The following is a 54,668-nucleotide window of genomic DNA, read 5'->3' on the forward strand; positions in this document are numbered from 1 at the left end:
AAGCTAAGCCTCACAGCGCCGATGGTACTGCAGGGGGGACCCTGTGGGAGAGTAGGACACCGCCGGACTCCTTTTAGACAAGAAGGCCACCCAATGCTGGGTGGCCTTCTTGCGTTTACGCGTCTTTCGCGTCAGCGGGCCAGACGCGCCTCGAGCGTCGCCGCGGTGTCGCGCACCGTGTGCGCCAGCACGGCCTCTGCACCGTCGGCGTCGGCCCACGTGACGGCGACCGCGGCGACCGGCCAGCCGGCGACGTCGCGCACGACAGCGCCCACCGAACGCAGACCCTCCGCGACTTCCCCGTCCTCCGTCGCATACCCCCGAGAGCGCACGTCCCGGAGGAGTTCGCGCAGCTCACTGGGGCGTCGAGGCCCTCGTCCGGTGCGATCGGAGAACGCCGACGCGTCCGGGTACAGCGCCCGGACCTGTTCGCGGGGGAGGGCGGCGAGCATCGCGCGTCCGCTCGCGGTCAGGTGCGCGGGAAGGCGCACGCCCACGTCGGTCACCAGTGCCGGTCGTCGCGGCGCGCGCTCTTCGACGATGTAGAGCACATCGCCGCCGCTCATGACCGCCAGGTGCGCGCTCTCCGCGAGCTGGTCGGAGAGTGCGGCGATGAGCGGACGGCCGAGCCGTGCCAACGGCTGCTGCCGCGCATAGCCCCCCGCCAGTTCGAACGCCGACGTCCCGAGCCCCCACCGGCGCTCCTCGCGGAGGTGCAGCACGAAGCCGTGGGCGGCGAGCGTGTGCAGCAGGTGGTACACCGTCGATCGCGGGAGCATCAGCTCGCGGGCGATCGCGGAGGCCGCCACCGGTGCCGGCCGGCCCGCCAGGTAGCTCAGGATGCGCAGGGTCTGCGCCGCGGCGGGCACCTGGTTGTCGTCGGTCTCCGAGTTGTCTGGGATCACAGACACAGGTTGCCACGAAGCCGCGTGCGCGTCGACCCCGCGGGTGTGGAATCGAGACATGAGCGATCCAGCCCCTGTCCTCGTCGGCGCCGCCCCTTTGTCTGCCGCGGATGTCGTCCGCGTCGTCCGTCACGATGTGCCCGTCGTCGTCGACCCCGCCGCGCTGGACAGGGTCGCCGAGACCCGCCGTGTGGTCGACGGCCTCGCCGCTGACCCGAACCCGCATTACGGGGTGTCCACCGGCTTCGGCGCGCTGGCGACGACCTTCATCGCTCCGGAACGTCGCCTGCAGTTGCAGGCGAGCCTCATCCGATCGCACGCCGCCGGCACCGGCGCCGAGGTCGAGCGGGAGGTTGTGCGCGGGCTCCAGGTGCTGCGCCTCCAGTCGCTTGCCTCCGGGCGCACGGGGGTTCGTCCCGTCGTCGTCGAGACGTATGCCGCGCTGCTCAATGCGGGCATCGTGCCGGTGGTCCGCGAGTACGGGTCCCTGGGGTGCTCCGGGGATCTCGCGCCCCTCGCCCACATGGCCCTCGCCGCCATGGGGGAGGGCGAGGTCCGCGACGCCACGGGCCGACTCGTCCCGGCGGCCGATGCCCTTGCGGACGCCGGCATCGAGCCGCTCACGCTTGTGGAGAAGGAGGGCCTCGCCCTCATCAACGGCACGGACGGGATGCTCGGCACGCTGGTGCTCGCGCTCCATGACCTGGAGATGCTGCTGCTCACAGCCGATGTGGCGGCGGCGATGTCCGTCGAGTCGCAGCTCGGCACGGACGCGGTGTTCGCCGCCGATCTCATGGTGCTGCGTCCGCAGGCGGGACAGGCCACCTCAGCCGGCCACCTCCGTGCCCTGCTCGCCGGCTCGCCGATGGTCGCGAGCCACAAGGGCCCGGAAGACGGCCGTGTCCAGGACGCGTACTCCCTACGGTGTTCCCCGCAGGTGCATGGCGCCGCACGTGACACGCTCGGGCATGCTGCCATGATCGCGGAGCGCGAGCTCTCCAGCGTCATCGACAACCCCATCATCACCCTCGACGGCCGCATCGAGTCGAACGGCAACTTCCACGGGGCGCCCGTCGCCGCGGTCCTCGACTTCCTGGCGATCTCGATCGCCGACGTCGCCTCCGTGTCCGAGCGGCGCACCGACCGCGCGCTGGACCCGGCCCGCAGCCACGGGCTCCCGCCGTTCCTCGCGGCGGAGGTCGGAGTCGACTCCGGGCTGATGATCGCGCAGTACGCGGCGGCCGGCATCGTCTCCGAGCTCAAGCGTCTCGCGGTTCCCGCCTCGGTGGACTCCATCCCGTCCTCGGCGATGCAGGAGGACCACGTCTCGATGGGCTGGGCCGCAGCACGGAAGCTGCGTCGGGCGATCGACGGTCTCTCCCGCGTCCTCGCGATCGAGATCCTCACCGCCGCCCGCGCGCTGGATCTCCGCGCGCCGCTCGAGGCGGGGCCGGCGACCGGAGCCGTGCGCGACCTCGTCCGCACGGTCGCCGCGGGCCCCGGCCCTGACCGCCACCTCTCGCCCGAGATGGAAGCCGTGACCGACCTCGTCCAGTCGGGTGCCATCGCCCGTGTCGCAAAGGAGCACATGCATGACTGAGGAGAACGCAGCGCGCACGGTACGCGCGGCCCGCGGTGCCGAGCGCACCGCCAAGAGCTGGGGCGCGGAAGCGGCCAAGCGCATGCTCATGAACAACCTCGATCCCGAGGTCGCCGAGCACCCCGAAGACCTCGTGGTCTACGGCGGGACGGGCAAGGCGGCGCGCAATTGGGCGGCGTACGAGGCGATCGTCCGCACGCTCGACGAGCTGGAGCCCGATGAGACGCTGCTCGTCCAGTCCGGCAAGCCGGTGGGCGTGTTCCGCACCCACGAGTGGGCGCCGCGCGTGCTCATCGCCAACTCGAACCTCGTCGGCGATTGGGCGACCTGGCCGGAGTTCCGTCGTCTGGAGGAGCTGGGGCTGACCATGTACGGCCAGATGACCGCGGGCTCCTGGATCTACATCGGCACGCAGGGCATCCTGCAGGGAACGTACGAGACGTTCGCCGCGGTCGCCCGCTCGCTCGGGCGGGACTCCCTGCGGGGGACGCTGACGCTGACCGCCGGTGCGGGCGGGATGGGCGGGGCGCAACCTCTCGCCGTGACCCTCAACGAGGGTGCGGTCCTGATCGTGGACGTCGACGAGACGCGGCTGGCCCGCCGCGTCGAGCACCGGTACCTCGACGAGTACACCACCGACCTGGACGCGGCAGTGGCCCGGGTCGTCGCGGCGAAGGACGCCGGTCGCGCCCTCTCGGTCGGCGTCGTGGGCAATGCCGCGGAGATCTTCCCGGAGCTCCTGCGTCGGGGCGTGCCGATCGACGTCGTGACCGACCAGACCAGCGCTCACGACCCGCTCGCCTACCTGCCGATCGGCATCGAGGTGGACCGCTGGAAGGAGGAGGCGGCGCGCGACCCCGAGGAGTTCACCCGCCGGTCGAGGGAATCCATGGCCGCCCACGTCGCCGCGATGGTCGGCTTCCAGGACGCCGGGGCGGCGGTCTTCGACTACGGCAACTCGATCCGCGCGGAGGCGCAGCTCGGTGGATTCGACCGGGCGTTCGCGTTCCCCGGATTCGTCCCCGCCTACATCCGCCTGCAGTTCGAGGAGGGGCGCGGACCGTTCCGCTGGGTGGCGCTGTCCGGAGACCCGGAGGACATCTTCAAGACGGACCGCGCGATCGCCGAGCTCTTCCCTGAGGACACCGCGCTGCACCGCTGGCTCGACAAGGCGGGCTCGGCCGTCCACTTCGAGGGTCTCCCGGCGCGCATCTGCTGGCTGGGCTACCAGGAGCGGCACCTCGCCGGACTGAAGTTCAACGAGATGGTCGCCTCGGGAGAGCTGTCCGCGCCGATCGTCATCGGCCGCGACCACCTCGACTCCGGCTCCGTCGCGTCGCCGTACCGGGAGACTGAGGCGATGAAGGACGGCTCCGACGCGATCGCCGACTGGCCGCTGCTCAACGCCCTCCTCAACACCGCCTCCGGGGCGTCGTGGGTGTCGCTGCACCACGGCGGCGGGGTGGGGATCGGCCGCTCGATCCACGCCGGGCAGGTCACGGTGGCGGACGGTTCGGCTCTCGCGGCGGAGAAGCTCGCCCGGGTGCTGACGAACGACCCCGGGACCGGTGTCATGCGGCACGTCGACGCCGGGTACGACCACGCCGCGGAGGTCGCGCGCGACCGCGGACTGAAGGTGCCGATGCTGTGACGACGACGCTCATCTCCGGGATCGGGGAACTGACCACCAACGTCGCCGCCGGGGGCGACCCGACCGGCACGCTCCGCGATGCGGCCGTGCTGATCGACGGCGCCCGGATCGCGTGGGTGGGCTCGTCCGCTGCGGCTCCCGCGGCCGATGAGGTCGTCGACGCAGGAGGTCGGGCCGTGATCCCCGGATTCGTCGACAGCCACAGCCACCTCGTCTTCGGTGGCGATCGAGCGGCGGAGTTCGAGGCGCGCATGGCGGGGAAGCCATACGCGGCGGGCGGCATCCGCTCGACGGTGCAGGCGACGCGGGCGGCGACCGACGACGAGCTCCGCGCCCGACTGCGCGGGTTCATCGAGGAGCTGCGGGCGCAGGGCACCACCACGGTCGAGATCAAGAGCGGCTACGGTCTCGCCGTCGCCGAGGAGGAGCGCCTCGTGCGCCTCGCCGCCGAGGTGACGCCGGAGGTCACGTTCCTCGGCGCGCATGTGGTGCCGGTCGATTACGCCGACGATCCCGATGCCTATGTCGATCTCGTCGTGGGGCCGATGCTCGACGCGTGCGCCCCGCACTCCCGGTGGATCGACGTCTTCTGCGAGACCGGCGCCTTCACGGTGGCGCAGTCACGGCGGATCCTGGAGGCGGGCATCACCAGGGGTCTCGCTCCTCGGGTGCATGCGAGCCAGCTCGGTCCGGGCGACGGCGTGCGGATGGCGGTCGAGCTGGGGGCGGCATCCGTGGATCACGGCACCTACCTCACCGACGCGGATATCGCCGCGCTCGCCGCATCGGACACGGTGCTCACGCTGCTGCCCGGCGTGGAGTTCTCCACGCGCCAGCCCTATCCGGATGCGCGCCGGCTCCTCGACGCGGGTGTGACGGTCGCGCTGGCGTGCGACACGAACCCGGGGTCGAGCTTCACCTCGTCCATGGCCTTCTGCATCGCCATCGCCGTGCGGGACATGGGCATGACCACGGCGGAGGCGGTCTGGGCCGCGACCGCCGGCGGGGCGCGGGCACTCCGGCGGGACGACATCGGCCGGATCACTCCCGGGGCGCGCGCCGACCTCGTGGTGCTCGACGCCCCCTCCCGCGTGCATCTGGCGTATCGCCCGGGTGTGCCGTTGGTGCAGCGCGTCTGGAAGGACGGCCTCGCGGTCGTGTGAGGCCGCGCGGGCTAGCGTGCCGCGAGGCCGGCGAGCAGCTCGAGCACGCAGAGGGCAGCGAGTCGCACGGTGCGATCGTCCTCGGCGTCCGCGGTCGCGTCGACCTCGGCGATGTCGGCGCTCACGACCCGCGGATCAGCGGCGACCGCACGGGTGAGGGCGCGAAGCTCCCACGCCGCCAGGCCTCCCGGGACGCTGGCCGGGCAGCCCGGTGCGACCGCGCGGTCGCACACGTCCACGTCGATGTCGAGGTGCACCCGGGCGGCGTCGCCCGCGCCCGCGATCGCGACCGCCTCGGCCACGACGTCGGCGATGCCGCGACGGCGCACGTCGTCGAGGGTGATGACCCGGATGCCCCAGTCCGCCGCGCGGCGGGCGTAGGCGGCGGAGTTCGCGAAGTCGGCGAGGCCGATCTGCACGATGCGGGCGGGGTCGACGCCGGCCGTCGGAACGCCTGCCGCGGCGGGGACGTCCTCGACGAGCCGCCGCACCGGGGTGCCGTTGGACACGCCGTCGCGCAGGTCGAAGTGGGCGTCGAACGTGATCAGGCCCGTGGTCCGGGCACCGAGCGCGACCGGGTAGGTGAGGGAGTTGTCGCCGCCGAGGGCGATGACGAGGTCTGAGGCGTCCGCGAGCTCCCGGACCCGCTCGATCGTCCGCGCCTCTCCCGCATCGCCGTCCGGCTCCGGCACGTCCCCGGCGTCCGCGATGCGGAGCACCTCGTCCAGGTCGATCGTCGGCGGGCCGAGGACCGTCGTGCCGTAGCGGGGGAGTGCCTCGCGGATCGCGGCCGGTGTCGCGTGCGCCCCGGTCGGGGACAGCGAGGTGCGCCAGGTCGGGACGCCGAGGAGCACCGCATCGGCCGTGCCCTCGAACGCGGGCCAGGCGCCGGCACGCGGCCAGAGCGGATCGTGGGACAGCGCCATGTCAGACTCCCGGGATCAGGGCGTGGGCGACGGTGAAGATCGCGAGGCCGGCGAGGGCGCCGACGACGGTGCCGTTGAGGCGGATGTACTGCAGGTCGCGGCCGACCATGAGCTCGATCTTCTCCGTGGTCTCGGCGGGGTCCCAGCGCTCCACGGTGTCGGTGATGATCGAGGCGATGTCGTGCCGGTACCGGTCCACGAGGAAGACGGCCGCATCGGAGACCCACGTGTCGACGCGCCGCTGCAGGGCGGCGTCGGTCGTGAGCCGCTCGCCGACCTCCTGCAGCGCCTGCACGGCGCGGCGCCGCAGCCCGCTCTCCGGGTCGGCGAGGGAGGTGAGGAGTCCGTTCTTGGCGGTGTTCCACGCCTCTGCGGCGAGGGCGCCGACGCGCGGGCTGTCGAAGAGCGCGGCCTTGGCGTTCTCCAGCTTCTCGCGCGTCGCGGGATCGTTCTGCAGAGCGTCCGCGAGGCGGGACAGGTACCCGTCGACCGCGAGGCGAGCCGGATGCCGCGGGTCGGCCTGCACGGCGCGGACGAACTTGACCGCCTCGTTGTACACCGTGTCATCGATGAGGCGGTGGGCGATCTTCGGCATCCATCCGGGGAGGCGCCGGGAGACGAGTCCGGTGAAGGAGGCCGCGTTCGCGTCGAGCCACCGCCCGATGCTGTCCACCGCGAGGTCGACGGCACCGTGGTGCGCCTCGGCGTCCACGATCTTCTCCAGCCACGCCCCGGCGGGCGGCCCCCACTCCGGGGCGACGAGGTGCTCGCGGGCGAGGTCGGCGAGGAGGTCGCGCACGTCGTCGTCGCTGAGCGCGTTCAGCACGGCCGTCGCGATCGTCGCTCCCTCGGCCGCCACGCGCTCGGCATGCGGCGTCTCGCGGAGCCACTCCCCGGCGCGGAGGGCGATCGCGGTGCTGGTGAGCTTGGTGCGCACGACGTCGGCGGCGAGGAAGTTCGTCTCCACGAACTCGCCGAGCGTGCGGCCGATCTCGTCCTTGCGGTTCGGGATGATCGCGGTGTGCGGGATGGGCAGGCCCAGCGGACGGCGGAACAGCGCGGTCACGGCGAACCAGTCCGCGAGCGCGCCGACCATGCCGCCCTCCGCGGCGGCGCGGACGTACGCGAGTCCACCCACCCGTTCCTGGAACGCGAACGCGACGACGAAGGCGAGGGCCATGAAGATCAGCGCCCCGAGCGCGACGGCCTTCATCCGCCGCAGCGCGCGCCGACGCTCCTGGTCGGCGAGGGAGAGCAGCGTCGTGGGTGTTCGCGGCATGACGTCATCCTTTCACGGGGCGAGTAGCCTCGATACGTGATCGAAGACATCAAGAAGCGCGCCCTGCACCGCACCAGCATTCTCGAGGGTCAGATGCGCGGCGTCGCGCGGATGATCGAGAGCGAGGAGTACTGCATGGACATCATCACGCAGTCCCGCGCGATCCAGCGCTCCCTCGAGTCGCTCAACCGTCTGCTGCTGGAGAACCACCTGCGCACGCACGTCACCCACATGTTCGAGGACGGCGGCGAGGAGCGCGACAAGGCCGTCGGCGAGCTCCTCAAGGCGTTCGACTTCGACCGCAAGTAAGCGAGAGGCGCGGACGGCCTTTCAGCCGACCGCGTACCGGTCGGCGACCGCCAGCGCCTCCTCGATCGCCGCCAGCCCCCGCACCAGCTCCGCCTCCTCGATCACCAGCGGCGGGGCGATGTGCACGCGATGGAAGTGCGTGAAGGGCCAGACCCCTGCCCGCTTCGCGGCGGCGGCGAACGCCGTCATCGGTGCAGCGTCGGCACCGGTCGCGTTGAACGGCACCAGCGGCTCCCTGGTCCGCTGATCCCGCACGAGCTCCACCGCCCAGAACAGCCCGCGACCGCGCACCTCGCCCACGCTCGGATGCGACTGCGCCCACGAGCGCAGGGTCGGACCGACGACCCGCTCGCCGAGGTCGCGCACCCGTTCCAGGATGCCGTCCCGGCGGAACACCTCGAACGTGGCCACACCGGCCGCGCAGGCGAGAGGGTGCCCGGAGTACGTCAGTCCGCCCGCGAACGGGACGGTGTCGAAGGCCGCGGCGATGCGGTCGGAGATCACGACGCCGCCGAGCGGCACGTAGCCCGAGTTCACGCCCTTCGCGAAGGTGATCAGGTCGGGGCGGGCCTCGAACGCGTCGATCCCGAACCACTCGCCGAGCCGGCCGAATCCGACCATCACCTCGTCCGCGATGAAGACGATCCCGTAGCGATCGCAGAGCGCGCGCACCCCGGGCAGATAGCCGGGCGGCGGAAGCAGCACGCCGTTGGTGCCGACGACCGTCTCGACGATGATCGCGGCGATGGTCTGCGGCCCCTCGAGCTGGATGGTCTGCTCCAGGTGCGCGAGGGCGCGCTCCGTCTCCTGCTCGGGCGTCTCGCTGTGGAACGGGGAGCGGTAGAGGTACGGTCCGAAGAACCGCACGGCCCCGGTGTCCGTGACGTCGTTCGCCCAGCGGCGCGGGTCGCCGGTGAGGGAGATCGCGGTCGCGGTGGAGCCGTGGTAGCTGCGGTACATCGACAGCACCTTCCGGCGGCCCGTGGCCTGCCGGGCCATGCGCACCGCGTACTCGTTCGCCTCCGCGCCGCCGTTCGTGAAGAACACCTTCTCGAACCCGTCGGGAGCGACCTCGGCGATGAGGCGGGCGAGCTCCCCTCGGACATCGTTGGCCATCGACGGCTGGATGGTCGCGAGCCGCCCGGCCTGCTGCTGGATCGCGGCGACGAGGTCCGGGTGCTGGTGGCCGAGGTTGAGGTTCACGAGCTGGCTGGAGAAGTCGAGGTACGCGGTGCCCCCGTAGTCCCAGAAGGTCGAGCCTCGACCCGCGGCGACCGGCAGCGGGTCGATCAGCGCCTGGGCGCTCCAGGAGTGGAAGACATGGGCGCGGTCGTCGGCGCGCACCTGCGCCTCGGCGTCCGGGGCGGGGAGCGGGGAGGAGAGTCCGTGGCGGTCGGTGAAGGTCGTCATCGTGGGCGCTCCTCGTCAGTGGTTGCTCGGGAAGCCGAGGTCGATCTGCGACGGGGTGTGGTCAGGCCACCGCGTCGTCACGACCTTCGACCGCGTGTAGAAGTGCACGGACTCCGGGCCGTAGATGTGCGCGTCGCCGAAGAGCGAGTCCTTCCACCCGCCGAAGGAGTAGGCGCCGATGGGCACCGGGATCGGGACGTTGACGCCGACCATGCCGACCTCGATGTCGAACTCGTACTGCCGGGCCGTCCCGCCGTCGCGCGTGAAGATCGCGGTCCCGTTGCCGTAGGCGTTCGCGTTGACGAGCGCGACCGCCTCCGCGTAGGAGCCCACGCGCACGACGGACAGGACCGGGCCGAAGATCTCGTCGTCGTAGACGCGCATGCCGGGTGTGACGTCGTCGATCAGGCTCACCCCGAGGAAGAAGCCGTCGCCGTCGAACGGCGTCGTCGTGCCGTCGACGACGACCGTGGCACCCTCGCCGGGAGCTTCCGTGACGTAGGAGGCGACCCGATCACGGTGCTCCGCGGTGATGAGCGGGCCCATCTCGCTCGCCGGGTCCGTGCCGGGGCCGATCGAGAGGCCGTCGATGCGGCGGGCGATCGCGGCGACGAGGTCGTCGGCGATGTCGCCCACCGCCACGAGCACGGACACCGCCATGCAGCGCTCGCCCGCGGAGCCGTAGGCTGCGGAGACGGCGGCGTCGGCGGCCGCGTCGATGTCGGCGTCGGGCATCACGACCATGTGGTTCTTCGCACCGCCGAGCGCCTGGACCCGCTTCCCGGCGGCGGACGCCCGTTCGTAGATCGACCGGGCGATCGGGGTCGAGCCGACGAAGCTCACCGCCTGCACCCGCGGGGAGTCGAGGAGCGCGTCGACGGCCTCCCGGTCGCCGTGCACGACGTTGAGGACGCCGTCCGGGAGACCGGCCTCGCGGAACAGCCGTGCGAGCCAGACCGCGGCGGACGGATCCTTCTCGCTGGGCTTGAGGACGACGGTGTTGCCGCACGCGATGGCGGAGGCGACCATCCACAGCGGCACCATGACCGGGAAGTTGAACGGAGTGATGGCCGCGACCACGCCGACCGGCTGCTTCACGGAGTGCACGTCGACCCCGCGGGCGACCTGCTCGCTGCGCTCGCCCTTGAGCAGGTGCACGAGACCGGCCGCGAACTCGACGTTCTCGATGCCACGGGACACCTCGCCGGCGGCGTCGGACAGGACCTTGCCGTGCTCGGACGTGACGATGGCCGCCAGCTCGCCCGTGCGCTCTTTGAGGAGCTGACGGAGCCGGAAGAACACGTCGGCGCGCTTGATGAGGCTCGTCTCCCGCCACGCCGGGAGGGCCGCGGCCGCGGCGGCCACCGCGGCGTCGACCTCGGTGGCAGAGGCGAACGCGACCTCTTTCGTGACGACTCCTGTCGCAGGATCGAAGACGAGGCCTCGGCGGGCCGCGTCGCCGGTATCGGTGCCGTTGATGACGTGACGGACGATGTCCACGGATGCTCCTTCGCAGAGGGGATCGCGTCTCGCACACTCTGACCGAGGGTCGCTACGCTGGGGCTCGGCCCATGCTGACAGGAAACGGAGCAGGTGCGGAGTGGCAGAGCGTCAGGACTTCTCGGCGGATCGGACAGATCGTCCGGATCGATCGCCCTCGGTGCTGCGCGTCGGGGACGTGCTCGCGCTCCCCGCGGTGCAGGAGGGGGCGCCGACCGTCCTCGTCGGGGGCCCGGCACTGGAGGCCGGGGTGCGGTGGGTCCACGCCTCGGACAGCGCCACCGTCGCCCGCCTGCTCGACGGCGGCGAGCTGCTGCTCACGACCGGCGCGGCCTGGCCGACGAGCCCCGCAGCGTTGCGCGTGCTCGTGGCGGAGCTGGCGGCGGTCGGGGTGTCCGGCATCATCGTCGAACTCGGCTCGCGGATGCCCCGCGTCCCGGCCGCGGTCGTCGAGGCCTGTGCCGCCTCTGGCCTCGCTCTGATCGCGCTCGGGGTGGAGGTCAAGTTCGTCGCGGTGACCGAGGCTGTGCACCGGGCGCTGATCGAGGCCCAGACGGCAGCGCTCCGCGAGCGTCAGCGACTGCACGACCTCTTCACCGCCCTCAGCCTCCGTGGCGCACCGGCCGACCTCATCGTGTCCGAGGTCGCCCGCGCACTCGACGCCCCGGTCCGCCTCGAGAATCCGGCGGGAGAGGTCGTCGCGATCGAAGCGCTCCGCGTCCCGGTCGGCGAGGCCCTCCGACAGACGGAGCGGGGCGGCGACCGGGTGCCCGTGCAGGCGCGCGGAGTGCGCTGGGGCCGGCTCATCGCAGCGGAGGGTCCGCTGCATCCCGCCGGTCGGGCCACTGTCCTGGAGCTGGGGGCGACGGCCCTCGCCTTCGGCTGCCTCGCCGATGGGGAGGGGGCGTGGACCGTGCTCGCCCATCGCCGCCTCGTCGAGGATCTTCTCGGCGCGCGGTTCGCCCGCGAGGAAGACGTCGAGGTCAGGCTCCGGAGACTCGGTCTCGACCCGTCGGACGGTACCGTCTCCGGCCTCGTCTTCCGCACGGAGGAGGACGCGGAGAGGCTCGTCGCCCGCGCGCGTGCAGCGGGCCTGCCTGCGGTGGGGGCCCGGCGCGGAGCCGACGTGGTCCTGCTCGTGGCCGCCGGAGCCGATGCGCTGACCGATCCGGTCCTCGCGCACCTCTCCGGCGGCGCGCCCGTGACCGTCGGACCGAGCGCCGAAGGCGTCCTCGGGCTCCTGGCCTCGATCCGCGCCGCGCTCGACGTCGCCGCACGGCCGTCCGGGGGCGACGTGCCGGTGGTCCGGCGCGTCGCCGACCGGCCGCTCGAACGCCTCGTGTCCGCTCTGCGCGACGACCGGCGGCTCCAGGCGCACAGCGAGCAGATGCTGGAGCCGCTCGTCCGTCACGACCGGGATCGCCGGGGAGACCTGCTCGCGGTCCTCGCCGCCCTCGTCGCGCACCCCGGCAACCGCTCCGCGGCGGCGGCCGCGAGCCATCTCTCGCGCTCGGTGTTCTATCAGCGCCTCGCGCTCATCGGCGACCTGCTCGGCGCGGATCTGGACGACGGGGAGACCCTCGCCGCCCTGCACCTCGCCCTCCTCGCCCGCCGTCGCGAGGAGACGCGGCCGCGCTGAGGCCGACCGTCAGCGCGTGCCCCAGGCGAACTGCTGCTTCTGGAGCTTCGCGTAGATGAAGGTCTCCGTCGACACCACCCCCGGGATCGGGCGGATGCGGTCGTTGACGAGCGCCAGCAGGTGGTCGTCGTCCTCACACACCGCCTCGACGAGCACGTCGAACGATCCGACCGTGATCACGACGTAGTCGACCTCGTCGATGTCGGCGATCGCCTCGGCCACGCCTCGGGCGTCCCCGGCGACCTTGACGCCGACCATCGCCTGCCGGTGGAAGCCGAGCTGCATCGGGTCGGTCACCGCGACGATCTGCATCACCCCGGACTCGGTGAGCCGCTGCACCCGCTGCCGGACGGCGGCCTCGCTCAGGCCGACGATCCGGCCGATCTCGGAGTACGAGCGCCGCCCGTCCTCCTGCAGCATCTCGACGATGGTCTTGGAGATCGCGTCGAGGGTATGGTCCTTCTTCGACGGTGCCATGGTGTGATCTTGGCACCGCGGACGGTCGTGGACAACGGGGTGTGCGTGCGCCCGCTCAGGCCTCGATCGGGCCCAGCCAGGCGCTCGCCGCGGTGGCGTGCGCCGACTCCGGGTCGGAGGGGTGGAATGCGCCGGCGAGGACGTCGCGGTACAGCCGGGAGAGCTCATTGGCGCTGAAGTACGAGCCGCCGCCGGCCACCAGCATGGCCTCGTCGACGACGTGCTTGGCCATCGTCACCGCGCGATGCTTGACGCCCGAGAGCGCGGGGAACCAGCCCGCGCCGCGGTCCGCGCGCTCGTCGACGTCGCGGGCGAGTACGGCGATCTGCGGAGGGAGTGCGTCGTAGGCGAGGGCCATGTCGGCGATCCGCCAGCGGATGTCCGGGTCCTGGCTGTACGCGGCGCCGCTCTTCTTGGAGCGGCGCCGGTGGGCCGTCGCCACGGCCAGCTCGAGGGCCCGCCGGGCGATGCCGGTGTAGACGGAGGCGAGGAGGATCTCGAAGACCGCGAAGATGCCGAAGACGATCGGGTCGGGGCTCGGGCCGGGGTCGATGCGCCGCACGACGTGTGCCGCGTCCGCGACGGCCCCCTCGAGGCGCGTGGTCCGGCTCTGGGTGCCGCGCATGCCGAGGGTGTCCCAGTCGTCGGCGGTGGTGACCGCGGACGTGCGGTCGACGAAGGCGAACACGAGCTTCGGCGCGTCGGGGCTCGTGGTGTCGAGCCCGTGCAGGCCGAGCTTCGTCCAGACGGGGGCGAGCGAGGTGAAGATCTTGGTGCCGGTGAAGGCGTAGCCCCCGGCGCCGTCCGGGACCGCCGCGGTGTCGCTCCCGAACAGCACGAGGTCGTTGCCGCCCTCGCTGATGCCGAACGCGAAGACCTCGCCGGCCACGGCGCCGTCCTGCACGAACTCGAGACCGGGGACCCCGCGGTCCGAGAAGACCTTGGCGACGCCGGTCCAGACGAGGTGCATGTTGATCGCCAGGGCGGTCGCGGGCGCGGCGCCCGCGAGCCGCTGCTGGAGGAGGGCGGCCTGCTCGAGGCCGAGCCCCGCGCCGCCGTGCTCCCGCGGCACGAGGATCGACAGGTAGCCGGCCGCGCGGAGCTCATCGAGGTCGGCCTGGGGGAAGGTGTTCTCCCTGTCGTGGATGGGGGCGCGCTCGCGGATGCGGTCGAGCAGGTCGTCGGGGAGATACGCCGACGGGTCGAAGTCGGTCATGCCAGAACCTCCAGGAGCTGTCGGATCGATTCCTCCGGGCGGTCGCGATGCACCGAGTGGCCGGCGCCGGCCACGACCGACAGGGAGATGCGGGGGTTGCTCGCGAGCACCTCGTCGGCGAGGGCTCCGGTGAAGATGCTGGAGATCGCGGGATCGCCCCCGATCACGTGCGTGGGCACCGTCAGACGGGCTGCGTGCGCCCGGACGTCCCACGGCTGGTTCTGTGCGCTGGTCTGCTCGACCGCCCACGTGCTCGCCCGCCGGACAGCGTCGACCTTGAGCTCCTGATCCTGCGGGTGCCAGTGCGGGTGCTCCTGTCGCACCGCGTCGAGGCGGTTGTCGGCGAAGGCGCGTTCCTGGCTGCGGCGGACGTCGGCCGCGTCCTGCTGGACGACGTGGATCGCGGGATCGATGAGGACGAGGCGTCGTGTCCAGTCCGCGTCGTCCGCGGCGGCCACCGTACCGGCGGCGCCGCCGAGCGAGTGCCCGATGACGGCATCCCAGGCGCCCGCACCGGGAGGGCGCGTCGCCGCGAGGTCCGCGGCATACGCGGCGACGGAGTAATCGAGCGCCCGCGGGGCGTCGCCGTGGCCGCGCAGGTCCACCGCCGTCGCGTGCCAGCCGGCCGCCGCGAGGGCGTCGCCGAGCCGCCACATGAGCGCGCCGGACGATCCCAGACCGTGCACGAGGAGTGCGTGTCGCGGTGCAGCGGCATCGCCCCAGCTCAGGCGGGGGAGGGTGACGGGAGCGGGCATGGCACCAGCCTACGACCGCGCCGGGACACGGCGGGCGGCGTCAGCGCGCGGGCTCCAGGGGTGGCAGGTCGGCCGCGATGCGGAGCACCCGCGCGGCGGCCTCGTGTCCGGCGGCCAGGCGGGTCTCGAGGTCGGCGCCGTCGAGCGTCGCCGCGAGGAACCCGGAGGCGAAGGCGTCTCCGGCGCCGACGGGCTCGACGACGTCGACGGTCGGTGCGGGCACGAACACCGGGTCCGCGTCGCCGAGGAAGGCCGTGGCACCGACGTCGCCGTCCTTGACGACGAGCAGTCCGCAGTGCGGGAGGTGGGCGCGGATCTCCCGTGCTGTGGCAGTGCCCCAGATGCGCTCGGCCTCGTCGCGGCCGACGAAGGCGATGTCGGCGGCGTCGGCCAGGCGAGCCAGGGTGGCGGCCGCCTCCTCGGGACTCCACAGTGCCCGGCGGTCGTTGACATCGAACGAGACGACGGCTCCGGCGGTGCGCGCGTCGGCGAAGAGCCGGTCGACCATCGCCAGGCACGTCGGGGACAGTGCCGGGGTGATGCCCGTGGTGTGCACGATGCGCACGCCGGCCAGCTGCGCGGGGGACAGGAACCCCGGTGCCATGCGCGAGGCGGCGGAGCCGCGGCGGTAGTAGTAGACGGCCGACGACTCCACGCCGGGATCCTTGAACATCACACCGGTCGGCGCCTCGGCGTCGAGCTCGGTCCACAGCTCGACGCGGCGCCGCTCCAGTTCGCGGGAGAGGCGGCGGCCGAGGGGATCGTCGCCGAGGCGGGAGGCCCAGGCGGCGCGGTGGCCCGCGGCCGCCACTCCGACCGCCACGTTCGCCTCCGCACCCGCGTGCGTGATCGACGCCGTGTCGGCGGACGCGAGGTCGGCGCCGGTGGGCGTGATCAGTGCCATCGACTCGCCGACGCAGACGATCGCGGGGGAGGAAGACGGGACGGAGGGGCTCATGAGGGGGTGACCGCCAGGGGCTCGGTGTCGGGATGGGGGCTCGCGTCGCGGTGACGCAGATCGGGGAAGGAGCGCACGAAAACGATCGAGACGAGTAGTCCGACGCCCGCGAAGATGGTGGCGGCCAGGTAGGCGCCGCGCCAGTCGCCGACGTCGACGAGGAAGCCCGCGACCGCCGATCCGGCCGCGGCGCCGATGAGCTGGCCGGTGCCCGCCCAGCCGAAGGCCTCGGCGGTCTCGCTGAACTTCACGCTGGCCGTGGTGATGGCGAACAGCACCGCCAGGGCGGGGGCGATGCCGATGCCGGCGAGGATGAGCGTGCCGCCCAACCAGTAGACGTTGAGCATCACCATCGTGAGGGCCAGGCCCACGGTGACGATGAGCAGGCGGCGCGCCATGGCCCACGGTCCGATGGGGATGTGGCCGAAGGCGAGGCCGCCGGCCAGGCTGCCGGCGGAGAAGACGGCGAGGACGAGGCCCGCCGCGAGGCTGCCGTGTTCGAACGTCGCGACCACGCCGACCTCGACCGCCGAGCAGGCGCCGATGAGGAGGAAGCCGATGACCGTGGCGAGGAGCACGGGCGGCTTGAGGACGACCTTGCCCAGCGCATTGCGGCTGCGGGGGATGCGCACGCGGCCGACCTCGGGGGAGAGGATGAACCACGCGCCGCCGGCGACGAGGACGATCGCCACCAGGAGCAGACCCTCCATGGTGCCGACCTGGGTGGAGACGAGGGTGATGACCACCGGCGCCAGCACCCAGATGATCTCCTGCAGGGAGGCGTCGAGGGAGAACAGGGGGGTGAGCTGACCGGCGTTGACCAGCTTCGGGTAGATGGTCCGGACGGCCGCCTGCACGGGCGGCGTCGACAGGCCGGCGATCATGCCGAGAGCCATGTAGCCGGGGACGGAGAGCGGCAGCAGCCCGAGACCGAGCACGGCGATCACGCAGACGGACAGCGTGAGGGTCAGCACCCGCCGCATGCCCCACGCGCCCATCCACCGGCTGGTGATGGGGCCGGCGACCGCCTGGCCGACGCTGGTCGCGGCGAGCACGAGGCCCGCCGATCCGTACGATCCGGTCTGCTGCTCGACATGCAGCAGGATCGCCAAGGACATCATCCCGTTGGGGAAGCGCGCGGTGAGCTGGGCGGCGATCATGCGGCCCACTCCCGGCGTGCGAAGAAGATCCCGATAGCCCGCCACCAGACAACGGTACCGGGCCGCGGGGACGTCGGGGAGACGGGCCGGTGGCCGCGGCACCGCGACACGCCGTGGACACGCCGGCGGACGAATTCCACAGGCCTGGGGATGTCCGAAGCCCCTCGTAAGGTGCCACCTGTGGATGGATCCCTCACAGGCTCCTCCCAGCCGCGATTTCCCGCGGCTCGACGACCTCGGGAGAGGGGGTCCGCCTGTGGAAGAAACGGTGGAGAACCTGTGTTGTATCTGTAGAGAGCGGTGGAAAAACTACACGGATGTAACTACTACCCCTTGTGGTCGCACCGAATGTCCGTCCCTATATGTAGTATTGAGATCCCGGCGGAGGTCTGCCGGAGAAACCAGAGATTTGAGGGGTTCAGATGTCGATCACGGTGTACACCAAGCCTTCCTGCGTCCAGTGCAACGCGACCTACCGTGCCCTGGATGCCAAGGGCATCGAGTACGAGATCCACGACCTGTCGGAGGACCCGACGGCCCTGGAGCAGGTCAAGGCGCTCGGCTACATGCAGGCGCCGGTCGTCGTCACCGACGAGGACCACTGGTCGGGCTTCCGTCCCGACAAGATCGACGAGCTCGCGTCCCGCCTGGCGTAGTCCGACAGGCTCGCCACCCGGCCCTTCGACAGGCTCAGGAACCCAAGGAGAGAGCTATGAGCGCCGTCGCGACCGCAGCGCCGCTCCTGGTCTACTTCTCGAGCGTGTCGGGTAACACCGCGCGCTTCATCGAGAAGCTCGGGCTTCCCGCCCGACGCATCCCCCTCCACCGGAACGAAGAGGACCTCGTCGTCGACGAGCCCTTCGTGCTGGTCACCCCCACCTATGGCGGGGGTGCCGGGCGCGGGGTCGAGAAGGGGGCCGTGCCCAAGCAGGTGATCCGGTTCCTCAACGACGAGCGCAACCGGCGTCATATCCGCGGGGTCATCTCCGCGGGCAACACAAACTTCGGCGACGCGTTCTGCCTCGCCGGCGACATCATCAGCCGCAAGTGTCACGTGCCTCACTTGTATCGGCTCGAGATCTTCGGCACACAGGACGACGTGGATCGCGTGAGCGACGGATTGGAACGACGGTGGAATCTTCAGTGACCGAGACAGTGGCATTCAAGGTGAACCCCGCGTACGAGGGCCTGGACTACCACGCGCTCAACGCGATGCTGAACCTGTACGACGCGAACGGGAAGATCCAGTTCGACGCCGACAAGCGCGCCGCGCGGGAGTACTTCCTGCAGCATGTGAACCAGAACACCGTGTTCTTCCACTCGCTCAAGGAGCGCCTGGACTACCTCGTGGAGAAGGAGTACTACGAGGGCGCCGTCATCGAGAAGTACTCGTTCGACTTCGTGCAGAAGCTCAACGACCTCGCCTACTCGAAGAAGTTCCGCTTCGAGACGTTCCTCGGCGCGTTCAAGTACTACACGAGCTACACGCTGAAGACGTTCGACGGCAAGCGCTACCTCGAGCGCTTCGAGGACCGCGTCGTGATGACCGCGCTCGCCCTCGCGGACGGCGACGAGAAGCTCGCCGTGAACCTCGTCGAGGAGATCATCTCCGGTCGCTTCCAGCCGGCCACCCCGACCTTCCTCAACGCGGGCAAGGCCCAGCGCGGCGAGCTCGTCAGCTGCTTCCTGCTGCGCATCGAGGACAACATGGAGTCGATCGCCCGCGGCATCAACTCCGCGCTGCAGCTCTCCAAGCGCGGCGGCGGCGTGGCCCTGCTGCTGTCGAACATCCGCGAGTCGGGTGCCCCGATCAAGCAGATCGAGAACCAGTCCTCGGGCATCATCCCCGTCATGAAGCTCCTCGAAGACAGCTTCAGCTACGCCAACCAGCTCGGCGCGCGTCAGGGCGCGGGCGCGGTGTACCTCAACGCCCACCACCCCGACATCATGCGCTTCCTCGACACCAAGCGCGAGAACGCCGACGAGAAGATCCGCATCAAGACGCTGTCGCTCGGTGTCGTGGTGCCGGACATCACGTTCGAGCTCGCCAAGAACGACGAGGACATGTACCTGTTCTCGCCGTACGACGTGGAGAAGGTCTACGGCGTCCCGTTCGGCGACATCTCGGTCACCGAGAAGTACCGCGAGATGGTCGACGACCCGCGCATCAAGAAGACCAAGATCAACGCGCGCGAGTTCTTCCAGACCGTCGCCGAGATCCAGTTCGAGTCCGGCTACCCGTACGTCATGTTCGAGGACACGGTCAACAAGGCCAACCCCATCAAGGGGCGCATCAACATGTCCAACCTCTGCAGCGAGATCCTGCAGGTGAACACGCCGACCACCTACAACGACGACCTGTCGTACAAGGAGATCGGCAAGGACATCTCCTGCAACCTCGGCTCGATGAACATCGCGCTGTCGATGGACGCCGACGACCTCGGCCAGACGGTCGAGACCGCGATCCGCGCGCTCACCGCGGTCAGCGACCAGAGCCACATCGGCTCGGTCCGCTCGATCGAGGACGGCAACGACCGGTCGCACGCGATCGGCCTCGGCCAGATGAACCTGCACGGCTACCTCGCCCGCGAGCACGTGTTCTACGGCTCGGAGGAGGGCGTCGACTTCACGAACATCTACTTCTACACCGTGCTGTTCCACGCGCTGCGCGCTTCGAACCAGCTCGCGATCGAGCGCGGCACGACGTTCGACGGGTTCGCCGACTCCACCTACGCGTCCGGCGAGTTCTTCGACAAGTACATCGACCGCGCCTGGGTCCCGGAGACCGAGAAGGTCAAGGAGCTCTTCGCGGGCAAGCACATCCCGACGCAGGAGGACTGGGTCCAGCTCAAGGCGTCGATCCAGGAGCACGGCATCTACAACCAGAACCTGCAGGCCGTGCCGCCGACCGGCTCGATCTCCTACATCAACAACTCGACCTCCTCGATCCACCCGATCGCCTCGAAGATCGAGATCCGCAAGGAAGGCAAGCTCGGTCGCGTCTACTACCCGGCGGCGTTCATGACGAACGACAACCTGGAGTACTACCAGGACGCGTACGAGATCGGCTACGAGAAGGTCATCGACACGTACGCCGCGGCCACGCAGCACGTCGATCAGGGTCTGTCGCTGACGCTGTTCTTCAAGGACACCGCCACCACGCGTGACATCAACAAGGCCCAGATCTACGCATGGCGCAAGGGCATCAAGACGATCTACTACATCCGTCTGCGTCAGCTGGCGCTCGAGGGCACCGACATGACCGAGTGCGTCTCGTGCATGCTCTGACACTTCGACAGGCTCAGTGACCCAGGAACTAGGACAAGAATGACTCCTCACTCTCCGCTCAAGCTGGTCTCCAGCGTGCAGGCGATCAACTGGAACCGCATCCAGGACGACAAGGACCTCGAGGTCTGGAACCGTCTGGTGAACAACTTCTGGCTGCCGGAGAAGGTGCCGCTGTCGAACGACGTGCAGTCGTGGAACACGCTCACCCCCGACGAGCAGCTTCTCACCATGCGGGTGTTCACCGGGCTCACGCTCCTGGACACGATCCAGGGCACCGTCGGCGCGGTGTCGCTGATCCCCGACGCGATCACGCCTCACGAGGAGGCCGTTTACACGAACATCGCGTTCATGGAGTCGGTGCACGCGAAGAGCTACTCCTCGATCTTCTCGACGCTCGCGTCGACGAAGGAGATCGACGAGGCGTTCCGCTGGTCCACGGAGAATGCGAACCTTCAGAAGAAGGCGCAGATCATCATGGACTACTACCAGGGAGACGACCCCCTCAAGCGCAAGGTCGCCTCCACGCTGCTGGAGTCGTTCCTGTTCTACTCGGGCTTCTACCTGCCGATCTACTGGTCGTCGAAGGCGAAGCTGACGAACACGGCCGACCTCATCCGCCTCATCATCCGCGACGAGGCCGTGCACGGGTACTACATCGGCTACAAGTTCCAGCGCGGACTCGAGACGGCCGACCAGGCGCGCAAGGACGAGCTCAAGGACTACACGTTCTCGCTGCTCTACGAGCTCTACGACAACGAGGTGCAGTACACGCAGGACCTCTACGACGGCGTCGGGCTGACCGAGGACGTCAAGAAGTTCCTGCACTACAACGCCAACAAGGCCCTCATGAACCTGGGCTACGAGGCGATGTTCCCCTCCAGCGTCACGAACGTGAACCCGGCGATCCTGTCGGCGCTCTCCCCGAACGCGGACGAGAACCACGACTTCTTCAGTGGGTCGGGCTCGTCGTACGTCATCGGCAAGGCCGAGGCCACGGAAGACGACGACTGGGACTTCTGAGTCCTGTGCGGGGGGACGCAAGCAGAGCAATGCGTCCGACTCCGGCCGACCCGCTCCTCGGGCTGGCCGGAGTCGCCGTCGGGTGGCCCATCGTGAGTCTGACGATCGCGGTCCGGTCGTCCGCTGTCAGCGCTCAGGCTGAACGGTCGGCCTACGGCACGTACTCGCCCGATGTGTAGTCGGCGACGAGCTTCAAGGTGCCCGCTGACGGCCGCGCCGAGACCCACACGGTGCGTGGATCCCACAGGTTCCCAGGCACCGACAATTGCGGCGTCGCCCCTATCTCCGCGGCGAGCTGTTCCGGGGTCATACCGTCGGGCGGGCGAACCGTGAACGTCACCGCGCAGCCACCGCTTCCGCAGCCTTCGCTCTGGCCGACCACCTGAGCGCCGGCAGGGAGGGGCACGGCTGACAGGGGAGGAGTGTCGCCCTCGTCGGCCATCATGAACAGCCAGCCCAGCCGTGCGAGGTAGAACACGATGAGGAGAGCTGCGGCGACGATCAGGCCGACCCGGATCCTGCGGCGCCGGGTCGCACCCTTCTCCTGCGGACCGTGGTCGGCTATCGGGGCGGGTTCCATGGCGTGAGCATACCCATCGCCCCCGGAAGATCCATCCGCCGCAGACCGAGCAAGACATAGGCCGGCCTCCTTCGCAGGAGAGAGATGACGACCGTCATCGCGGTCGCGCTCGCCGCGATTCGCAAGACTATTCTGTGGCGCTGTGCTGCGCAGCAGCCTGGCGGATGTGAACACGGTTCTGGATGTCAGCGGGGAGATGTTCGACGTACGCGAATCAGGACCTTCAGATGGGGTGCACGCCTACCATTTCACGTGGACCAACGGGCCCGAATACGGTACGTGCGGTTTCTCGCTCGGGGGTAGCAACCTCACAGCCGAGCAGCTGGAACGAGCGGCCCGGAGTTTTGTTCAGTCGTTTTTTGCGCCGGACGGCCTCGGTGCTTCCGACTTCCCCTCCTTCATGGAAGGTCGAAGATCATCGCAATGACACGGGTCGCGGGCCTCTTCCCTCCGGCGGCTATCGGGTACACCTCAGCGTGCGCTCAGCACGAAGGCCAGAACCGCTCCCAGAACGGTGCCCGCGAGCATCGCGGCGGCGGTCCAGCCGACGATTCGACCTCGGGCGACCTCGCGTTTCGTCGCGTACACGCCCGCGCCGAGGCCACTCGCCGCCGCTGCCGCCATCGTCACGCCGGCGACGAGCGCCTGGACCCCGTAGTCCGGTGTCGGCGGGGCAGGATCGACGAGCGGTGTCGCGAAACGGTAGGTCATGACGAGGCCGAGGGCGATGAGCGAGACGGCGGTCATCGCTGCGATCAACCACCACGCTGTCGATGTACGCATCAGTCACCCGCGCCCGCGCGTCGATTCCGGTCGCGGCGTCGCTCGCATCAGCCGCCGTCCCCGAGCACGGGGACGCCCCAGATCCGTGCCGCATCGGAGATGAGGCGATCCATGCCGTCCGGTGACTCTCGGCGAAGCGGCGCGTCGTCCCTGGTCACCGGCACCGGGATCGCGACCTGTCCCGCTTCCTGCGAGACCACGATCACCAGGGTCGGATAGAGGAAGGCGCCCTCCTGGATGCCGCCCCTCGTCACGCCCTGGATCCGGTCCCGGGGAACGCTGTAGGCCGTGAGGAGACGCGCTCCGCCGCGGATCAACCGAAAGCCCGAGGGCTCGATGACCCCGGTGGGGCTCGCCGTGAGCAGGCCGCGCGGTGCGGCGCCGAGTCCGAGAAGGGGAATCGTGCGCGAGAGGTACGCGGCCACGCCGTTGAGGGCGTAGGAGCCGAAGATCCGTGCCTGCGGCTCACGCTCCCGCAGCGCTCGCCGCTGGGCGTGCTGCAGTCGTCGGATGCGTCCGAGCACGATCCAGATGATCAGACCGGCGAGTGCAACCCCCGCGCCGAACACGAGCGAGGTCGCGACGGGCGGCTCGCCGTCCAACAGGGGACGCACGAGCGCCCCCCAGACGAAGAACGCCGCCAGTGCAGCAGCTATCGCGAGCACCAGTCTGTTGGCGGGCGGGTTCCGGCGCACGAGATCAGCCGCCCCACAGGAACGCGGCGGCGGGAAGGAGCGCCAGGACGCCGAGCACGGCTCCGACGACCGGCCACGCATACCCTCCGCCGTCGGCGCGGGCGAAGACGAGCCCGATCACGCCGAGGAGGAGGGCGATGCCGCCGAAGAGGACCGCGAGCGGCAGCGTGAGGAACACCAGCCATCCGTAGTTCGGGTCCGCCGTCCCCGCCAGGACGAAGACGATCGCGGTCGGCAGGATCCCGACGATCGCCACGACGGCGGAGGCGACTCCGCATCCGAAGGCTCGGCGACGGGGCAACGGAGAGATCTGGGTCACGGGGCGATCCTAGCGATCACGCGATCTCAGCGACGGCGAGCTCCGAGCGGTCGCACAGGAAGCCCTTCCTTTCCGCATCGGTTTCGGCTGGACTGTGCGCATCGGTGTCGAACCAATCGGAGGGTGGGACAGATGTACCGCAGCAATGGGAATTACGAAGCATTCGCACGACCCCGGAAGCCGGAGGGGGCCGACGACAAGACGGTCTGGCTGGTCGGCGGCGGTCTCGCCGCGATGGCGGCCGCGATCTTCATGATCCGCGACGGGCAGGTCGCGGGGGAGCGGATCACGATCCTCGAGGAGCTGGGGCTGCCCGGCGGCGCGCTGGACGGGATCAAGTACCCCGAGAAGGGGTTCGTCATCCGCGGCGGCCGGGAGCTGGAAGACCACATGGAGTGCCTGTGGGACATGTTCCGCTCCATCCCGTCGTTGGAGATCGAGGGTGCCAGCGTGCTCGACGAGTTCTACTGGCTCAACAAGGACGACCCCAACGTCTCCCTGTGCCGGGTGACCGAGAAGCAGGGGCAGGACGCGCATACGGACAAGCTCTTCACCCTCTCGGAGAAGGCGCAGAAGGAGATCGTCGCCGTCATCCTCGCCACCCGCGAGGAGATGGAGGGCAAGCGGATCGACGAGGTGTTCGGCGACGACTTCCTCGGCAGCAACTTCTGGTTGTACTGGCGGACCATGTTCGCGTTCGAGGAGTGGCACTCGGCGCTGGAGATGAAGCTGTATCTGCACCGCTTCATGCACCACATCGGCGGGCTGCCCGACCTCTCCGCGTTGAAGTTCACGAAGTACAACCAGTATGAGTCGCTCGTGCTGCCGATGCGGAAATTCCTCGACGACCACGGCGTGCAGTTCCGGTTCCATCACACCGTGACCGACATCCAGTTCGACATCGAGGACGGTCGCATCCAGGCGACGCGCATCGACTGGGTCGCCGGCGGCGAGCCCGGCGGCGTCGACCTCGGACCGGACGACCTGTGTCTGGCGACGATCGGGTCGCTGACGGAGAACTCCGGCAACGGCGACCAGCACACCGCTCCGGAGCTGAAGACCGGCCCGGCGCCCGCCTGGGACCTCTGGAAGCGGATCGCCGCGAAGTCGCCGGCGTTCGGGCGACCGGAGGTGTTCTGCAGCGACATCGACAAGACGAAGTGGGAATCCGCCACGGTCACCACCGTCGACGAGCGCATCCCGAAGTACATCGAGAGGATCTGCAAGCGCGACCCGTTCAGCGGCAAGGTCGTCACCGGCGGGATCGTCACCGCCAAGGACTCGGCCTGGCTGATGAGCTGGACGGTGAACCGGCAGCCGCACTTCAAGGCGCAGAAGCCGAACGAGATCGTGGTCTGGGTGTACGGACTCTTCGTCGAGACGCCGGGCGACTACGTCAAGAAGCCGATGCAGGAGTGCACGGGCGAGGAGATCGCGCAGGAGTGGCTCTACCACCTCGGTGTGCCGGTGGAGGACATCGCCGAACTCGCCGCGTCGGCGGCCAAGACGGTCCCGGTGATGATGCCGTACGTGACCTCCTTCTTCATGCCGCGCCGGGCCGGCGACCGTCCGCAGGTGGTCCCGGAGGGAAGCGTCAACTTCGCCTTCCTCGGACAGTTCGCCGAGACGACGCGCGACACGATCTTCACCACCGAGTACTCCGTGCGCACCGCGATGGAGGCCACGTATCAGTTGCTCGACGTGGAACGCGGCGTGCCGGAGGTCTTCAACTCGACCTACGACATCCGCTACCTCCTCAAGGCCACCGCGCGGCTGCGCGACGGCGAGACCGTCCACCTCCCCGGCCCGAACTTCCTCCAGGGTCGCCTCCTCGACAAGCTCGACAACACGCAGATGGGAGAGCTGCTGACGGACTTCGGGCTCATCCCCGCGCACGGCGCGACGGTGCCGCGCCCGCGGGACGACGACGCGATCGCCTGAGCATGCGTTCGGCGCGACCGATGCCCGGGAACCCGTGGCCGCACGACATGACCCTCACCGTCGAGGACCGACCGCACACGCTGCTGGAGCTCCTCTGGATCCGCGAGGCGCACGGGCTGGATCCCACCGATGACGCGCTCCCGCCGCCGCTGGTCGATCGACCGGTGGCGGCCGCGCGGCGTGTGGACGAGGAGACCCGTGCGCGCTGGACGGAGGTGTGGCCCCGGATCTGGGCCGACGCCGTCGCGCACGCCGCGACCGACCCGGACCAGGCGCTGGTCGACCGCGCCTTCGCCACGACGCTGAGTCCTGATGAGCGGGAGGCGGTGCTCACTCGGATCGTCGGGCCCACAGCGCGGGACGCGTTCGGGGTGGAGGTGTCCGATGATGCGGCCTACCGCGCGTGGGAGCGGCGCGGTTCCGAGGCACATCTCGCGACGCACCTCACGACGCTCGCGGACAGCCCCGAACGCCGTGACGTCGCCACCCTGGCCGATGCCTGGCGGCGCGGCCTCGGAAGGGTGGTGACGCTGCCCTGCCGGGGGACGTACGTCAGGCAGATCGGACCGCACGCGCTCCTGGTCACCGATGAGGTGCGGAGTGACGCCGCCGCGTACCGCGCGGCGCTGGACTCGTTCGGTCGAGGTCCTTCGGAGCGCCCGTCGAGGGCGTGACGCCCCGCGTGTCGAGTCAGAGGACGAGCGGGAGGAACGACACGATCAGGCCGACGGCACCGACCGCGGCGAAGACGGCCCCGACAGCCCGCAGGACCCGGCGCAGATGAGGCGGCTCACCGATCCGGATGCGAGCCGGGTCGTTCGAGCTGTGGAACCCGTCGAGCCATCCATCGGTGGTGGCCGTGGGCTCGCCGCGGCGCAGCGGTCTCTCGTGGAAGTCGCCGCCCGCGAACCAGCGGGCGGTGAGCCGACCGTCCCGATCGATCACGGCGATCTCGACGGGGATCCACTGCCCCTCGACGAGCCGGATCAGCAGGGCCACGATGAGGAACGGGATTCCGACGCCGAGGCCGATCCAGGACAGCACCTCACCGACGAGGGCCAGGGTGTCGACGAGGTGCACGGCTCCATCGTAGAGAGAGGACGAGGCGCACGCTGCGCGCCGATAGTCTGACCGGCATGACGGATTCCGCAGACGTCCCGACATCACGGCCGATGGATGGCTGGCTCGATGCCCTGAGCCAGCCCACCGGATCGCCGGGCGGAGGAGCGGCGTCGGGAGTGATGCTCGGCCTGAGCGCCGCCCTGATGTCCATGGTGGCCGCATACACCCCCGATGAGCCCGCCGCCGTCGAGAGCGCCGACCGCCTCGTGCGCCTTCGTGCCGAGATCCTGCGGGCGGTCGAAGCGGACGGACCGGTGTCGGCGGATCTCGGCGCCGCGCTCGCTCTGTCGGCGGACGACGGGGCGCGGGAGGAGCGCGTCCGTGCAGCGGCCGTCGACGCGGCGCAGTCGGTCGCGCGGCTCGGGCGCCTCGGCCTCGCCCTGCTCCCGGAAGCGCGCACGCTCTCGGACGACGGCAACCCGTACCTGGCGGTGGATCTCGCCGTCGCGACAGAGGCTCTGCGCGGCGGGCTGTCGGGGGCCTCTCTGAACCTGCGCGCGAATCTGCAGCTCGCCCGCAGGCACGGGGCCACCACGCCGATGTTGACGTCCCTCACGGAGGACGTCGCGCGTCTGGCCGAGGCGCGCACTCAGGTCGGGGGGATCACTGCCGAGCTCTCGGAGCGTCTGGACTGACGCGGGCACCGAGCGCGCATGAGGGACTCACCCCTGCGTGAGGCGATACGAGGGTCGGCGCAGCGCGCGCACCGAGGGATACGTCTCCGCCCCGGGGAGTGGGCGCCGATCGATGTCGAAGCGCAGACTCGCGTCGTCCTCAGGGTGAGGTGACTCGAGCCGCACGTCGGCGAACGGGCGCCACCTAAAACCGGGATCCGGCTACCATGTCGACGCGAGGAGCTCGGCGGTCCGGACGGTCCCCTGCTTCGGTCGGCGGGCGGGTCTTGATAGCATCCCGCCCATGAGCACGCCGGACTCCGATGCCGCTCGGCCCGAGCACGACCGCGCCGCGATCAAGGAGCGGGTGTACGCGACGTTCACGGGCCTCGCCATCGTGCTCGTGCAGAACTCCAATGTCGAGCACACCAGCGCCCTGCAGGCCACCGTGACCCTGCTCATCGGCATCGTCGCGATCGCGCTGGCGGGCTTCGCCGCCGATCTGGTCGCGCACCTCGCGACGCATGGCAGCTTCCCCCGGGGAGCGGACCTGCGCGAGGTCCTGGGGCTCACCGGCACGGCGCTCGGCTCGGCGGCGGTGCCGCTGCTCGTCCTCCTCGCAGCCGTGCTGGGGTGGATCGAGCTGCGGACGGCTCTCACCGTCGCGTCGATCGTCTACGTCGCGATCCTCGGGCTCATCGGGTACGTCGCCGTCCGCCGGACCGGGCTGAGCTGGTGGCAGCAGCTCATCGCGCTGGGCATCCTCGTCGGGCTCGGCGGCGTCGTCGTGCTCGTGCAGCAGCTCGCGCACGGACACTGACGGACACACCCGTTGCGCGGACCGTGCGCATGGTTCATCCTGAACGTGCTGCACGGGCCGGCTTGGGGGGGCCTCGACGGTCACGCTGCGGCCGACGGAGCGCCTGCCACCCAACTCCCTCCCCCGGCGGGCGCTCCGCTGTGAGAGCGATCTGCCGCCGCACCGACGCGGATCGACTCACCCGGGTGATCATCAGCCCCGCCCCTGTGATCGTGCGGCCCGCAGGCTTATCGTCGGTGGGCAACGGCGGGCTGTCGCAGTCGGAGAACCCGTCACTCGGATCATCGGCGAGATCGAGGGACACCATGCACACGGAGACCACGCGCGCGCGCACGCGGACAGCAGGGGCACTTCTGGCGACGGCCATCGCGGCGGCGATGGTGCTCTTCGGCGCGACGCCGGCGTCCGCACTGTGGGATCCCGACCCCGTGCTGCCCCGGGCGGGCTTCTTCACGCAGGTCACGATCACCGGCTCGCAGTACCCGACGAATGTGACGGGGGAGCTCACGACCCTGGCGCCTACTCCCGGCGCGTACCCGGCGACCGGCGCCTCGGTGGAGGCCGTGAGCCCGCAGCTCATCACCATCGCCGACCCCGTCTCCGGAGCGACCGCCTCGGCCTACTGCATCGACTTCAGCACGGAGACCGGCATCGGCGCGGGCTACAACATCGGGGAGTGGGACGCATCGAATGTGCCCAACCTCGATTACATCAACTACATCCTCAACAACTACTTCCCCTTCAACACCGCGAACCCGCTCTCCGGCCTCCCGCTCTCGCAGCAGGTCGCCGCGGTGCAGAGCGCGATCTGGTACTTCAGCGACGGCTTCGTGCTGGCGACGGGGACCAACGCGACCATCCGGAATGCGACGGCCGCCGTCGTACAGGCCGCCCTCGACAGCGGCGGCCTCCCGGAGCCGGCTCTGCCGACGCTCGCGATCGACCCCGACACCACCACGGTGCCGGAGGACGGATCGATCGTGGGACCCTTCACGGTCTCCGGCACCACCAGCGGCACGCTCGACGCGGCCGTGGGCGTGGAGGTCTTCCTTGACCAGGCGGGTACCCAGCCTGTTCCCGTCGGTACCGCGGTCGCTTCCGGCACGCAGCTCTGGGCGCGGTGGACCGGCCCGGCTGCTCCGGTGAACGGATTCCGGATCACCGCCCAGGCCTCGCTCACCCAGGGCACGGTCTATCTCTACGACACGGAGTCGTCGGACAGGCCCGCGGCGCAGAAGCTCGTGCTGGCGCAGACCACGACGCTCCCGCTTCGGACCGGCGTGCGCGCCACCCCGTATGCGTCCGGGGAGATCAGCGTGCAGAAGATCATCACCGGAGACGGCGCGGGACTGCAGGACGCCATCACCATCGACCTCGCGTGCACACCCGCCCCGGCTGAAGGCGTCGTCGTCTCCGCCACGATCCCCGCGGGCGCCACGAGCGCGGATCCCGTCGTCTTCACCGGTCTGCCGGACGGGGCGACGTGTACGGTCAGCGAGTCCGCGGACGGCGCCAACGATGCGGTCACGCTGGCCGCGCAGACCATCGAACCGGAGACGGTGACGGTCGACGCGGCCGCGACGGAGCCCGTCGTCGTGACCGTGACCAACACGTACGACCCCGTCGAGACGCCGAGCAACGGCGGCGGCGGCGAGGGCGGTGACAACGGCGGTGAGGGCGAAGGGCTCGCGGCCTCCGGGCCGACGTCCATGACGGGTGCGCTGACGGTGGCCGGGCTGGGTCTCCTGCTCGCGGGTGCTCTGCTACGGGTGCGGCGACGGACGGCGCTCCGCTGAGGATGCGGCGTCCTCGTCGTCGTCCTCCCGTCGCGTGAGATGGTCGGCGAGCTCCGGGACCAGCACGAGGACGACATCGACGAGCTTCCAATCCAGGCCCTGGCACTGCTGCCGGACACGGTCGAGCTCGGCGAGGGAGGGCAGGGCATCGTCGACGGGGACGACGAACGCTTCGACGTGGAAGAACTGTCCCTGATCCCGCGTCCGCACGGCGACGTCGCGCACCCAGGGCAGGGAAAGCAGGTGGTCGAGCACGGCATGGGAGTCGGGGTGCGGCTTCTCGTCGTCGAAGGTCGTGGCCCTGGTGTCCATGAGGTCGGTGATCGCGGCGCGGGTGTTGCGCCACCCGTCCCAGAGGATGCTCCCCGCGATGAATGTCGCCGCGGCCGCGTCCGCCCACCACAGCCCGAGCCCGATCCCGCCGACCCCGACGATCGATCCCGCTGCCGTCATCCAGTCGGCCTTGTTCATGTCGGCGTCGGCGTAGAGGACCTTGTTGTGCAGATCCTTGGCCAGGCGCATCTTCACTCGGCCGAAGTAGATCGGCAGCGGGATGGTCAACGCCATCATGCCCATCATCAGCCAGCCCGACCAGATCACGTGGCCGAACACCTGGACCGAGCCGATCGGCGGCCGGTCGCCGCTCACCAGTCCGATGACGGAATCGACCAGGAGGAACGCGCCCATGGTGAACAGGGCGACGCCGGCCACGAGGTGGGCCACGCCGACCGAGCGGAAGAACCCGTACGGGTACTTCGCGGTCGCCGGCTTCGCGATGATGCGGACCGCCAGGAGGAAGGCGATCGGCGGCGCGAGGGAGAGCAGGTCTTCGATCCAGGCGGCCTTCATCGCCTGGGAGTTGCCCATCACGAGGTAGACGCCGGTGATCGCCACGGCGAGGAACGCGAGCGTGTACCACTCGAAGCGGATCGCCCGGCGAAGCGTGTCCCGCTGCGCGGGCGGAAGGGCGGGATGGCTCCTCATCGGGCGCCTCCTCGTTCGAGCAGGAAGGTCTCGAGGGTCGTGAGGAACCGGTTCTCCCCCAGAACGGTGAGCATGACGTGCTTCTTCGTCTCGCCCGCGGTCGTCGCATCGTCGAACGGGACGGTCATCGCCGCCTTGTCGACCCAGGGGGTGTCATCGGTGAACCCGCCGACGGCCAGGTCGAGGGCGTGGTCGTGCAGCCGTTCGGCGAGGTTCGCCTCACTGTCGACCGTCCAGACGACGGTCGCGTCCAGCGTCTCGGCGAAGTCCTCCACGAGGCGCACTTCGACCCCGGCCGGGTCCGAGGGATCGGTCGTGTCCGTCCACGGCGGGTTGTGGGTGATCCCGACCCGGATCTCGCCGTCGCGGGCCTCGTCGAGGGTGCCGTCGACGTCGGCGGGGATGGCCGTGCAGCCGGCGAGCATTGCGGCGATCCCGAGCCATCCTCCGACGACCCCGACCGCGCGGCGGTGTGGTCTTCCGGTGCTCATCCTGCGCATCGGCGCGCGACGACCAGGACTGAACATCGCTTCGTTCGCTCCTCTGGGGTAGGAAAAACGCGCCGCACAGGCGACGCGAAGGGCATGGCTCTCACCATAGCCCGACCGGGTCATCGTCCTCTCGTCGCCCGGTCTTCCGGCTCCGGCGCGTCATCGTCGTTCTCGATGCGGATGCGCCGTCCCTCCTCGATGTCCTTCCGCTCCTTCTCCGCACGCTTGTCGCTCTGGCGGGTGTCGCGCGCGGGAAGCTGGATGTCGCGTTCGGCGGCGATCCCGGCCTGGAGCTGACGGCCGCGCTCCAGCTCGGCGTCGAACTCGGCGCCGAACAGGAGGGCGAGGTTCGCGATCCACAGCCAGAGCAGGAACACGATGACGCCCGCCATCGATCCGTAGGTGCGCTCGTAGTTGGAGAAGGTGGTGACGTAGAGCACGAAGCCGAGAGTGGCGACGGCCAGCACCACGATCGCCACGAGGGCGCCCATGCTGATCCACCGGAACTTCGGCTGCTTGGCATTCGGGGTCGCGTAGTACAGCATCGCCACGAGGAAGACGACGACGAACAGCAGCAGGGGCCACTTGGCGATGTTCCACGCGAGCTGCACGCCCTCGCCTGCGCCGATCGCGTCGCCCAGCGCCGACACCACATCCCCGGAGAGCACGAGCACGATGGCGACGATCGTCAGCGAGACGACGGTGATGAGCGTGACGAGCAGCTGCATGGGACGCAGCTTCCAGAACGGCCGCCCCTCCTCGATCTCGTAGATGCGGTTCATCACCCGGCTGAACGCTCCGACATACCCCGACGCCGACCAGAGAGCGAGGAGGATTCCGAACACGAGCGCGATTCCGGCGCCTGGCGCCTGGGAGATCTGCTCGATGGGCCCGCGGAGGGCTTTCGCGGTCTCCGGCGGTGCCACGTCGCCGATGATGCCCAGCACCGCGTCGGCGGCGGCCCCGCCCTGGCCGAACACGCCGAGCAGCGAGAAGACGGCGATCATGGCGGGGAAGATCGAGAGCACCGCGTAGTACGTGAGGGCCGCCGCGCCGTCCATGCACTGGTCGGCGGAGAACTCCCGGACGCTCTTGACGAGGACGTACTTCCACGACCGTTTCTGCAGATCCGTCGGGCTGTCCGGCTTCTCGTCGTGCTCGGGCGGTGGAGCGGACGCGGATCCGCTTCGTGCTGTGGGTGCCTTCGACATGGTTCCTCCTCGCGTCGGCGCGAGCGCTGCTCCCGCGATCCAGTCCTATGGGGAGAGGGGGTGTTCCGGCACGGGGGTTGCGCGAACCCGAGACGAGGGGGATGCTGTGCCGGCGGAGGGTCATGCGGCCGGGTACGTGACCACCGCGTCCGCGCGGACGACGGCGCCGCCGCTGAGCTCCGCCCTATCGACGTGCCCCGGACCGAGGATATGGCGGACGACCTCGTCCCGCGCGAGGAGGTGGTCGGCGATGATCCGTCGATGGCATCGCCACCACACGCTCTCCGAGCACATGACCGTGACGCGCCGCGCGCGACCCTCGGCGCGGAGCTCATCGAGGGCGCGTCCGAAATCCGCGGACAGGGCGTGATCGGCGTAGTTGTGGAAGCTGCGGTTCTGCCACCACGCGTTGGTCTCGAAGGGCACGTCCCTGCTCACCGGGCGTCTACCCGTCAGCGCCTCTTCGCGACGGTAGGCGATCCCCGCCTCCTGCAAGGAAGAAGCCAGCGCGTCCTGGTCGAACTGCGGGTACCGCTTCGAGCCGGGGAGACGCCGCACGTCGACGACACTCTCCACGCGGCTCTCCTGCACGAGCCCGAGGAACTCGTCAATCGTGCGGGTGGAGTGCCCGATGGTGAAGAACGGCTCAGACATGAGGCGACCGTAGCCCACTCGTCCCCATCCACGGACGACCCTTGCCCTGCCACGGCCCGCGGACCTACGGTGAGGTGACGGGTGGGGTCCGCACCCGGGGCGGGGGCCGTTCGATGAGAAAAGTCCGATTCGGAGTTCTGGGCGTGCTGCTGGCCGCCGTGGTCGGCCTCGGTGGTGCTCTTCCCGCCGTCGCCGCCGAGCCCGCTGCTCGGCTCTCGCTCTTCAAGGCGATCGAGAACCTCGACACCGGCGCCAGTCTCGGAGACCGCACCCTGTGGACGATGCACGCGGTCAACGTGGCCACGGGGGAGACCTTCACCGGGGACGGCCTCAACGGCATGCAGTCGCGCCTCATCCCGCCCGGCACCTACCGCATCTTCGAGACCGGCGGCGTGGCCGGGTACGCCTTCTTCTCCTGGAACTGCGACGGCGACGTGACGACGCAGCCCGAGCGCACGATCACCATCACCGCGGACCAGTCGATGACGTGCACGGTGCAGAACAACGCGATCCGGAGCAGCCTCACGCTCGTCAAGAACGTGCAGGGCGGGGGCGCGGCCCCGTCGGAGTGGACCCTGCGGGCGCAGGGGCCCTCGACCATCGAGGGGGCGGGCGGCTCGGCCGCGGTGCAGAACCAGCCGGCGCGGATCGGCACCTACACGTTGAGCGAATCGGGCGGACCGGCGAGCTATGTGCCGGGGCCCTGGACCTGCGAGCGGCGGGATCTGACGACCGGCGCGGTCACCGCCGTTCCCGTGGCCGGTGATCAGTTCGAGATGACCCTCGGCGGGGCGGTGACCTGCCAGATCACGAACACCGGAGACCTGCCTCACCTGACGCTCGTCAAGGAGGTCGTCGACCCGGCGGCGACCGGATACCCGCTGGCCGCCCCGTCGGACTTCGTCCTGAGCGCGAGCGGACCCGAGCGGATCTCCGGTCCTTCCGGCTCGGACGCGGTCGACCACGCCTCCGTCGACCCCGGCGCCTACACGCTCGCCGAGAGCGGTCCTGCCGGGTACAGCGGCGGTGCGTGGACCTGCGTCGACGCCACGGGCGACGGCGGGATCGATGGGGCGCTTCTCTACGTGCGGGAGAGCTCCGACATCACCTGCCGCATCACCAACACCTTCGCGGGCGGTTGGCTCACCCTCGTCAAGAACGTGGTGGGCAGCGACCAGCCGCCGTCCGACTGGACCCTGACGGCCGCGGGACCGGAGACGGTGACCGGGGCCTCCGGATCCGCTGCGGTCACCCGCGTCCCGGTGCCGGTCGGCGACTACGCGCTCGCCGAGGCGGACGGACCCGCCGGGTACGCGGCCGGGCCGTGGTCGTGCACGGGCGGCGCCCTGGCGACCGACACCGTGACCGTCGTGGCGGGGGCGGATGTCACGTGCACGGTCACGAACACCCTCGAGGTCGGCCAGCTCACCCTCGTGAAGAACGTCGTGAACGCGGGCGGCGGTCCCCTCACCGCGCAGGACTGGGAGCTCACCGCGACATCGGCCGACACCGTCATCAGCGGCGTCTCCGGCTCTGGCAAGGTCAGTTTCGCGACGGTGGCTCCGGGGGTCTTCACCCTGTCGGAGGCGAGCACCGCCCCGGCGGCGGGCTCCTATGTGAGCGAGGGCTGGTCGTGCGTCGATGACGAGGGCACCCCCGTCGGCACCGGCGACACCGTCGAGGTCGTGCCGCTGGAGAGCGTGATCTGCACCGTCACGAACCGTTGGACCCAGTCGACCCTGACGCTGCGCAAGCAGGTCGCCTCCGCCTTCGGCACGCCGGCGCTGCCCTCGGCGTGGACCCTGACCGCGACCGACGGTGCCGCCACGGTGTCGGGGCCCGCCAATTCGCCGGCCGTCACGCAGGCGGCCGTCGTCCCCGGCGCATGGACGCTGAGCGAGCAGGACGGCCCCGCCGGCTACGATCCGCTCGGCTGGAACTGCTCGGGCGGGACGGTGACCGGCGACGTGGTCCAGGTGCCTCCGTCGGCCGATGTCGTCTGCATCCTCACCAACGCATCGATCACCCCGAGCCTGACTCTCGTCAAGCAGGTCGTGAACGGCGAGCGCGGACGCGCGGTGCCCGGTGACTTCGAGTTGAAGGCCCGCGGCCCGGGCAACGCGGCGCTCTCCGGCCCCAGCGGGTCGGAGTTCGTCACCGACATGCAGCTTCCGCCGGGGGAGTACATCTTCTCCGAGGACGGCCCGAGCGGCTATGAGGGCGAGTGGTCCTGCACCGGCACGACCTGGGACGGGACCACGGCGACGCTGGGATTCGGGGAGGACGCGATCTGCACCGCCACGAACACCTTCGTCGGCGGCACTCTGACGCTCCGGAAGACCGTCGTCGGAGACGGTCCGGGAGCCCCGACCGGGCCCGCCGACGCCACGGACTGGACCCTGCGTGCGATCGGCGGCGGGGAGTTCCCGCGCCCGCGCATCGAGGGAGCGTCCGGCGAGACGGCGGTGACCCTGGCTCCGCTCGGGGCCGGTGCGTTCCGACTCTCGGAGCGGGCGGTCGCGGGTGCGCCAACCGCGGACTACCGCAGCGACGGCTGGGAGTGCACCGGGGGAGCGCTGGAAGGCGACATCGTCCAGGTGACCGCAGGGGTCGACACCGTGTGCACGGTGACGAACGTCTACGATCCGGGCTCCGGTCCCGACCCCGAACCCGAGCCGGAACCCGAACCCGAGAACCCGGATCCGGGAACGGATGTCGAACCCGGGGCGGAGGGCGGGGCGGCCTCCGGCCTGGCCACGACAGGTCTCGCGCCGGGCGCGGCCGCGGCGGCAGGCGCCGGTGGTCTGCTCGTCCTCCTCGGTGCCGGACTCCTCGCGGCGCGGCGGCTTCGGCGCACGCGGCACGGGCATCCCGGATCGCGCTGATCTGACCTCTCCGCACACGCACGGCGGGTCCGCCCTGGAGAGGACGGACCCACCGTGCCGAGACTCAGCCGGCGGCCGGTGCGATCTCGTTCGGCGTGACCTCCAGTTCGGTGCTCGCGAGCACCTCGCCGGTGGTGAGGTCGACGGCGTGCACGCTGTCGGCGGCCGGCTCGGTCACGTACGCGATATCGCCGGCGACGACGATGGCGGGGTGCGGGTCCTGCCACTCGGCGGGCCCTTCCCACGCCTCGATGACCGGGTAGGAGTCGGTGATCTCGCCGGTCTCCGGGTCGAGCACGTGGATGGCGCCGTCGGCACCGAGGATGTAGGCCAGGTCGCCCGGGCCGCGCGCGACGTCGCGGAAGGTGTACTCCGCCCCCTCGGGCAGGGACACGACCTCGGACGTCATCGCCGCGGTGTCGATGAGCGTGACCGCGCCCAGCAGGTAGCCCTCGGCGTCGGGGTCGTTCTTGTAGTCCCCGACGATGATCGGGCTCGTCTCGCTCACGTACGCGTTGCCCATGCGGCCGTATGGCTGGTCGGGAGCGGCGAGCTTGGTGATCTCGCCGTCCTTGTAGACCAGCGCGCCGTCCTCGCAGCCGAAGACGACCACCTCGTCGGCCGCGGTGCCTTCGCCGTGGACGCCGGGGCACTGGTCGGACGAGGCGATCTCCGTACCGTCCGCATCGCGCACCACGATGCCGCTGCGACCGTCCGCATCGCCCACCGTGGTGAGGAAGGTGCCGTCCTCCAACAGCACCGAGACGCCGTGGTGTGCCTCGACGCCGTCGACGGTCTCCACCTCCGGGAGACCGCCGTCGCCGAGATCGGCGGTGTCGAAAATCGTGGTGTCGCTCGTGCCGTCGGCGTAGAGGATGGTCTTGCCACCGTGGCGGACGACGTGGCCGGGGGTGTCGGCCTCGAACACCGTGTCGGTCAGGACCGCCTCGTCGGCTGATCCGGCCCCGGTGTCGAGCACCTGGAAGCCGTCACTCATCGTCACCATGACGTGGCGACCGTCGCCGGCCGGATTCAGGCGGGTGAACGGCTCGGAGTCGAAATCGGCGACGGTGTCGAGGGTCTCGCCGTCGAGGACGAGGATGCCGCCCTCATACGAGACGGCCACCCTGGGGCCGGCGTCCGATTCCGGGGCGTCGCTCGCGGCGGAGCCGGCTCCGGCCGTGGTCGAGCAGGAGGCGAGCGTCACGGCGGCGCCGAGGGCGACCGCCCCGACCAGCGCCCGGCGCAGGGGGAGTGTCTTCATGCGGTGCTTCTTTCTTGTGAGGGATGGTCTCAGCGGGTGAGACCGGAGGCGATGCGCTCGGTGTTGACGCGCATCATGGTCAGGTAGTCCGGGGCGCCGCCGTCTTCCGCGGTGAGCGATTCGGTGAACAGCTCGATCACCTCGACGTGGACGTCGGCCTCGTCGGCGAGCGCCTGGACGAGGCGGTCGGGGGAGGAGGACTCCGCGAAGACGGCGGGTACACCCGTCTCCTCCACGGCACCCACGAGATCGGCGAGGTCGGAGGCCGAGGGGGCCGCGAGCGTGGTGCCGCCCGGGATGACGGCGCCGACGACCTCGAAGTCGAAGCGGTCGGCGAGGTAGCCGAAGACGTGGTGGTTCGTCACGAGCGCCCGGCGATCCTCCGGGATCGTGGCGAACGCGGTCGTCATCTCGGCGTCGAGCGCCGTCAGCTCCTCGCGATAATCGGCCACGTCGGCGGCGAGGATGTCGGCGTCGACTCCGTCGAGCGCGGCCAGGGCGGGCTCCAGGGCGTCGACGACCTCGATCATCCGCGCCGGATCGGTCCAGAAGTGGGAGTCCGGCATTCCCGCTGCGTCGCCGTCGCGGTAGTCCAGGACTTCGATCGCGTCGCCCGCGACGAAGGACGGCACCTCGGCCGCGACGGCCGCGTCGAGATGCTGCTGCAGGCCCTCCTCGAGCCCGAGTCCGTTGGAGACGAGCAAGTCGGCGTCCCGCAGCGTGGCGGCCTCCTGCGCCGAGATCTCGAACGAGTGCGGGTCGGCGTTCGGCTTCATGAGGGTGACGACGCGAGCCTGATCGCCGACGAGCTCGCCGACCACATCGCCCAGGATGTTCGTCGAGACGACGACCACCGGCCGCGCATCGGCGGGAGGGGCGCAGGCGGTCAGAGTGACGGCGGCGAGCGCGACGAGAACGGCGGCGAGAGGTCGCAGGAGGCGCATGTCAGCGTCCCGTCTCGGCGACGAACGTCGGGGCGTCGGCGGTATCGAAGGTCCGCGCGAGGCGGGCGTCGTCGGCGTAGTCGATCTCGAACAGCCGGTGCTCCGCCGGGCCACTCAGATAGGCGCGGTGCTGATCGGCGATGAGGGCCGGAGCCTCGCCTGCCGCCAGCGATGCCGCCACCAGCGGGGTGGTCTCCGCCCGCACCGTCCCGTCGAGCGCGCTGAGCACGAGCACGCGTCCGTCCTGCGCCAGCGCGAGGAGGGTGTCGTCCTCATCGCTGACCGCGGTGACCTGCGCGAGGGGAGTGGGGGCGGTGAGCACCGTCCAGGCCTGCGCGCGGGTGTCGAGGACCCGGATGTCGGTCGGTCCGGCGAGGCCGGCGACCGTGGGGCGCCCCTCGCGGTTGTGGAACGCGGACACGGCTCCGTCCGGCGATCCGTCCGGGTACGGGATGCGGTCCACGGTGAGCGCCCCGGCCTCGACACGGGCGAGCAGGGCACCGTCGGCGCAGCCGATGACCGCCCCGACCCTGGTCGTGATCGTGCCGGTCGGTGCGGCGCAGTCTTCCCGGAGGCCGGTGCGCTCGCCGTCCGCCGTGTAGCCGACGACGACTCCGCCCGTCTCCCCGTCGGCCTCGGTCACCAGCGCGAACGACCCGACCGGCACCACCAGCCCCTCGTGCGGGGAACGCTCGATGCGGAACAGCTCACGGATCTCCCCCTTCGACAGGGCCTCCGTGTCGAGGAGGACGGCGTCTCCGGACCCGGAGAAGGAGACGCCGGTGCCGCCGGTGGTCGAGCTGTTCGTCGTCGCGACCGTCGCCGCGCCGTCGCCCTCCACCGCGCCGAGCAGGGCGGGATCGGCGCGGTAGTAGTGGAAGTGGTCGACGTGGTCCCACGTCCAGACGCCGCTGTCGACGACCTCGACGCCGTCGCCGGTGTCTGCGAAGAGGTACCGGCCGTCGGTCGTCATGCCCTCCGGGGCGGCCACCGTGCCGATGTCGGTGACGCTCTCGTCCAGGAGGTCGAGGTGGGTGACCCGACCCTGCGCGTCGATGGTCGTGAGTCCGAGCTGCGGTTCGGCGACCTCTTCGGCTCCGGCGATCGCGCCGTGGCCGTCTCCGGCGGAGGAGGAGGTGGCGGGACTCTGCGCCTCGGACCCGGCGCAGGACGCGAGGGGGAGAGTCAGGGCGGCGACGGTGATGAGGGGAAGGAGGCGGGAATGCACGAAGAGCCTTTCGGGACGAGTCAGGAGGCGGGAGCGGGGACGGGAGGAGCGATCGGCCGCCGGGTTCGCACGGAGACCCGCACCGCCCAGGACAGACCGGCGAGGGCGATCGCGGCCGCGGCGACGGACGCTCCCGCGGCGGTGGCCGCATACCAGGACGCGAGGAGACCGGCGAGGACGGCAGCCGCGCCGAAGGCGCAAGCGAGCGCCATCCGCGTGGGCAGGCGCGACGTCCACTGTCCGGCGGCGACCGCGGGGGCGAGGAGCAGACCGACGACGAGCAGCGAGCCGACCGCCTGGTACGACGCCACCACCGCGAGGGTCACCAGTCCGACCAGGGCCGCCTGGGCCCACCGTGGGCGGAGCCCGAGCACCGTCGCGATGCGGGCGTCGAGGGCGAGCGCGACGAACGGCCGATGGCAGAGGGTGGCGACCGTCACTCCCACGACCGCGGCCGCCGCGAGCAGGAGGAGGTCGGGGCGGGTGATCGCGAGGATGTCGCCGAAGAGGATCGCCGTCGCATCCGTGGCGAAGCTCCCGGAGTGGGAGATGATGATCACCCCCAGGGCCAGCATCGCGACGAAGAGCAGTCCGATGCTCGTGTCGTAGGAGAGCCGGGCGCGTCGCTGCAGGGCGCCGATGCCGATGCTCATCGCGACGGCGCTGACCGCCCCGCCGACGAGCACGGGCGCCCCGAGCACCGTGGCCAGCGCGACGCCGGGCAGCATCCCGTGGGCCAGGGCCTCACCGAGGAAGGCCATCCCTCGGACGACGACCCAGGTGCCGACGACCCCGCAGAGGACCGCGACGAGAGCGCCGCCGAGGAGTCCGCGCTGGAAGAACTCGAGCGTGAACGGGGTGAGCAGGGCGGCGAGCGAGGGGGTCACGGAACGCGAGCCTATTCGTAGTTGAGAATGATTATCAAATTCATAAACTGGAGTCATGACGAGAACCCTCCGCACCGCCGACGGCGCCCTGCGTCTCGACGACGTCTCCGTCCGGCTCGGCGACCGCGAGGCCCTGCGCGGCGTCACCCTGGAGGTGGAGGCGGGCGAGTTCGTCGTGGTCACGGGTCCGAACGGCGCGGGGAAGTCGACGCTCCTGGAGGTGGCCGCCGGGGTGCGCTCACCGACCAGGGGGTGGCGGAGTGTGACCGGTCCGATCGCCTTCGTGCCGCAGCGCGCCGCGGTGCCTCCGGGCCTTCCGCTCACCGCGCGAGACGTCGTGACGGTCGGGACGTGGCGTCGGCTCGGGGCGTTCCGGCGGCGGGATCGGCGGGCGCGTGCGGCGGTGGCGGCGGCGATGGAGCGCACCGCCGTGTCGGCTCTGCAGCGCCTGCCGTTCGCGACGCTGTCCGGCGGCCAGCAGCAGCGTGTGCTCCTGGCTCAAGGGGTCGCGGGGGAAGCAGGCGTCCTGCTCGTGGACGAACCGACGACGGCCCTGGACGCCGCATCGGTCCGTCGCATCCGGGCAGTGCTGCGGGAGGAGGCGGATCGCGGGGCGGTCGTCCTCTGCGTCACGCACGATTCGACCCTGATCGCGGATGCCGACCGCGAGGTCGCGCTCCGAAACGGCGTGCGGCTCTCCGCGCCGCGCTGAAGGGAGGCGCCGCTCAGCGGAGCGCGATCAGAGGCCGTGGCCCATGTCGAAGTCGGAGAGCGCGGGGACCTCGATGTCGCCCGGCGACGACGAGTCGCCCCGCGGCTTCGGGAACAGGCGGTGGGCCTGCAGCTCGTCGACCTCGGCGGAGAAGTCGGGATCGGGTTCCCCGGTGTGATGGGGGCTGACGAGCACGTCGTTGCCGACGCCGACGAGGAGGTCCGCCCAGTCCTTCTCGCCCTCCAGGAGGATCGGGATCTCGACGGCCTCGGACTCGCCCTCCCTGGCGATGGCGGCGGCCAGGGTGAGCAGCGTCTCCGCGACGTCGTCAGAGGTGATGAGTTGCTGGCCGGCGTAGGAGACGAGTTTCATGCGGGCATCATCGCCTGCCCGTCGCCGTCACGCACGGGGGTTGCACTCACGCGCGGGAGAGGCTAAAACTGCCTTTCCGCTCGAGTATCTAACTAAGCTAGCAAACATGGAAAGGTCTCAACGCCTGCGCTGGGTGGGGCTGGTCTTCATCAGTATCGCCGTCAGCCTCATCATCGTCGACTCGACGATCGTCAACGTCGCCATCCCGGCGATCGTCGACGACCTGGGGATCACCTCCACCGAGGTGCAGTGGGTGCAGGAGTCGTACACCCTCGTCTTCGCCGCCCTGCTGCTCGTCTTCGGCAGCCTCGCCGACCGCTTCGGCCGGCGCCGCATCATGATCGTCGGTGTCGTCGTGTTCGCGGCCGCCTCCGTCCTCGCCGCCACCGCACCGAGCGGGGGTGTCCTGATCCTCGCCCGGCTCGTGCAGGGCGTCGGCGGTGCGATGATCCTGCCGACCACCCTGTCGATCATCAACGCGACCTTCCGCGGGCGGGAACGCGGCATCGCGTTCGCCGTCTGGGGGTCGACCATCGGTGGGATGGCCGCGGTGGGGCCCCTGCTCGGCGGGTGGCTGACCACGGCCTTCTCCTGGCGCTGGGCGTTCGGCATCAACATCCCGCTCGGCCTGCTGATCGTCATCGGTGTCCTGCTGACCGTGGCTGAATCGCGCGGCGAGCGCGCGGAGCGGATCGACGTGGTGGGGGCCGTGCTCTCCGTCCTGACCATGGGCAGCCTCGTCTTCGCGCTCATCGAGGGCCGCACGTACGGCTGGTGGTTCGTGGACGAGCGCCCGCGGATCGGCGACTGGACCTGGCCGGGGGATCTCTCGCCGATCCCGCTCGCGTTCGCCGTCGCGATCCTCGGACTCGTCGCGTTCATCGCCTGGGGTCTGCACCGCCAGCGACGAGGACGCTCCACCCTGCTGGCGCTGCGCCTGTTCGCGATCCCGTCGTTCCGCAACGGGAACATCGCCGCCGCCGTGGTCTCCCTCGGGGAGTTCGGCCTCATCCTCGCCCTCCCGCTCTGGCTCCAGTTCGTTCTGGGCTTCGATGCGCTGCAGACCGGTCTGCTGCTGCTCGCCCTGGCGGGCGGATCCTTCCTCGCCAGCGGGGTGGCCGGTGCCGCGAGCGGACGGATCGCCCCGGTCTGGGTGGTCAGGGTCGGGCTCCTCGCCGAGATCGTCGGCGTCGCCGGCGTGGGGCTCGTGATCGCCCCCGATGCATCCTGGGTGCCCCTCGTCCCCTTCCTCTTCGTGTACGGGCTCGGTGTGGGGCTCGCGACGGCGCAGCTCACCGGCGTGGTGCTCGCCGACGTGCCGGTGGCGGACAGCGGTGCCGCGTCCGGCACGCAGTCGACGTCCCGCCAGCTCGGTGCGGCGCTCGGCGTGGCCGTGCTCGGCACCGTCCTGTTCACGAGCACCGCAGCTGCGCTCGGGTCGGCGCTCGACGACCGCAGCGTACCGTCGGCAGAGCGCGACCAGGTGGTGTCCGCCGTCGTGGACAGTGCCGGCGCCGCCATCGCGGGACTGGATCGGGATCCCGAGACGGCGCCGTTCGCCGAGCTGGCCCGAAGTGCGTTCTCCGACGGCACCCGCTATGCGGCGTGGACGGCGGCGGGCTTCCTCGCCGTCGGCCTGCTCTCCACCGTCGCCCTCGGCTCTCCGCGGTCGCGGCAGGAGGAGGAGCAGCCCGCCTCGTGAAGAGCCGGCGGCGCCGTCAGCGTAAGTAGGCGTCGACCAGGAGGGCGCCGCGGATGTCGCGGAGCCGGTCGATCAGCCGGGCGATGCCGCTCGCGCCGAGGGAGGCGAGTGGGAGGTCGAACGGCCCGAGTGGTTCGAGCTTCCCGATCCGCACACGCACCACCTCCCAGCCGGCGCCGCGTACCGCGCGGTCCTTCCGGCGATCGGCCTCCTCCCTCTTCCCGACGTGCTCGAGCCCGTGCCGGCCGACCGTGTCGTACTCGATCGCGATCCGCAGCTCCGGGAGCAGGATGTCGGGCCATACCTCCGTATGCCGGAAGAACGGCCGCGCGACCTTGATCGCGTTGACGTCGTCGGGGAACAGCAGCCGTTCGGTGAGCGCCTGCCGGAGCTTCCCCTCCGCGGCCGAGGCCGGGTTCGGAGCGCACGCGCTCAGGAACGCGGTGCCCGTCGGCAGCGCGGGAGTCTTCGTGCACAGCGCCGGCGCCCGCTTCTTCGGGGGTGCGGGGAGCGCCCGCGCCTCCCCGAGGATCACGGGCTGCGGACGCGCGAGTGCCGTGCATTCGGGGCACCAGGACGAGCGCCGTCGCACCCGCCCCGGGCGTTCGCGCTGCTCGGTCGGCGTCGCCGCGAACAGGTGACCGACGGCGCACTCCCAGCAGAGCAGCACATCGGCCGCCAACGGGATCTGCGAGAGCGCGATGCCGTGATTGAGCTCCGGGTGGTACTGGCGGACGAGCTCTGGGTAGGCCGCCCACGCCGCCCGATAGGTGCCGACCGCGTAGGGCACGTCGAGTCCGCGCGAGAACTGGCGTCTCGCCCACCACTGCTGCACGGACTCGGGCACGACTGCGACGGTAGGCGAGGCCACGGACATCGCCGCTGCGGAGTCACCAGGGTGAACATCGACGGCTGCTCTGTCATGTGTGCCGGGGGCGCGCCTAGGGTCGGTGGCGAAGACCGGTGCCTCTGCGCGCGTGGAGAGCATCTCCGATCGCAACCGAAAGCAGGAAACCATGGCTGAACTGATCGTCATCTCCTATGACACCGAGAGCGACGCGGAAGGCGCCTACAACCGCGTCCAGGCCCTGCAGGACGACCTCGTCGTCGAGCTCGCCGGCCTCGCGCTCGTGAAGGTGGACGGCGAGGGCAAGACGAAGGTGGAGTACCCGGGCGCCGGGAGCAGGATCGGCCTCGGCGTCGCCTCCGGCGCTCTGTTCGGTGCGCTGATCGGCATCCTGTTCTTCATCCCGGTCGCCGGCCTGGTGTTCGGCGGCCTCCTCGGGGCCCTGTTCTCCGGCCTCGACAAGACGGGCATCGACGCCGAGTTCCGCGACCGCGTGAAGGCCACCGTGACGGCCGGCAAGTCCGCCGTCGTCATCTACGCGCTCAAGATCACCGAGGACAAGTTCGCCGAGGCGCTGGCCCCGTACAACGGCACCGTCGTGCAGACCTCGCTGTCGAAGGAGGACGAGGCCGAGCTGGTCAAGGACCTCGGCGGCCACTGACCCCCGACCGATGCGCTCGCTGTGGATCCGTCCGCGGCGGGCGTATCGTCATGTCGGGTGTCGGTGGGGCGTGACATGCTGCGAGCGTGGACACCGTGAGCCTCCGGCCCTGGTCGGCCGCCGATCTCCCTCTCCTGCAGGCGGCGAACGCCCCGGAGATGACGGTGCACCTCAACGGGCCGGAGAGTGCGGCGGAGGTGCAGGCGCGTCACGAGCGGTATCTGCGCCTCGTCGCGGAGGACGAGGCCCTGATGTTCGCGATCGTCGACGACGCCGGGCGGCCTCTCGGTTCCATCGGCGCGTGGCGGATCGCGTGGCAGGACGAGCCCGCGTGGGAGACCGGCTGGTTCGTGCTGCCCGCTGCGCAGGGCCGGCGAGTGGCCGCCCGGGCTCTGGCACTGCTCATCGATCTCCTCCGCGATCGCGCAGGGGACGGGCGTTCGTTGCTCGCGTTCCCCGCGGTCGACAACCCGGCGTCGAACGCGGTGTGTCAGCGGGGCGGCTTCACCCGTCAGGGAACCCTCACGGAGCAGTTCCGCGGGGCCGAGCTCACGGTCAACGTGTGGGTGCTCGACCTCGCCGCCGACTCCTCGGCGGGATGACACCGTCGGGTCAGCGGCGCACGCGCGCCCTGGTCTTCGCGACGCCGGCGAGGGTCGCTCGCACCGGCGTTCCGAGGTAGAGGCCGAGGGAGGCGCCGGAGGCGAGCGCGATGCCGATCACGGCGGCGTCGATCAGCGATCCGCCGACGGTGAGCATCCCGGTGGAGGTACCCGCTGCGTGCACGACCTCGAGGAGACCCTGGAACACCGCGACACCGGGCACGAGCGGGACGATCGCGGCGGTCGTCACCGCGACTGAGGGCACGTGCAGGTTGTGCGCGATGAGCATGCCGACGAAGCTCGCCAGCAGCGCTCCGACCGCGCTCGCCGCGGCCGGGTGGAGCTGGAGGGCGATGGTGCCGGCGTACCCGGCGAGGGTGACGGCGCTCAGCAGGGCGCTGACGAGGATGATGCGGATGCCGGCGCCGTTGAACACGGCCACGGCGACCGCGATGATGATGGCCCCGACGAACTGATTGAGCAGCGGGCCGAAGGGCGCAGGATCGTCCGGCAGCTCCATCGTGAAGCCGAGCACGCCGCCGAGCTCCAGGCCGACGAGGATGCCGATGACCACCCCGAGCGTCTGCATCGTCAGGTCGAGGATGCGGCCGCCGGCCGTGAGCGCGAAGCCGTCGATGGCGTCCTGCGCGGCGCCCACCACCGTGAGCCCGGCGAGCATGAGCACGATACCCGAGGCGACGATGATCGAGGGGCGGATGCCGACGAACGGTTCGATCCCCGCGCTGCCGAGCGCCGAGACGGCGACCGCGACGACCGTGGTGACGAGGCCTCCCGCGATCTGGCTGAAGAACAGCGGTACCCGCAATCGGGCCAGGCCCGCCTGGGTGAGCGCCGCCCCCAGCGCGGCGACGAAGGTGAGGCCCACGATGAGCGGAGAGGCGCCGAGCATGATGCTCACGCCGACCGCGAGGAGCGCCCGTGCGACGATCACCACGGACTGCTGGTAGCGGAAGGGCACGCGACGGATGACCCGGAACGCGGTGCGTGCGGATTCCAGGTCCAGGCCGCTGTCGATGTCGGCCACGAGCGCCTGCACGCGCTGCAGCTTCGCGTGATCGGGGGCGGCGACGCGGACCACGCGGACGAGCGTCTCCGGCCAGACCTCCCCGCTGAGGTGGAAGGACACCGTGATCGAGTTGTAGGTCACGTCGACCTGGACGCCCTTGAGGCCGTACGCCTCGCAGACGCGGGTGATCGCGAGCGTGACCTCGTGCGCAGAGGCGCCGACCGCGAACATCGACTCCCCGATGCGCGTCGCCAGATCGAGGACCCGTGGGACGGTGTGCTCGTCGATCACCGGCATCGCCTCGGTGTGGGCGACGGTGGACGGATCGGTGTGCAGCAGCCGGCGGACGGAGAGGAGCAGTCGCTGGGGGGAACGCGCGGGCATATGTCCCATTCTCCCGCGGACGAGGACCTCCCGATCGACCGCCCCGCTGTCAAGGCCCGAGACGGCTGCTGACCGCGCTTCTACAGTGGGGTCTCGCCGCGCCGCTCCCGACGCCGTGGCAGGAGGATTCGACGATGACGGATGACTCGCTTCCCACGGAGGCGCTGCTCGATGGTCGCTACCACCTCCGGGAGTGCGTCGGGCAGGGCGGGATGGCGCGCGTGTACCGTGCGGAGGACTCGCTGCTCGGGCGCACGGTCGCCATCAAGATGCTCCGCGCGGAGACCGAGCAGGGCGCCACCTCCGAGCGCGCCCGCGGCGAGATGACCGTGCTCGCCTCCCTGAATCATCCGGCTCTGGTCACGCTGTATGACGCGCAGCTGCATCCGGGGCGGGCCGAGTACCTGGTCATGGAGTTCGTCGACGGGCCGACACTCGCAGAGCGGATCGCCCAGGGGCCGCTGCCCTCGGACGAGGTGGCGGCGCTCGCGGCCGATCTGGCGGAGGCCCTCCATGTCGTGCACGGCGCGGGGATCGTCCACCGCGACATCAAACCCTCCAATGTCCTGCTCACCGGGCGCTCTCTCACCGGGAGCCGGTCGGGTGCCAAGCTCGCCGACTTCGGGATCTCGGTGCTCGTGGACGCGGCCCGGCTGACGTCTCCCGGAACCGTGATCGGCACCGCGGCATACCTGGCGCCGGAGCAGTTGAACGGCGCCGCGCCCGCGCCGCCCGCCGACATCTACGCGCTGGGGCTGGTCCTGCGCGAAGCGCTCACCGGAGAGCGCGCCTTCGCCGAGGCGGAGGGGATCGGTGCCACCCTGGCCCGCTTGATCGAAGCGCCGGTCATCCCGGAATCCGTGGGCCCGGCGTGGTCCGCGCTGCTGCAGCGGATGACAGCGACGGATCCGGAGGACCGGCCGACCGCCGCCGGCGTCTTCGCGGCGGTGTCCGCCCTCGCGCACCACCCCTCGATTCCGCCGCGGCCCCCGCTTCCGGCTGCGATCGCCGCCGCAGCGCTCGCGGAGCGGGAGACGGCCGGACCGTCCGCTCCGACACGGACCCTCGTGCTGCCCACTCCTCCGTCTCCCGAGGTCGGGATGCTCCGCCCCCGAACTCCTCGCCTGCAGCGGACCCGGCGACGCCGCGGACTCCTGACCGGAGCCGTGGCGGTCGCGGTCGCCCTCACGGTCGCCGGAACGCTCTGGGCGGCAGGGGCGCTCAACCCGAACCCTGTGGTGACGCCTGTCGACACCGAGCCGACCCCTCGCTCGTCTCCGACGCCGGCGGTCGTGGTGCCCGCGACCGTGCCGGAAGAGGTGGACACGCCGGTCGAGGCCCCTGCACCGGAACCGGCGCCCGCGGCACCGGACGACACGAAGGCGGAGAAGGCGCAGGAGGCCGCTCAGAAGGCCGCGCAGAAGGCCGCCGACGAGCAGCGGAAGGCCGAGGAGGACGCGCAGAAGAAGGCCGAGAAGGCTCAGGAGCGCGCCGAGAAGGAAGCGGAGACGGCCCAGGAGGAGGCGGAGAAAGCGAATACGGAGGACGCCGACCTCGAGGATTGAGTCCTCGGGCCTGCGCCCTCCGTATCGGCGGTGCCGGTGTCAGACGGCGAGATCCGCGAGCTGCCGTGAGGCGCTGCTCGTCTCCGTGGGCTCCGGCACCAGGTACAGGCCGTTCGGCGTGTTCGCGGTGAACGCCAGCGCGTCCACCCACCGCCGGTTGATGGCCGGAGGCCGGCTGCCGAAGAACTTGAACACGATGTTCGAGTGCGCGTGCACCCAGACCGTCGTCCGACCGCCCCCGACGGAGGCGTCTTCCTTCCACGAGAACGGCATCGGCTCGCCGCGCCGGAGCTTCGTCGTCATGACGAGCTGGATATGTGTGAGAGCGCGGTCCTCGATCTCGATCTTCGGACCGCCCTCATAGATGAACTTGCCCATTGGATGGATCCTTCGTTCCATCTCCACAGGAACCCGTTGCCAAGAGGCGCAACCACGCTGATCGCTGGTGGGGATGTCTCCACACTCTCACCGATCCCGACTCCGCAACACTCCACTTTCGTCCAGCAGGTCCGTGGCGGACGTCCCCGGCCTCAGATGCGGCGGGGACCGGGGCCGTTCTCGCCGAGGGCGTCCTCCGGATTCAGCAGGCGGCAGGCCTTCAGAGACAGGCAGCCGCAGCCGATGCAGCCCGCGAGCTCGCGCTGCAGGTGCTCGAGCTGGGTGCGCCGCTCCTCGAGCTCGGCGCGCCAGCGCTTGGCCACGCGGCGCCAGTCGCCGTGCGAGGGCGGGGCGTCGACGGGCAGGGTCTGGAAGAGCTCCTGGACTTCGCTGAGCGGGATGCCGATGCGCTTGGCCACGACGATGATCGAGATCCGCCGCAGCATGTGGCGGCGATAGCGCCGCTGGTTTCCGGGCGTGCGCGTCGAGGCGATGAGGCCGAGCTGCTCGTAGAAGTGCAGCGCGGAGGGCGCGACGCCTGTGCGTCGGGTGACCTCCCCGATCGGGAGGAGATCGTCCGGTTCCATCCGCCGCCCTTCCGTGGACCTCAACAATACTTGAGGAACGGACGGAACGGTCAGCGCGAGGTCGGCGGGAGCTTGTCAACGCCGTGGCGGTTCGGCTTGTCCGGCTCGGCCGCGGTCTCCGGCGTCACGTCCTGGCTGTCGGCCGGCGCGCCCGACGTCGGATAGTGCGGCTCGTCGATCTCGACGGCCTTGTCCCGCTCATCCGCCGGGGGCAGGTGGTCCAGGGGCTGCTTGATGTCATCGGGGTGGTGGCTCATGGCCCCAGGGTGCGCTGTGCCGCGTGCGGCACCCAAGGGGGTTGTCATCCGTCCCGCGGTGTGGTCGGTGGGTGGCGCTACGGTGGGCGGACACGACCACGGAGGGTTTTCCACATGGCATCCGTCCTCGCCGGACTCGATCACATCCAGCTTCCCGTCACCGACCTCGCGGCGTCCAGCGCGTGGTACGAGCGTCTGCTCGGCTTCCGCGTCCTCACCGACTACGGGTCGAGCGCCATGCTCCGGGCCGAGGGCGGTCCGGATCTCATGCTCTGGGAGGCGCCGGGGCACGCGCCGATGAAGCTGACGGTGTCGGGGGAGGAGCGGCCGGTCTTCTTCCTGCGCACGACCGAGATCCACGCGCTCGCCGAGCGGTTCGCGGCAGAGGGCGTCGACGTGGAGAGCTTCGACGACGGCGGCTTCGCCCTCTTCCTGAAGTTCTTCGACCCGGACGGCACCCTGCTCGGACTCATCCAGCACGCCGCCTGAGCCCGGCGTCGCGAGCGGGTCGTCGGGCTCCGCTGCCCTGTCGGTGGGTGCCGGGCTGGGCTATCGTCGGGGCACGGCTCCGCGCGGAGGGGCTGCGAGGAGGGGCGCATGGAGCAGGTCGACACGGTGGTCGTGGGCGCGGGCGTGGCGGGATTGACGGCGGCGCGGCTGCTGCAGGATGCCGGGCGGACGGTCGTGGTGCTCGAAGCGCGCGACCGGATCGGCGGCCGGGTGCACACGGATCGGACCGACGGCGTCGTCGATCTCGGCGCCTCGTGGATCCACGGCGTCGACGGCAGCCCGGTGGCGGCGGCTGCCGAGGCCTTCGGCATGCGGACCGTGGAGTTCACCGTCGGCGGTTTCCAGGTGGACAGCCGGCCGATCGTCTATCACGGCCCCGACGGGCGCCCGCTCTCCGCCGAGGAGACACGCGCCTTCGCCGCCGATGTCCACGCGGTGGACGCCGTGCTTCCGGAGGTCCTCGCCGCCTCCCGCCCCACAGCCTCCTACCGCGACGTCACGGACGAGGCCCTCTCCCGCCGGGAATGGAGCGCCGAGCGTACGCAGCGGGTGCGGGAGTACCTGGAGCATCGCGCCGAGGAGCAGTACGGGACGTGGATCGAAGACCTCGCCGCGCACGGCCTCGACGACGACGCGATCGAGGGCGAGGAGGTCGTGTTCCCCGACGGGTACGGCGTGCTCCCGGAGCGCCTGGCCGCCGGACTCGACATCCGGCTGGAACACCTCGTCACCCGTGTCGACTGGAGCGACGACGGCGTCTGGGTGCGGACCTCGCACGGCGACTTCTTCGGGGACACGACCGTCATCACGGTTCCCGTCGGCGTGCTGCAGGCCGGGACCATGGAGATCGTCCCTCCGCTGCCGCCGGTGAACGCCGAGGCGCTGGGGCGGCTGCGCATGAACGCCTTCGAGAAGGTCTTCCTGCGGTTCCCGACGCGGTTCTGGGAAGACGGGGTGTACGCCCTCCGGCAGCAGGGCCCCGAGGCGCGGTGGTGGCACTCCTGGTACGACCTCACGACGCTGCACGACGAGCCGCTCCTGCTCACCTTCGCAGCCGGGCCCGCCGCGGCGGCCACGCGGGACTGGAGTGACGAGCAGGTGCAGGCCTCGATCATGGCGCAGCTCCGCCGGCTCTACGGCGACGAGATCTCCGATCCGATCGGGATGCGCCGCACGGCCTGGCAGGACGATCCGTTCGCGCACGGCTCGTACGCGTACATGACGGTGGGATCGACCACCACGGATCACGACGACCTCGCCATCCCGGTCGGCGGCGTACTGCACCTCGCGGGCGAGGCCACGTGGACCGATGATCCGGCCACCGTGCCCGCGGCCCTGTTCTCCGGGCATCGTGCGGCCGAGCGCATCCTCGGGCGGGCGGTCCCGATCGAACGGCTCTGGGCACAGGGGTGACGCGCCCCGGCGCCGGCAGTGTGGCCGTCGCCATTCGTCCGGTCAACCCCCTGCGTCATTCCTCGCCGCCGCGCATACGGTCGTCGGACCGAACACAGGAGGAGAGCATGAGCGACCCCCAGAACACGCAGGGCACCCCCGGCGCCGACGAGGAAGCCGACACGGCCTCCGGCGGCGCTCCCGACGACAGCGGCGAGAGCACCGACGACGTGCTCGAGCGCGAGACGACGGACGACGAGGGCAAGCCCCTCGAGAACCCGTCCGGCGGCTGACCGCCGCACCGCCCGAGGGTCAGCCGCGCCCCAGGTGGCGCGGCTACTCTCGGGTCATGCGCCGCATCGCTCTCGTCCCCCTGCTGCTCGCCGTCGGTCTCCTCGCCGGGTGTGCGCAGGTCACCCAGGCCGCGGGAGACGCGTTCGGAGTTCCGGTCGCGGAGACGTGCGCGACCATCGATGACGCGTACGCGCAGTATCAGGAGCTGCTGAGCCAGGGTGACGCATCCGCGGAGCAGCTCGATGCCGCACGCGACGACCTCGTCGCCACCCTCGACGGCGTCGCGGACGGGATGGACGGGCAGCTCGGCGACCTCATCCGCTCCGGCGCCGATCAGCTCGGCGGCATGACCGACCTTCAGGCCCCGGAGACGGTCGAGGCGATCGAGCGCCTCCACGACGGGCTCTCCTCCTTCTGCGGCTGAGCCGAGTCGCGCGGTCGTGTCGCGACGTACCACTGCCGGAGCAGCAGCACGATGAGCAGCACGTCGACGGCGTCACCCGCGTAGAACATCAGCTCCGCTCCGATCCGCGCGTCCCCGGGGTCGACGCCCACCGGAGGGTGTGCCCACAGCCATTTGGCGAGGATCGAGTGCGCGGCGATGAAGACGATGAGGACGGACGCCCGTACGGTGACGGAGGTCCGATGCGGATCGGGATCGAGGCCGAGGATGCTCGCGGTGAACAGATACCCCGTCAGCAGGACGTGCAGGTGCACCGCAGCATGGAGCCACGGTGAGGCGTGCATGAGGGGGAACAGCGGCGTGGCGTAGAGGAGCCACAACCCGCCGATGTTGAGGGTGCCTGCGACCATGGGATGCGTGAGCACCCGGATCGGGGCGCTGCGCAGCACCCGGGAGAGCGCGCGGGCCTCGGCGACGGGAAGGGCGCGGAGGGCCAGGGAGACCGGACGCCCGAGCACCAGGAGGAGCGGGGCCAGCATGCCCACGAGGACATGGCCGGCCATGTGCACCGGGAAGCTGCTGTGGGCCAGGGCGGCGAACGGTCCGACGGTGCCGACCGCGGCGCACAGCAGACCGCTCATCCAGGCGGCCGTCCGTGGCCGCGGCCAGGGGCTGCGGTCGCGGGTCCGCCGCAGCGCGACGAGATACAGCACGGCGGCGCCGAGGAGGAGGACGAGGGCGAGGAAGGGGAGGACGTCGATGCCCCCGCCCGTCGCGTCCGCATTGAGGCCCGGAAGTCGGGGCGGGTCGTCGTGCCCGTCGTGCCCTTCGTGCACGGCTGTCACCCCCTCGGGGCCGGTCGGGTCCGCCACACCGTGAGGGCTCCGGCAGCGAGCAGCACGACGGCCGACACGATCCAGACGGTGTCGTAGAGCACGAGGTCGACGCCGTAGCGGATCTGGTGGATGCCGAGGAGCTTGTGGTCGACGACGCCGTCGAAGAGCTGGAAGAACCCGACCCCGGCGATCACCGCGCCCGTCCACCGCGTCCAGCGCAGGGGGCCACGGCGGCGGACGTCGGCGAGGAGGAAAGCGCCGAAGATCGTGAGGAACCAGCCGAACGCGTGGAAGAACCCGTCGGAGACGAGGGCGACGTCGGAGGTCGACAGGTCGTAGAAGTGATGCCAGTGCAGCACGAGGTGGAAGACGAAGAGGTCGATCATCGAGGCGGCGATCCCGCAGCCGAACAGGAAGCCCGACAGCAGCAGACGCCGGTCGAGGCGGGAGGGGGCTGCGCTGGTCATGGGGTCAGCGTCGTCCGGTCCCTCCACTGCGGCGATGTCCTTGACCGCATCCCGCGGGTGCGGTACGAGCCGATAGTTGCGAAACCGCAACTATCGGCGTATGGTTGATCTCGATCAACTTTCTATGCAGGAGCATTCCCCCGTGACACACACCTCATCCTCTTCCGAGACCGCGCGCTCGGCCCGCGAGGTCTTCACCGCGATCTCCGGCCTCATCGTCGGAATGTTCGTCGCCGTGCTCTCCGGCACGGTCGTCTCGACCTCGATGCCCGTCATCATCGCCGACCTCGGCGGCACCCAGTCGCAGTACACCTGGGTCATCACCGCGAGCCTTCTCGCCACCGCCGTCTCGACGCCGATCTGGGGCAAGCTCGCCGACCTCGTCGACCGCAAGGTCCTCATCCAGATCTCACTCATCCTCTTCACGGTCGGCACCGTCATCGCCGGCTTCTCCACCGACACGAACATGCTCATCGCGGTCCGCGTCGTGCAGGGCATCGGCGTCGGCGGCCTCATGTCGCTCGTCATGATCGCCGTGGCCCTCATCATCTCCCCGCGCGAGCGTGGCAAGTACATGGGCGTCGTCGGCGGCATCATGGCCCTCGGCACGATCGGCGGCCCGCTGCTCGGCGGCGTCATCACCGACGCCTGGGGCTGGCGCGCCAACTTCTTCGTCGGCGTCCCGTTCGCGATCGTCGCCCTGGTGCTGCTGCAGTTCACCCTGCACCTGCCCAAGCCGCAGCGCGGCACCAAGGTGTCCATCGACTACTTCGGCATCGTCCTGCTCGCCGTCGGCGTCTCGACCCTTCTGATCTGGGTCTCCATGGGCGGCAACCAGTTCGATTGGGACTCGGGGACCAGCATCGCGCTCGCCGTCACCGCGGGCGTCGCCATCGCCGCCTTCGTCGCCGTGGAGTTCTTCGTCAAGGAACCCATCGTCCCGATGTCGCTGTTCCGCAACCGCACCTTCACGCTGTCGGTCATCGCCTCGATCGCGATCGGCGTCTCGATGTTCGCGACCTCGGTCTTCCTCGCGCAGTACTTCCAGCTGGCCCGTGGCGCCACGCCGACCGAGTCGGGCCTGATGACCATCCCCATGATCATCGGTCAGATGGGCGCGTCGATCATCATCGGACAGCTCGTCAGCCGGTTCGGCAAGTGGAAGGGCTGGATGGTCACCGGCTCGATCCTCGCCACC

Annotated in this window: 56 protein-coding genes (1 of these 56 running past the window's edge); 25 read left to right on the forward strand and 31 right to left on the reverse strand. The window is 70.6% G+C overall.

The features are described from left to right. Window positions 1-131: 131 nt before the first annotated feature. Complete coding sequence (locus tag KVS71_RS13010; RefSeq protein WP_368874891.1) at window positions 132-869, reverse strand: IclR family transcriptional regulator; 738 nt, start codon at window positions 867-869, stop codon at window positions 132-134. 94 nt (window positions 870-963) lie between these two features. Here KVS71_RS13010 and hutH point away from each other — a divergent pair, with 94 nt between their 5' ends. The 3 genes from hutH to hutI are packed head-to-tail and all read left to right on the forward strand — an operon-like array spanning window position 964 to window position 5,319. Further along, window positions 964-2,505 carry a histidine ammonia-lyase gene (hutH, locus tag KVS71_RS13015; protein WP_217584758.1) on the forward strand — a complete coding sequence of 514 codons (1,542 nt, stop codon included), beginning with the start codon at window positions 964-966 and terminating at the stop codon, window positions 2,503-2,505. After that, the gene (hutU, locus tag KVS71_RS13020; protein WP_217584759.1) at window positions 2,498-4,156 is read left to right on the forward strand and encodes a urocanate hydratase; all 1,659 of its coding nucleotides are present in this window, start codon (window positions 2,498-2,500) and stop codon (window positions 4,154-4,156) included. Before hutH ends, hutU begins: the two co-directional genes overlap by 8 nt. Next, window positions 4,153-5,319 carry an imidazolonepropionase gene (gene hutI / locus KVS71_RS13025; protein WP_217584760.1) on the forward strand — a complete coding sequence of 389 codons (1,167 nt, stop codon included), beginning with the start codon at window positions 4,153-4,155 and terminating at the stop codon, window positions 5,317-5,319. Before hutU ends, hutI begins: the two co-directional genes overlap by 4 nt. An 11-nt stretch (window positions 5,320-5,330) precedes the next feature. Here hutI and KVS71_RS13030 read toward each other — a convergent pair whose 3' ends face one another. Further along, window positions 5,331-6,245 (reverse strand): agmatinase family protein, encoded by a 915-nt coding sequence (locus KVS71_RS13030; RefSeq protein WP_217584761.1) that lies wholly within the window; start codon window positions 6,243-6,245, stop codon window positions 5,331-5,333. Window position 6,246: 1 nt separating this feature from the next. Beyond that, complete coding sequence (locus tag KVS71_RS13035) at window positions 6,247-7,524, reverse strand: DUF445 domain-containing protein (RefSeq protein WP_060922949.1); 1,278 nt, start codon at window positions 7,522-7,524, stop codon at window positions 6,247-6,249. 36 nt (window positions 7,525-7,560) lie between these two features. On the opposite strand from KVS71_RS13035, the gene KVS71_RS13040 reads away from it, so the two are divergent. Further along, on the forward strand, window positions 7,561-7,833 hold the full coding sequence (locus KVS71_RS13040; protein WP_060922948.1) for a metal-sensitive transcriptional regulator: 273 nt from the start codon (window positions 7,561-7,563) through the stop codon (window positions 7,831-7,833). 21 nt (window positions 7,834-7,854) lie between these two features. On the opposite strand, the gene KVS71_RS13045 is transcribed toward KVS71_RS13040, so the two are convergent. Beyond that, the gene (locus tag KVS71_RS13045) at window positions 7,855-9,243 is read right to left on the reverse strand and encodes an aspartate aminotransferase family protein (protein ID WP_217584762.1); all 1,389 of its coding nucleotides are present in this window, start codon (window positions 9,241-9,243) and stop codon (window positions 7,855-7,857) included. 15 nt (window positions 9,244-9,258) lie between these two features. Further along, window positions 9,259-10,743 (reverse strand): CoA-acylating methylmalonate-semialdehyde dehydrogenase, encoded by a 1,485-nt coding sequence (locus KVS71_RS13050; protein WP_217584763.1) that lies wholly within the window; start codon window positions 10,741-10,743, stop codon window positions 9,259-9,261. Between the two features lie 100 nt (window positions 10,744-10,843). Here KVS71_RS13050 and KVS71_RS13055 point away from each other — a divergent pair, with 100 nt between their 5' ends. Then, a complete protein-coding gene (locus tag KVS71_RS13055) occupies window positions 10,844-12,382 on the forward strand; it encodes a PucR family transcriptional regulator ligand-binding domain-containing protein (RefSeq protein ID WP_368874788.1) in 1,539 nt (512 codons plus the stop codon). 9 nt (window positions 12,383-12,391) lie between these two features. Here KVS71_RS13055 and KVS71_RS13060 read toward each other — a convergent pair whose 3' ends face one another. The 5 genes from KVS71_RS13060 to KVS71_RS13080 are packed head-to-tail and all read right to left on the reverse strand — an operon-like array spanning window position 12,392 to window position 16,993. Beyond that, window positions 12,392-12,859, reverse strand: coding sequence for an Lrp/AsnC family transcriptional regulator (locus tag KVS71_RS13060; protein WP_025102615.1), 468 nt, complete (start codon window positions 12,857-12,859; stop codon window positions 12,392-12,394). Between the two features lie 55 nt (window positions 12,860-12,914). After that, the gene (locus tag KVS71_RS13065) at window positions 12,915-14,075 is read right to left on the reverse strand and encodes an acyl-CoA dehydrogenase family protein (RefSeq protein ID WP_144882171.1); all 1,161 of its coding nucleotides are present in this window, start codon (window positions 14,073-14,075) and stop codon (window positions 12,915-12,917) included. Beyond that, a complete protein-coding gene (locus KVS71_RS13070; protein WP_217584765.1) occupies window positions 14,072-14,830 on the reverse strand; it encodes an alpha/beta fold hydrolase in 759 nt (252 codons plus the stop codon). The genes KVS71_RS13065 and KVS71_RS13070 overlap by 4 nt, the downstream gene beginning before the upstream one ends. A 40-nt stretch (window positions 14,831-14,870) precedes the next feature. Next, window positions 14,871-15,788: a sugar kinase gene (locus KVS71_RS13075; protein WP_217584766.1), complete on the reverse strand. Its 918-nt coding sequence runs from the start codon at window positions 15,786-15,788 to the stop codon at window positions 14,871-14,873. After that, the gene (locus KVS71_RS13080) at window positions 15,785-16,993 is read right to left on the reverse strand and encodes an MFS transporter (RefSeq protein ID WP_174521434.1); all 1,209 of its coding nucleotides are present in this window, start codon (window positions 16,991-16,993) and stop codon (window positions 15,785-15,787) included. Before KVS71_RS13080 ends, KVS71_RS13075 begins: the two co-directional genes overlap by 4 nt. A 377-nt stretch (window positions 16,994-17,370) precedes the next feature. Here KVS71_RS13080 and nrdH point away from each other — a divergent pair, with 377 nt between their 5' ends. From nrdH to nrdF, 4 genes are read left to right on the forward strand one after another with little or no spacing between them, the layout of a single operon-like run. Beyond that, a complete protein-coding gene (nrdH, locus tag KVS71_RS13085; protein WP_017202656.1) occupies window positions 17,371-17,604 on the forward strand; it encodes a glutaredoxin-like protein NrdH in 234 nt (77 codons plus the stop codon). 56 nt (window positions 17,605-17,660) lie between these two features. Continuing rightward, a complete protein-coding gene (gene nrdI, locus KVS71_RS13090) occupies window positions 17,661-18,095 on the forward strand; it encodes a class Ib ribonucleoside-diphosphate reductase assembly flavoprotein NrdI (RefSeq protein WP_060922465.1) in 435 nt (144 codons plus the stop codon). Then, window positions 18,092-20,236, forward strand: a complete 2,145-nt coding sequence (gene nrdE, locus KVS71_RS13095) for a class 1b ribonucleoside-diphosphate reductase subunit alpha (RefSeq protein ID WP_060922464.1) — start codon at window positions 18,092-18,094, stop codon at window positions 20,234-20,236. The genes nrdI and nrdE overlap by 4 nt, the downstream gene beginning before the upstream one ends. A gap of 39 nt (window positions 20,237-20,275) precedes the next feature. Beyond that, complete coding sequence (gene nrdF / locus KVS71_RS13100; protein ID WP_060922463.1) at window positions 20,276-21,256, forward strand: class 1b ribonucleoside-diphosphate reductase subunit beta; 981 nt, start codon at window positions 20,276-20,278, stop codon at window positions 21,254-21,256. A 151-nt stretch (window positions 21,257-21,407) separates the two neighbouring features. Here the strand turns inward: nrdF and KVS71_RS13105 are convergent, their stop codons facing one another. From KVS71_RS13105 to KVS71_RS13120, 4 genes are all read right to left on the reverse strand, one after another. Further along, a complete protein-coding gene (locus KVS71_RS13105; RefSeq protein ID WP_105950407.1) occupies window positions 21,408-21,836 on the reverse strand; it encodes a hypothetical protein in 429 nt (142 codons plus the stop codon). 471 nt (window positions 21,837-22,307) lie between these two features. Then, window positions 22,308-22,583 carry a hypothetical protein gene (locus tag KVS71_RS13110; protein ID WP_060922461.1) on the reverse strand — a complete coding sequence of 92 codons (276 nt, stop codon included), beginning with the start codon at window positions 22,581-22,583 and terminating at the stop codon, window positions 22,308-22,310. A gap of 83 nt (window positions 22,584-22,666) precedes the next feature. Further along, window positions 22,667-23,314, reverse strand: a complete 648-nt coding sequence (locus KVS71_RS13115; RefSeq protein ID WP_217584767.1) for a hypothetical protein — start codon at window positions 23,312-23,314, stop codon at window positions 22,667-22,669. Between the two features lie 4 nt (window positions 23,315-23,318). Further along, window positions 23,319-23,633 carry a hypothetical protein gene (locus tag KVS71_RS13120; protein ID WP_105950405.1) on the reverse strand — a complete coding sequence of 105 codons (315 nt, stop codon included), beginning with the start codon at window positions 23,631-23,633 and terminating at the stop codon, window positions 23,319-23,321. A gap of 132 nt (window positions 23,634-23,765) precedes the next feature. Here KVS71_RS13120 and KVS71_RS13125 point away from each other — a divergent pair, with 132 nt between their 5' ends. Together KVS71_RS13125 and KVS71_RS13130 are read left to right on the forward strand one after the other, a co-directional pair. Continuing rightward, window positions 23,766-25,574, forward strand: a complete 1,809-nt coding sequence (locus KVS71_RS13125; protein WP_217584768.1) for an oleate hydratase — start codon at window positions 23,766-23,768, stop codon at window positions 25,572-25,574. Between the two features lie 20 nt (window positions 25,575-25,594). Then, complete coding sequence (locus KVS71_RS13130) at window positions 25,595-26,248, forward strand: hypothetical protein (protein ID WP_217584769.1); 654 nt, start codon at window positions 25,595-25,597, stop codon at window positions 26,246-26,248. A 16-nt stretch (window positions 26,249-26,264) separates the two neighbouring features. Here KVS71_RS13130 and KVS71_RS13135 read toward each other — a convergent pair whose 3' ends face one another. Continuing rightward, window positions 26,265-26,654, reverse strand: coding sequence for a hypothetical protein (locus tag KVS71_RS13135; RefSeq protein ID WP_105950402.1), 390 nt, complete (start codon window positions 26,652-26,654; stop codon window positions 26,265-26,267). Between the two features lie 56 nt (window positions 26,655-26,710). Here KVS71_RS13135 and KVS71_RS13140 point away from each other — a divergent pair, with 56 nt between their 5' ends. From KVS71_RS13140 to KVS71_RS13150, 3 genes are all read left to right on the forward strand, one after another. Beyond that, window positions 26,711-27,331: a cyclodeaminase/cyclohydrolase family protein gene (locus KVS71_RS13140; RefSeq protein ID WP_082750075.1), complete on the forward strand. Its 621-nt coding sequence runs from the start codon at window positions 26,711-26,713 to the stop codon at window positions 27,329-27,331. A gap of 283 nt (window positions 27,332-27,614) precedes the next feature. Beyond that, window positions 27,615-28,130 (forward strand): hypothetical protein, encoded by a 516-nt coding sequence (locus tag KVS71_RS13145; protein ID WP_105950401.1) that lies wholly within the window; start codon window positions 27,615-27,617, stop codon window positions 28,128-28,130. A gap of 305 nt (window positions 28,131-28,435) precedes the next feature. Next, window positions 28,436-29,926 (forward strand): thioester domain-containing protein, encoded by a 1,491-nt coding sequence (locus KVS71_RS13150; protein ID WP_217584770.1) that lies wholly within the window; start codon window positions 28,436-28,438, stop codon window positions 29,924-29,926. On the opposite strand, the gene KVS71_RS13155 is transcribed toward KVS71_RS13150, so the two are convergent. From KVS71_RS13155 to KVS71_RS13170, 4 genes are all read right to left on the reverse strand, one after another. After that, the gene (locus KVS71_RS13155; protein ID WP_217584771.1) at window positions 29,894-30,910 is read right to left on the reverse strand and encodes a cation transporter; all 1,017 of its coding nucleotides are present in this window, start codon (window positions 30,908-30,910) and stop codon (window positions 29,894-29,896) included. The genes KVS71_RS13150 and KVS71_RS13155 overlap by 33 nt on opposite strands. Then, window positions 30,907-31,401 (reverse strand): ABC transporter substrate-binding protein, encoded by a 495-nt coding sequence (locus tag KVS71_RS13160; RefSeq protein WP_247641394.1) that lies wholly within the window; start codon window positions 31,399-31,401, stop codon window positions 30,907-30,909. The genes KVS71_RS13155 and KVS71_RS13160 overlap by 4 nt, the downstream gene beginning before the upstream one ends. A gap of 119 nt (window positions 31,402-31,520) precedes the next feature. After that, window positions 31,521-32,612, reverse strand: coding sequence for a YihY/virulence factor BrkB family protein (locus KVS71_RS13165; protein WP_060922450.1), 1,092 nt, complete (start codon window positions 32,610-32,612; stop codon window positions 31,521-31,523). 120 nt (window positions 32,613-32,732) lie between these two features. After that, window positions 32,733-33,266, reverse strand: coding sequence for a DUF488 domain-containing protein (locus KVS71_RS13170; RefSeq protein ID WP_217584772.1), 534 nt, complete (start codon window positions 33,264-33,266; stop codon window positions 32,733-32,735). 113 nt (window positions 33,267-33,379) lie between these two features. Here KVS71_RS13170 and KVS71_RS13175 point away from each other — a divergent pair, with 113 nt between their 5' ends. Then, window positions 33,380-36,151 (forward strand): hypothetical protein, encoded by a 2,772-nt coding sequence (locus KVS71_RS13175; RefSeq protein ID WP_217584773.1) that lies wholly within the window; start codon window positions 33,380-33,382, stop codon window positions 36,149-36,151. A gap of 64 nt (window positions 36,152-36,215) precedes the next feature. Here KVS71_RS13175 and aztD read toward each other — a convergent pair whose 3' ends face one another. Genes aztD through aztB form a run of 4 tightly spaced genes read right to left on the reverse strand, consistent with a single transcriptional unit; the run spans window position 36,216 to window position 40,474 of the window. Then, entirely contained in the window at window positions 36,216-37,415 is a 1,200-nt protein-coding gene (gene aztD / locus KVS71_RS13180) for a zinc metallochaperone AztD (protein ID WP_082750176.1), read from the reverse strand. A gap of 29 nt (window positions 37,416-37,444) precedes the next feature. Beyond that, a complete protein-coding gene (gene aztC, locus KVS71_RS13185; protein WP_217584774.1) occupies window positions 37,445-38,359 on the reverse strand; it encodes a zinc ABC transporter substrate-binding protein AztC in 915 nt (304 codons plus the stop codon). A 1-nt stretch (window position 38,360) separates the two neighbouring features. Next, window positions 38,361-39,587, reverse strand: coding sequence for an ABC transporter (locus tag KVS71_RS13190; protein ID WP_217584775.1), 1,227 nt, complete (start codon window positions 39,585-39,587; stop codon window positions 38,361-38,363). 20 nt (window positions 39,588-39,607) lie between these two features. Beyond that, entirely contained in the window at window positions 39,608-40,474 is an 867-nt protein-coding gene (aztB, locus tag KVS71_RS13195) for a zinc ABC transporter permease AztB (RefSeq protein ID WP_259980805.1), read from the reverse strand. A 55-nt stretch (window positions 40,475-40,529) separates the two neighbouring features. On the opposite strand from aztB, the gene KVS71_RS13200 reads away from it, so the two are divergent. Further along, the gene (locus KVS71_RS13200) at window positions 40,530-41,186 is read left to right on the forward strand and encodes an ATP-binding cassette domain-containing protein (protein ID WP_217584777.1); all 657 of its coding nucleotides are present in this window, start codon (window positions 40,530-40,532) and stop codon (window positions 41,184-41,186) included. A gap of 27 nt (window positions 41,187-41,213) precedes the next feature. Here KVS71_RS13200 and KVS71_RS13205 read toward each other — a convergent pair whose 3' ends face one another. Then, window positions 41,214-41,558, reverse strand: a complete 345-nt coding sequence (locus KVS71_RS13205; protein WP_060922700.1) for a hypothetical protein — start codon at window positions 41,556-41,558, stop codon at window positions 41,214-41,216. A 106-nt stretch (window positions 41,559-41,664) separates the two neighbouring features. Between KVS71_RS13205 and KVS71_RS13210 the strand changes: the two genes are divergently transcribed. Beyond that, entirely contained in the window at window positions 41,665-43,260 is a 1,596-nt protein-coding gene (locus tag KVS71_RS13210; protein WP_217584778.1) for a DHA2 family efflux MFS transporter permease subunit, read from the forward strand. Between the two features lie 16 nt (window positions 43,261-43,276). Here the strand turns inward: KVS71_RS13210 and KVS71_RS13215 are convergent, their stop codons facing one another. After that, window positions 43,277-44,107 carry a zinc-ribbon domain-containing protein gene (locus KVS71_RS13215; RefSeq protein WP_368874803.1) on the reverse strand — a complete coding sequence of 277 codons (831 nt, stop codon included), beginning with the start codon at window positions 44,105-44,107 and terminating at the stop codon, window positions 43,277-43,279. A gap of 169 nt (window positions 44,108-44,276) precedes the next feature. On the opposite strand from KVS71_RS13215, the gene KVS71_RS13220 reads away from it, so the two are divergent. Together KVS71_RS13220 and KVS71_RS13225 are read left to right on the forward strand one after the other, a co-directional pair. Then, window positions 44,277-44,768 (forward strand): DUF1269 domain-containing protein, encoded by a 492-nt coding sequence (locus KVS71_RS13220; RefSeq protein WP_105950393.1) that lies wholly within the window; start codon window positions 44,277-44,279, stop codon window positions 44,766-44,768. Window positions 44,769-44,854: 86 nt separating this feature from the next. Continuing rightward, window positions 44,855-45,370: a GNAT family N-acetyltransferase gene (locus KVS71_RS13225; protein ID WP_217584780.1), complete on the forward strand. Its 516-nt coding sequence runs from the start codon at window positions 44,855-44,857 to the stop codon at window positions 45,368-45,370. A gap of 10 nt (window positions 45,371-45,380) precedes the next feature. Here KVS71_RS13225 and KVS71_RS13230 read toward each other — a convergent pair whose 3' ends face one another. Next, window positions 45,381-46,781, reverse strand: coding sequence for a threonine/serine exporter family protein (locus tag KVS71_RS13230; protein WP_217584781.1), 1,401 nt, complete (start codon window positions 46,779-46,781; stop codon window positions 45,381-45,383). Window positions 46,782-46,915: 134 nt separating this feature from the next. On the opposite strand from KVS71_RS13230, the gene KVS71_RS13235 reads away from it, so the two are divergent. Next, window positions 46,916-48,346: a serine/threonine-protein kinase gene (locus KVS71_RS13235; RefSeq protein WP_217584782.1), complete on the forward strand. Its 1,431-nt coding sequence runs from the start codon at window positions 46,916-46,918 to the stop codon at window positions 48,344-48,346. A gap of 39 nt (window positions 48,347-48,385) precedes the next feature. Here KVS71_RS13235 and KVS71_RS13240 read toward each other — a convergent pair whose 3' ends face one another. The 3 genes from KVS71_RS13240 to KVS71_RS13250 form a co-directional block, all read right to left on the reverse strand. Beyond that, complete coding sequence (locus tag KVS71_RS13240) at window positions 48,386-48,724, reverse strand: ATP-dependent DNA ligase (protein ID WP_105950390.1); 339 nt, start codon at window positions 48,722-48,724, stop codon at window positions 48,386-48,388. 152 nt (window positions 48,725-48,876) lie between these two features. Continuing rightward, complete coding sequence (soxR, locus tag KVS71_RS13245) at window positions 48,877-49,311, reverse strand: redox-sensitive transcriptional activator SoxR (RefSeq protein ID WP_060922707.1); 435 nt, start codon at window positions 49,309-49,311, stop codon at window positions 48,877-48,879. Window positions 49,312-49,361: 50 nt separating this feature from the next. After that, complete coding sequence (locus KVS71_RS13250; RefSeq protein ID WP_105950389.1) at window positions 49,362-49,568, reverse strand: hypothetical protein; 207 nt, start codon at window positions 49,566-49,568, stop codon at window positions 49,362-49,364. A gap of 114 nt (window positions 49,569-49,682) precedes the next feature. Between KVS71_RS13250 and KVS71_RS13255 the strand changes: the two genes are divergently transcribed. The 4 genes from KVS71_RS13255 to KVS71_RS13270 all read left to right on the forward strand — a co-directional run bounded on the left by KVS71_RS13255 (window position 49,683) and on the right by KVS71_RS13270 (window position 52,188). Then, window positions 49,683-50,057, forward strand: coding sequence for a VOC family protein (locus KVS71_RS13255; protein WP_217584783.1), 375 nt, complete (start codon window positions 49,683-49,685; stop codon window positions 50,055-50,057). A gap of 108 nt (window positions 50,058-50,165) precedes the next feature. Further along, window positions 50,166-51,491 (forward strand): NAD(P)/FAD-dependent oxidoreductase, encoded by a 1,326-nt coding sequence (locus KVS71_RS13260; RefSeq protein WP_217584784.1) that lies wholly within the window; start codon window positions 50,166-50,168, stop codon window positions 51,489-51,491. A 107-nt stretch (window positions 51,492-51,598) separates the two neighbouring features. Then, the gene (locus KVS71_RS13265; RefSeq protein WP_164498166.1) at window positions 51,599-51,763 is read left to right on the forward strand and encodes a hypothetical protein; all 165 of its coding nucleotides are present in this window, start codon (window positions 51,599-51,601) and stop codon (window positions 51,761-51,763) included. A 56-nt stretch (window positions 51,764-51,819) separates the two neighbouring features. After that, window positions 51,820-52,188 carry a hypothetical protein gene (locus KVS71_RS13270; RefSeq protein WP_025102538.1) on the forward strand — a complete coding sequence of 123 codons (369 nt, stop codon included), beginning with the start codon at window positions 51,820-51,822 and terminating at the stop codon, window positions 52,186-52,188. On the opposite strand, the gene KVS71_RS13275 is transcribed toward KVS71_RS13270, so the two are convergent. Both KVS71_RS13275 and KVS71_RS13280 read right to left on the reverse strand, forming a co-directional pair. Beyond that, window positions 52,122-53,039: a cytochrome c oxidase assembly protein gene (locus tag KVS71_RS13275; RefSeq protein WP_368874812.1), complete on the reverse strand. Its 918-nt coding sequence runs from the start codon at window positions 53,037-53,039 to the stop codon at window positions 52,122-52,124. The genes KVS71_RS13270 and KVS71_RS13275 overlap by 67 nt on opposite strands. Then, on the reverse strand, window positions 53,009-53,470 hold the full coding sequence (locus KVS71_RS13280) for a DUF2243 domain-containing protein (RefSeq protein WP_217584785.1): 462 nt from the start codon (window positions 53,468-53,470) through the stop codon (window positions 53,009-53,011). The genes KVS71_RS13275 and KVS71_RS13280 overlap by 31 nt, the downstream gene beginning before the upstream one ends. A 124-nt stretch (window positions 53,471-53,594) precedes the next feature. Between KVS71_RS13280 and KVS71_RS13285 the strand changes: the two genes are divergently transcribed. Further along, window positions 53,595-54,668 carry the 5' portion of an MDR family MFS transporter gene (locus tag KVS71_RS13285; protein ID WP_060922712.1) on the forward strand. The gene runs 654 nt beyond the window's last position, so the window shows 1,074 of its 1,728 coding nt (coding positions 1-1,074); its start codon is at window positions 53,595-53,597; the stop codon falls past the right edge of the window.

It is taken from the genome of Microbacterium sp. GbtcB4, assembly GCF_019091465.1.
GTDB classification, from domain to species: Bacteria; Actinomycetota; Actinomycetes; order Actinomycetales; family Microbacteriaceae; genus Microbacterium; species Microbacterium paraoxydans.

What these genes read in the sequence shown, in the direction of transcription:
- KVS71_RS13155 (WP_217584771.1), bottom strand. Translation starts at nt 30,910, where the DNA reads ATGAGGAGCCATCCCGCCCTTCCGCCCGCGCAGCGGGACACGCTTCGC.
- KVS71_RS13130 (WP_217584769.1), top strand. Translation starts at nt 25,595, where the DNA reads ATGCCCGGGAACCCGTGGCCGCACGACATGACCCTCACCGTCGAGGAC.
- nrdI (WP_060922465.1), top strand. Translation starts at nt 17,661, where the DNA reads ATGAGCGCCGTCGCGACCGCAGCGCCGCTCCTGGTCTACTTCTCGAGC.
- aztD (WP_082750176.1), bottom strand. Translation starts at nt 37,415, where the DNA reads ATGAAGACACTCCCCCTGCGCCGGGCGCTGGTCGGGGCGGTCGCCCTC.
- KVS71_RS13060 (WP_025102615.1), bottom strand. Translation starts at nt 12,859, where the DNA reads ATGGCACCGTCGAAGAAGGACCATACCCTCGACGCGATCTCCAAGACC.
- KVS71_RS13175 (WP_217584773.1), top strand. Translation starts at nt 33,380, where the DNA reads ATGAGAAAAGTCCGATTCGGAGTTCTGGGCGTGCTGCTGGCCGCCGTG.
- soxR (WP_060922707.1), bottom strand. Translation starts at nt 49,311, where the DNA reads ATGGAACCGGACGATCTCCTCCCGATCGGGGAGGTCACCCGACGCACA.
- KVS71_RS13045 (WP_217584762.1), bottom strand. Translation starts at nt 9,243, where the DNA reads ATGACGACCTTCACCGACCGCCACGGACTCTCCTCCCCGCTCCCCGCC.
- KVS71_RS13110 (WP_060922461.1), bottom strand. Translation starts at nt 22,583, where the DNA reads ATGACCGCCGTCTCGCTCATCGCCCTCGGCCTCGTCATGACCTACCGT.
- hutU (WP_217584759.1), top strand. Translation starts at nt 2,498, where the DNA reads ATGACTGAGGAGAACGCAGCGCGCACGGTACGCGCGGCCCGCGGTGCC.
- KVS71_RS13265 (WP_164498166.1), top strand. Translation starts at nt 51,599, where the DNA reads ATGAGCGACCCCCAGAACACGCAGGGCACCCCCGGCGCCGACGAGGAA.
- KVS71_RS13165 (WP_060922450.1), bottom strand. Translation starts at nt 32,612, where the DNA reads ATGTCGAAGGCACCCACAGCACGAAGCGGATCCGCGTCCGCTCCACCG.
- KVS71_RS13260 (WP_217584784.1), top strand. Translation starts at nt 50,166, where the DNA reads ATGGAGCAGGTCGACACGGTGGTCGTGGGCGCGGGCGTGGCGGGATTG.
- KVS71_RS13035 (WP_060922949.1), bottom strand. Translation starts at nt 7,524, where the DNA reads ATGCCGCGAACACCCACGACGCTGCTCTCCCTCGCCGACCAGGAGCGT.
- KVS71_RS13220 (WP_105950393.1), top strand. Translation starts at nt 44,277, where the DNA reads ATGGCTGAACTGATCGTCATCTCCTATGACACCGAGAGCGACGCGGAA.
- KVS71_RS13235 (WP_217584782.1), top strand. Translation starts at nt 46,916, where the DNA reads ATGACGGATGACTCGCTTCCCACGGAGGCGCTGCTCGATGGTCGCTAC.
- KVS71_RS13065 (WP_144882171.1), bottom strand. Translation starts at nt 14,075, where the DNA reads ATGACCGACTTCGACCCGTCGGCGTATCTCCCCGACGACCTGCTCGAC.
- KVS71_RS13250 (WP_105950389.1), bottom strand. Translation starts at nt 49,568, where the DNA reads ATGAGCCACCACCCCGATGACATCAAGCAGCCCCTGGACCACCTGCCC.
- KVS71_RS13270 (WP_025102538.1), top strand. Translation starts at nt 51,820, where the DNA reads ATGCGCCGCATCGCTCTCGTCCCCCTGCTGCTCGCCGTCGGTCTCCTC.
- KVS71_RS13160 (WP_247641394.1), bottom strand. Translation starts at nt 31,401, where the DNA reads ATGAGCACCGGAAGACCACACCGCCGCGCGGTCGGGGTCGTCGGAGGA.
- nrdF (WP_060922463.1), top strand. Translation starts at nt 20,276, where the DNA reads ATGACTCCTCACTCTCCGCTCAAGCTGGTCTCCAGCGTGCAGGCGATC.
- KVS71_RS13280 (WP_217584785.1), bottom strand. Translation starts at nt 53,470, where the DNA reads ATGACCAGCGCAGCCCCCTCCCGCCTCGACCGGCGTCTGCTGCTGTCG.
- KVS71_RS13125 (WP_217584768.1), top strand. Translation starts at nt 23,766, where the DNA reads ATGTACCGCAGCAATGGGAATTACGAAGCATTCGCACGACCCCGGAAG.
- KVS71_RS13075 (WP_217584766.1), bottom strand. Translation starts at nt 15,788, where the DNA reads ATGAGCCCCTCCGTCCCGTCTTCCTCCCCCGCGATCGTCTGCGTCGGC.
- KVS71_RS13145 (WP_105950401.1), top strand. Translation starts at nt 27,615, where the DNA reads ATGAGCACGCCGGACTCCGATGCCGCTCGGCCCGAGCACGACCGCGCC.
- KVS71_RS13170 (WP_217584772.1), bottom strand. Translation starts at nt 33,266, where the DNA reads ATGTCTGAGCCGTTCTTCACCATCGGGCACTCCACCCGCACGATTGAC.
- KVS71_RS13205 (WP_060922700.1), bottom strand. Translation starts at nt 41,558, where the DNA reads ATGAAACTCGTCTCCTACGCCGGCCAGCAACTCATCACCTCTGACGAC.
- KVS71_RS13150 (WP_217584770.1), top strand. Translation starts at nt 28,436, where the DNA reads ATGCACACGGAGACCACGCGCGCGCGCACGCGGACAGCAGGGGCACTT.
- aztC (WP_217584774.1), bottom strand. Translation starts at nt 38,359, where the DNA reads ATGCGCCTCCTGCGACCTCTCGCCGCCGTTCTCGTCGCGCTCGCCGCC.
- KVS71_RS13140 (WP_082750075.1), top strand. Translation starts at nt 26,711, where the DNA reads ATGACGGATTCCGCAGACGTCCCGACATCACGGCCGATGGATGGCTGG.
- KVS71_RS13240 (WP_105950390.1), bottom strand. Translation starts at nt 48,724, where the DNA reads ATGGGCAAGTTCATCTATGAGGGCGGTCCGAAGATCGAGATCGAGGAC.
- KVS71_RS13210 (WP_217584778.1), top strand. Translation starts at nt 41,665, where the DNA reads ATGGAAAGGTCTCAACGCCTGCGCTGGGTGGGGCTGGTCTTCATCAGT.
- nrdH (WP_017202656.1), top strand. Translation starts at nt 17,371, where the DNA reads ATGTCGATCACGGTGTACACCAAGCCTTCCTGCGTCCAGTGCAACGCG.
- hutH (WP_217584758.1), top strand. Translation starts at nt 964, where the DNA reads ATGAGCGATCCAGCCCCTGTCCTCGTCGGCGCCGCCCCTTTGTCTGCC.
- KVS71_RS13230 (WP_217584781.1), bottom strand. Translation starts at nt 46,781, where the DNA reads ATGCCCGCGCGTTCCCCCCAGCGACTGCTCCTCTCCGTCCGCCGGCTG.
- KVS71_RS13200 (WP_217584777.1), top strand. Translation starts at nt 40,530, where the DNA reads ATGACGAGAACCCTCCGCACCGCCGACGGCGCCCTGCGTCTCGACGAC.
- KVS71_RS13255 (WP_217584783.1), top strand. Translation starts at nt 49,683, where the DNA reads ATGGCATCCGTCCTCGCCGGACTCGATCACATCCAGCTTCCCGTCACC.
- KVS71_RS13030 (WP_217584761.1), bottom strand. Translation starts at nt 6,245, where the DNA reads ATGGCGCTGTCCCACGATCCGCTCTGGCCGCGTGCCGGCGCCTGGCCC.
- KVS71_RS13105 (WP_105950407.1), bottom strand. Translation starts at nt 21,836, where the DNA reads ATGGAACCCGCCCCGATAGCCGACCACGGTCCGCAGGAGAAGGGTGCG.
- KVS71_RS13070 (WP_217584765.1), bottom strand. Translation starts at nt 14,830, where the DNA reads ATGCCCGCTCCCGTCACCCTCCCCCGCCTGAGCTGGGGCGATGCCGCT.